The organism is Solibacillus sp. FSL R7-0668 (assembly GCF_038006205.1).
Lineage (GTDB): Bacteria > Bacillota > Bacilli > Bacillales_A > Planococcaceae > Solibacillus.
Genome location: NZ_JBBOUU010000001.1, coordinates 2,323,748 through 2,381,418 on the forward strand (window position 1 = coordinate 2,323,748; position 57,671 = coordinate 2,381,418).

Sequence of the window (57,671 nt, forward strand, 5' to 3'; positions counted from 1 at the left end):
TTAAAGCGCTTTTCTTGGCGGAATGCTTGCACAATACTCATGCCAGACAGTGTTTCAGAAAGCTTGGCATTTAATTGCCCAAGCTTTTCACGCATCCGCATATACACAACCGCGCTCATTTTGCGGTATAAATAAATGATGTAAATGACAACTGGCAAAATTAACAGCATATACAGCGCCAATTCTGCATTCAGTAAAAACATCGCGATATACACACCGACAATTAAAAATGCTGCCTGCACAAAGCTGATTAACACGCTAACAAACATGTCCTTAATTGCCTCAGTATCATTCGTAGCGCGACTGACAATCGAACCCGCTGGCACTTGGTCAAAATAGCGCATCCCAAGTCGATGAATTTTTGAAAAGACATCGATCCGCAGTTGCTGAATAACCTTTAACGCCAGCTCCTGAAATTTCATCGTTTGATAATACGTAATAAAGATATTTAATACTTGAATGACAAAATAGCTGACCGCCAATGTCAGCACAGGCTTGAGCACAATATTGTCCATCATTAAATAGTCATCGATAAACACCTTGATTAAATACGGCCCCAGCATATCCCCAACAACCGTTAGCGCAAGGAAGATTAATGCGACGAACAGCAGCTTTTTATGTGGCTTTAAATAGGTGAACAAGCGCATCAGGACAATTCGCTGTTCTTTAGATGATATCGTTTCCGTTGTTTGCTCATTCGCCATGCTCGTCACCCCCTAGCTCTACCAATTGCTCAAGCTGCTGTAATTGATACATTTCATAATAGCTACCCTTTAAGTCCATTAACTCGTCATGTGTACCCTTTTCGATAATCGTACCGTGATCGACCACAATGATGACATGGGCTTGCTGAATGGCACTTAAACGATGTGACGTAATAATCGTTGTCGCATCTTTGCGTTCTTCTTTTAACGCATGTAAAATCGCTTCCTCGGTACGCGCATCAACCGCCGATAACGAATCATCCAAAATGAGTAATTCCGGTTTCATCAACAGCGCACGGGCAATGGAAATTCGTTGCTTTTGTCCGCCTGATAACGACACACCACGTTCTCCGACAACGGTTTTGTAGCCTTCCGTAAATTCCATAATATCCTGGTCAATATAGGCCAATTTTGCCGCGGCACGCACTTCCTCAACAGAGGCATCTGCATTGGCAAACGCGACATTGGAGAAGATGCTAGCAGAGAACAGGAAATGCTCCTGTGGCACATAGCCAATCGCCTCACGCAGTTTCAAGGTTTGATAATCGGTAATGGCGTGCTGTCCAAAGCGAATTTCGCCCTGATAGCCTTCAAATTCCCGTAATAATAGCTTTAAAATCGACGTTTTCCCAGCCCCTGTTTTCCCAACAATGCCGAGCGTTTCACCGCGCTTTAAGTCAAAATGCACATTATGTAAGGCTGGCTCTTTATCCCCCGGGAATGTAAAGGAATCAATATGAAAGGCCAAATCACCGGATGGTATTTCCGCAATGGCATTGGCTTTATCATCAATTTCAATTGGCTCGTTTAATAGCTTTTCAATCCGATTGTAGGAAACACTGCCGCGCTCCACAATATTAAAGAGCATGCCAATTGCCAGCATCGGCCAAACAAGTAAGCTTAAATACGTCGTAAAGGTTACTAAATCGCCAATCGACATCGCATCTTCCAAAATAAATTTCGTCCCGAAGCCAAGACTTAGCATAAAGCTAATGCCGACCACAAAGCTAATTGTCGGGTCAAAGAGCGAATCAATTTTGGCCACCTGTAAATTTTTATCCACCACTTCATCCGAAAGTTTTGTGAAATCCTCCACATCCTGACGTTGCTGTCCGAATGTTTTTAATACCTTAATGCCCGAAATACTTTCCTGCGTTTTATCGTTCAAATCCGAAAACGCGGCTTGGGCATGGTGAAAGCGCTGATGCAATAGCTTGCCATAATACGTTGTGGATAACGCCATTAACGGCATCGGAATAAGTGCAATGAGTGTGAGACGCCAATCAATCGTAAGCGCCATTGCCAATACGACAAAACCACCCGTTGTCAGCGAGTCAAATAGGGTCAACACCCCGCCACCCGCTGTTTGCTGTACCGCGCTAATATCATTTGTCGCATGTGCCATAAGATCCCCAACACGATGCTTTTGATAAAAGGACGGTGACATTTTCGAAAAATGACGATGCAGCTTTTGGCGCAACACACGTGCCAAATAGTTGGACGAGCCAAAAATCATTTGGCGCCAATAGTACCGTAAAACATACATCCCAAGCGCAACCGCTGCAATGATGCCAATAAACATAAATAGCTTGGCTTTCGTTAATGTGCCTTGTCCAATTTCGTCAATCGTAAAACCGATAATTTTCGGCGGCACAAGCTGTAAAATGGCCACAAGCATTAGCATCAGTAAACCAATTACATACTGACGTTTACGCTCCTTAAAAAACCAGCCTAGCTTTAAAAACACCTTCATTTTTTCACCCTCTTTTATTCTCAAGTCTCACCATTTTAACAAAAATTCAAATATTTTGATATATTTGATCGAAAATTTTTTCGAGTCTCGAATTAATTTCATGCACGCTCGTTCAACCAATTATAAAAAGGCACAGGTCTTGTTGATTTCGGTGGTTGTTGTACTGTGGCTTCTTCTTCGGTTGCAGGCAAAATCCATTTTTTATAAGCCCCTCGCACAAATTTCTCAAATGAAGCATACAGCGAAATTTGTTTCGTTGTAATCAAGTAAATGCATTGCACAACGATTTGCTTGGCACGCTCAAACTGCTGCACAGATTTCATTTCCAATGTTGAAATAACGTCCATAACCGGCTGCTGTAGCTGAGCTTGCAGCGGATAAAACTCAAAAAACTGTTGTAGCTTTTCATGCCAATGATTTGGAATGACTGGTTGCGTATTTAAATTATTTATACTACTTCTTTTAGATTCAAAAGAAAATGATTCGTCTTTGGATTTTGGCATTTCAGGCTTTGGCGCACAAGGCTTTTCCAATTCTTCTCGTTCGGACATTTCCGATGAGACATGAGGGCAAATGACATAAATATTCGCGGCTTTAATGCCATTTAATTTCGTGAACGCGACCTTTTCAATGATCCTCAACTCTTGTAGATGTCGAACTGCTCGGTACACGGTTTTAGTGGAAATCGCTAGCTCGTTGGCAATCGTCTCGGCCTTTAGATGTGCCACTCCTGGAGTTGCGAGCGCATGACTGGCAATACACTGTAAAATTCGGAGCTGTGATTTGGTCAACGAATGGTCTTGTAGATGCTTTCGAATGTTGGCATCCATCTCCTCGACCGATTGAAATGGAACATACTCAGATAAATGATGAAGCATTTGTAATTCCCCCTTTACAAGGTAAATTACAAAGAGTGCTCGATTTGGGGACTGTCGAAGGAAATTTTTTTATTTGGAAAGGATTTTTTGGTGAATGGTGCATGGACTCTGGTGATCCGCTTCAAAAATATATTTGCGACTTTTTGATTTTATTTGCGAAATTTCGGCGTTATTTGCGATTTTCAAAATATATTTGCGAATACCCGAAAATCTCCACTAATCCCCTCTAAATCTCAAATCGACTTTTTAAAGAAACCCCGCAACAAAAAAAGGCCCAAATCAATTACGATTTGAACCTTCTTTTTTGGATCTACAAACCTACTTCAGACGCTCTAAATCCTGATAATCCTGCATATATGGGCCACTATCAGCAACAGCTGAATGATACAAGGCTTTGACCGCGAAGTTTTTTTCTAGGCCCATCTCGCTTTTCAGCTTCTTGAGCTCGTCATGCAGCTCACGATGTTCGTTAATGAGCTTCAGCATGATTGATTTATTATATTTCACTTGGATATCCTCCTATTTTGTCACCTGAATAAATACCACTTTTAAATAGTTAAACTCCGGGAAGTTATGAGGTACGGTGAAGTCCTCTGGTAATTGGTGCTCCTCTAAAATTTTGTAGCGCGCACCATAGTCCTTAAACGCCTTGTCTATAAACGTTTTGAACTTTTTCATATTGAAGCTGGCGTTATTTGTAGATGCGACGATAACACCACCGTCATTTGTGATTGCTAGGGCATCCTTTAACAGCTTCGGATAATCCTTTGCCGTACTAAACGTCATTTTCTTCGTACGGGCAAAGCTTGGTGGGTCAAGCACAACCACATCAAATGCCAAGCCTTTACGTGCCGCATAGCTGAAGTAATCAAAGACATTCATTACTTTAATATCTTGTGATTCAAAATCAATGCCGTTGACGCTAAATTGCTCAATCGTTTTCGGCAGGCTGCGTTTCGCTAAATCGACACTTGTCGTACCAGCAGCGCCACCTAATGCCGCTGCCACTGAAAACGCACCTGTGTAAGAGAATGTATTTAAGACAGTTTTGTCGCTTGAATAGCGGTCACGCAATGCTTTACGCACATTTCGTTGATCAAGGAAAATCCCCGTCATCGCACCATCGTTTAAATCAACCGCGTAGTTCATACCGTTTTCTTGCACGATTAGTGGGAACTCACCCTTTTCGCCAGACACATAATCATCTTTTTCAATATATTGCCCGTTCGTGTTGAAGCGTAATTTTTCGTACAGCCCGCGCGTATTGACCGCCTGCTTTAGCGCCGTGTAAATATCTTCGCGGAACGAATAAATGCCCTCACTATACCAGCTCACCATGTAAAAGCCGTTAAAGAAATCAATCGTTAACCCGCCAATGCCGTCTCCCTCACCGTTAAATACACGGAATGCGCTTGTATCGTCGGAAGCAAAGAAATCTGCACGCTTTTCTGCCGCTTTACGAATTTTGTTCGCAAAAAACTTCACATCAATCGTTTCCTTTTCCTTGCGAGAAAGCACCCAGCCGATCCCTTTATTTTGTGCGCCGTAATAGCCTGTTGCGATGTAGCCGCCATTTTTGTCGACTAAATGCAATAAACTGCCTTCCTCGACCTCGACTTCACTTGTCACGATGGCATCCTTTAAAATTAATGGATAGCCGTTTGTTAGATCTTTAATTGCCTTTGCATCTACTTGTAATTCTACTAATTGTCTCATAAAGTCACCCTTTGTCGTTCAAATCAATTACGCCTCTGCGTAATTGCGTCCAGATTTTTTTCAAGTTCACTTGAAAAACTCCTCTAAAAAATCTGTGACATCCGCTGGGGCTTAATTTGATTCATCTCCTACTTATAGAAGTAGGAGATGAATCAAATTAAAAGAGACTTGCCGTCAAAAGACAAGTCTCTCGTATGCTTCTAGTGTACTACGATTACGCGTGAATAGCTACTCACACCTTAAGTCGTTACTTTGAAAACCGTTTTCATTTTTTCGATAATGCCACCTGATGAATAGGTCAACACACTGCGCTTGTAGAACGATAGGCTGACGAAATACAGCGCCAATACCGTTACCGCAAGCAGCGCAAAGCTAATGATTGGTTCAATCGCATTGATATCCGTTGCCCCTAAACGCATTGGCATCACCATTCCTGAAGTAAATGGAATGTAGGAGAATACTTTAATAAGCATCGTGTCCGGGTTGCCCATACCTGTTAGCATCACATAAAAGCCAATCAGCGTTAGCATCATCGCCGGCATCATCACTTGCCCCGCTTCTTCTACTTTGGAAACGAGCGAGCCGAACAGCGCACCGATAATTAAATACATGAAAATCGTTAAGAATAAGAAGCCGATCACATATAAGAAGTAGCCCGCAGACATTGAATCCAGTAAATCTGTCACCGCACCCCATTTACTACCGCCATCCGAGAAGCGCACAAGTAACAGCAGCCCCCCAAATAAGATCGCAAATTGCGTTAACGCCACTAAAAAGACGCCGACAATTTTTGCGCGGAAGTGAATTTCTGGCTTCACACTCACCAGCAGCATTTCTAAGGCACGTGACCCTTTTTCTGATGCCACATCCGTTGTAATCATTGATAAATACGTCGCCACAAAGGCATAAATAATAATCCCGATGGCGTAACTAATCCACACACCCGCCATTTTTTCCTCTGCTGATTTGCCGTCCTCTGCCGCTTCATTGATTGAATTGAGCGTAATGACAGGCTCTGTTGCTAATAATAGCTGTTGCTGCTCTGGCGATAAATCAAGCTGACTCATCGCATAAAATTGCCCAACCTGACTTAAAACCCCTTGAAATTTCTGCTGATCATTTAATGGCAGCGGATCATACGAATCAATTTTCGCCGCTAATTTGCCCTCTGCTTCTGACAAAGTAAACGCCGCATAAAATTCGCCTTCTTTTAGCTGATCCGCGACTTCATTTGCTTCAACATATTTATAATGGAAATCGTCCGTATTTTGGAACACTTGCGTGACGTCAAAATTCGTTTCATTGACTACTGCAATCGTTTCGGCATCGCCTGAGAATAGCAGCTCCTTAATTTCCGACCAATACATGACCCCTGCAAGCACCGCTAAATATAGTAAGGTCATTAAAATAAATGATTTCGCGGTTACCTTTTGCTTATATAGCTTTTTGACGAGCACCATAAATTTAGACAACAGCCGCACCTACCTTCTCTTTGAAAATTTCGTGTAAGGATAAATAATCGAGGCTGAACTTTTCGATATAGGCCCCGTTCGACAAGCGCTCGAAAATTTCAAGTGCATACGATTCGTCCTGTAATGTCAGCACCGCTTCATTATCGCGCTCCATTTTCACCTGCTGGACACCCGAAAAAGCACTTAGCTCCTCAAAGGTCTTGTTGGTACGCACCGTCAATTTTGTTTTGCCATATTGCTTTTTCAAATCTAATAACGAGCCTGAGAACAATGATTCCCCGCGCTTGAGTAGGCATAAGCGGTCACAAAGCTCCTCGACATTATCCATTTGGTGACTGGAAAATAAAATCGTCATCCCTTGGTCGCGCAAATGTAAAATCGCATCCTTTAATAGCTCCATATTAACCGGGTCCAGCCCACTAAATGGCTCATCTAAAATAAGGAATTCCGGCTTATGAATAAAGCTTGCAATAAGCTGCACCTTTTGCTTATTCCCCTTGGATAGCGTTTCAGCCTTGACATGGCGCTTTTCCTCAAGGTCAAAGCGAGTAATCCAAAAGTCAATATCGCGCTTGAGATCGGCCTTATCCATGCCATGCAGCTCACCGAAAAACAGCAGCTGTTCCTCGACCTTCATTTGTGGAAAAATCCCGCGCTCCTCTGGTAAATAGCCTAAAAAGTCGCGACTGACCGATTTAATCGGCTTCCCTGCCCATGTAATGCTGCCCTCTGTCGTATCCTGCAAGTCTAAAATCATGCGAAATGTCGTCGTTTTCCCCGCACCATTTTGACCTATCAGCCCAAATATTTCGCCTTTTTCAATCGTAAAATTCAACTGATTGACCGCGGTGAAGTCCTTGTAGCGCTTTGTCACGCCAGCTAGTTGTAACGTCATTTATTTCCCTCCTACAGTTCGAATAACTCTATTTCTTTTTTTAAATTCCTTTTGCGGAAAAATGTTTTCAACGTTGGGTAAAGTATTCCTACAGAAACCCCTGTACTCAAGCCTGCTAAAAAGCTATTGAGTTCTGCGCTAGCATCTGAAAAAGAAATGACACCATTCATTAGCGCTGCCGCAATATTCAGCCCTAGAATTATCGCATAAATGGAAAAAATCCGATTGGTATAAGCAAGCTTCGACGCCGCATCACTATACAGTTCAATCGCTCCCTTACTTGTATGCTGACGGAAATACGCCCATGAAAAACGTTTTTGCACGACTTCAATGCCCGTACTTTCGATAAATTCTAAATAATCCTTCACACCTTGACCAAAGCCTAGATTTTCAAGCATCTCGGTACGGTACATATATTCCCCAGGCTCGCCTTTTTCAAAAGTGTAAAACGGAAAGCGAAATTTTTGAAAATGCCAGCCCTGACTTGCCATGTCATTGAGCCATTGTTCTTCCTTGACATCATCTAAAATAAGTTTAGATTTACGCATCACATATCCCCCTTCGCATCGATTAATTTTCGTCCGTTGTCGTAAAGCTCTTTCAAACGAGCCACTTCCATTTCGACAGCTTCTTTACCAAGCGGTGTGATGACATACTCCTTTTTACGTCCTTCCCCCGCTAAAGTTTCAATAAATTTCTTATCCTGTAAATTTTTTAATGCACCATAAGTTGTACCTGCGCCCAATTTCACGCGGCCATTGCTCCATTCCTCAACAATCTGCATAATGCCATAGCCATGACGCGGCTCATAAAGCGCCAATAAAATATAATAAACTCCTTCTGTTAAAGGCTGCTGCAAGTCCTTCCCCCCTTCAACTATCGCCCACTGATATATCGGGTGCTGATACAATAATTGTATCGGCTGTCGATATAGTTGTCAATCATTTCCTATGAAGACGGATTTATTTGCGAAATTTTGATTTTATTTGCGATATCACTGGGATATTTGCGACTTTTTCATTTTATTTGCGAAATTTCAGGGATATTTGCGATTTCCTCTATATATTTGCGAACACCTAAAAATCCCCCCTTACAGTAGAACAATTAAAGCATTTCGATAAAAAGGAATTAGTACGTCTCTTTAATTGAAGTTAAAAACGTTGATTTAACAATGTTTCTGGCCTTTTTTGTGTTACCTGAAATTAATTCGGGCATGTTATTGAGTATGGATTCGTATCAAACTGAGGAAACTTATTTACAATTAAAACGTTAGATTGTAAAAATAAGGATTTAGTAGGTGGTAGCAATCGAACTAATAACAGAAAAACTCATAATGATCGCTTTATTTATATTAATCATTCACTCCATTGAAACATTAGCATATGCAGTGCGACTTTCTGGAGCTCGCGTTCGTTTATTAGCGTCAGCATTGTCACTTTTTAATGTCATGGTGATGGTTTCAAGGCTATCGAATATGATGCAGCAGCCATTTACAGGCAGCTTGATCGATAAGGCTCCTTCCGATAATGCTTTACAATTTGTCGAAAATCAATTCCGATTCCTTATAGGCTCGGCTTCACTAGGTACATTGATAGGTATGATATGCTTACCTACTTTTGTAGCGATTTTTTCTAGGGCCATTATTCATTTAGCAGACGAAAGAGGTTCAATTCCGGCTTTATTGAAAAAAGGCTTTACGTTCGAGTATTTGCGTCGTGGATTCAAACATATACGCAAACCGAGCCTTTCCTATTTACGAGGAATAGGTATACGAGATATTCCTCTCAAATTATTTGTTATTAATATCATCATTACAGCTGTTTATACAATTGGCGTTTTGTCCGCTTTATATGCGAGTTTATTAGTTCCAGAATACAAAACAACGGCAATTATGGCATCTGGATTAATCAATGGTATCGCTACAATGCTATTGATTGTATTTATTGATCCCAAAATTTCTATTTTAGCGGATGACGTAATCAATAAGAAAGGGAACTATTGTGAGCTGAAAAGAGCGTCTGTGATGATGGTAAGTTCAAGATTGATTGGTACATTATTTGCCCAAATTCTATTTATTCCGGGAGCACATTATGTTGCTTGGTTTGCCAAATTCATTGCATAGAAATTTTGATATGCGGGGGTGAATTGCCTTCATCAAATTCACGAATCATTTTACTGAAGAATGAGAAAGATAAAACGGTTAATATACGGATGTAACGAAAGGAAGATTGAAGTGGAAAAAGAGAGGATTATTGAAAAATTAAGCGACACTCGATTAGAACTGATGCAAATCGAAAATGAGCTATTTGAAATTTATGGCGTCGATCCAGAAAGTCCAGGAGCGGTGTTATCCGATATTTCTCATAGAGTCGCCAATCTGACCGAATATATAAAGACTAATTATTGAAGATTTTAGGTTCATCATCGAAACAAGGGGTGGATTTTTACAATCGTCTATAGATAGGTGATGGTCTGACTCTTTGTTTGGCGATGTTCGGAATTTTTTTTCGTGCGATTTTTCCGAGTTTACGTGCGGTTTTACGCCAGATACGTGCGATATTTTAATTTTACGTGCGGTTTTCGAGAAATGCGTGCGATTTTAGCCTATTTACGTGCGAATCCCCAAAAATATCCATTATTATTTCAATTTATAATGATTATTTAATGAATCTGCAAATCATCCCCAACTTATGGTGATGAGCCAGATTTAATGAAACATTCCAAATTTTCTTTCGTTATATAAAGAACGACAAACAAGGAGGATTCCTATGCACAAATTCAACGCCACTCTTTTAAGCCTGGCCATTGCTTCTTTAGGCTGTTTTGTACTGTTTTTATGTGTGACGGTGTTGCCAGCAGTTGCGCGTGAAACAGTTACCGCAAACCCTGAAGTTGCCTACTTGCACTACCCGATATTACTCGGTATGTACGCGACAGCTGTGCCTTTTTTCTACGCGCTTGTTGAAACGGTGCTTATGATTCGTGCGGTTGAGCAGCAATCCATTTTTTCAAGTCGAATTCTTCAAGGATTGAACCACATTAAATATTGCGCATTTGTCATTATTACTTTATACATTTGTGGCTTTTTTGTACTGGATTCTGCCAATGCCTTACCGCCAATTATTGCCGTCATGGGTGTGATCATCATTATCGTTACAACACTTGTTGCAGCAGGTGCGTCGTTTATCAAACAGCAGCTACGTATCGCAACGCCATAACACCAAAAAGCCCGCAAAGTAAGCTTTTACACTTACTTTGTGGGCTATTACCTTATGACGCACTTTCAAATTGACTTTTATAGAGATTCACTTGAAATCCACCGCGGCACCCGCTAAATCACCCTCGATTAATCCAGCGTCTTCCCCTCAAGCACAAGCGCCTTCACCCGTTCAAGCTCCTTATCCGATACATGGCGATACGATGCCAGTTTATTAACCATCGCTGATTCTAAGCGCAGCAAATCCCCATTTTCATAAAATGTGTAGGTAATCGCAAAACCCGATTCTTCATTTGAAAAACGAACCTTCAGTGCCTCGTCATCACGTGAAAATTCATCATATATCGGTCCCACTTTCACCATCACATCCATGAGCAGCGCATCGATTTCTTTGATTTCCTGCAAATCTGTAGTCCAATAAGAATTCATGTCAGGATATTGCGTGATCGACATGCGGTTCATATCGTGCATTTGAAGCAATGTCCCATCCTTTAAATCACGCTTGATCGGAAAAGGTGCCATTTTGTTATAAATCAGCACACTTGCTAGTAGTACTGCCAGTGCTATCAATATCTTTTTATCCTTCATAATCTTCCTCGCTAATCAAATGTCTTTCCAGTCAACAGTTCCTCGACTAACGCATTCAACTCGGCTGGATCTGTTTTATAATAAAAACTGGTATAAACGGAAATCCCGTTTTCCGCACGTGATAGATAGCCATCGTCAAATAAATTATATTCTACATAACTTTGCATGCTTTCATTCGTAAATCGTATTCTCATATATTTCCCTATAGCTTTGCCAGGCTTTGCTTCCTGTAGATCCAGCTTCGTTAAAGCCTGATAAGTATTCTGTATCTCGGTATTATCAAACGATAGATAAGATTCTAGTTCCGGGTACATTGTAATGGATAGCTTATCCAAACTATTTGAGGATACTAAATCCATTTCACGAAGTCCATCCATAAACTGCTTCGTATTATATTTATCAATGGCATAATAAACACCAAACACTAGCACAAAAACAAACATAAACTGTAGAACTCTATACATTACAATCCCTCCTCTCCTGTTATACGATTTACGAACAAAAGGGTTTCATTATTTTTCCAAAACAAAGACCGTGTGCAAATGAAAAAACGAGCACCTGCAATCAACATGCAGATGCTCGCTCTATTAATTTCCGTAGTAATCAACAATCCCGTTGTAAATCGACTGTGCAAAAATTTCTACGTATTTATCGTTAATTAGTTTTTCGCGGTCGCTCGGGTTTGAGATGAAGCCAAGCTCTACTAATACTGAAGGAATCATCATATTGCGAATAACATAGAATGGTCCTTCCTTCACGCCGCGGTTTTTCATGTTCGCGTTTGTCACGATTTCGTTGTTAATATAAGTCGCAAGTTTTTTATCTTCTTCGTACTGATCACCCGTAGATACGTTATAGTACGTCTCTGTCCCACTTGCGCTTGTAGAGCTCGCCGAATTGACGTGAACACTTACGTAAATTTCACCGTAATTTTTCTTTGTAAATGCGACACGGTCCTCCAATGTTGGGTACGTATCACCTGTACGCGTCATGTACACTTTCGCACCAGCCTTTTCAAGCTTTTGTTTGACAAGTGTTCCGACTTTTAGCACGATGGCCTTTTCGGAGCTGCCCTCTTTCACCGCACCTGGGTCCTTACCACCATGGCCAGGGTCAAGAATAATGATGCGCCCCTTCACCGAGCTACCCGTAGTATTCATCAGCTTAATGTACGATTTATGAACATAACCTGTGACCCCGTCAGCCGTTACGTTCGCCCAGTAGCCTGAAATCGAATGGACCGAAATCACTTTGCCCTTCGCTAATGTTTTTAACACTTTTGAGTCAGAAGAAGCCGACTCACGCATATTTAAACCGCCAATGGTTACTTTCCCCATTGTATTCGTCGTCACATCACCATTACCTGGATCTGGGTCTGGCTCTGGAGTTGGCTGTTCTGTTTCGATATCTGTTGTACTTGATTTCACAATATAGCCCGGCATGCCATCTACTTTTGTTAAGTAATAGCCACTTACTTCTTTATAAACAGGTAAGCTTGTCCCCTGTGCGATTTGTGTAATTTTTTTGGCCGATGAAGATGGCTTGTAATATAAATTAAGTACTTCATTCGTTGTAACCTTTTTGATAGCCGCGCCTATTGCACTGCCATCATGCGCTAAAAACTTCGCATAAGACTTACTAATGTAGGCGTATTGCCCTTTATACGAAACCTTTAACCAATTGCCCTCTACAGCATAGACAGATAATTTACCACCTGCATCCACCGTTCCTAGCACAAACGAATTTGTATTTGGCGCTGTACGAACATTTAACCCATCCGTTGTTACCGAAATTAAGCCAATTACTTGTGATGTATCAACCTTTTCTGGAACAGACGGTAAAGGTAAGCGGAACTTGTCACTCTTTGCACGAGAGATAAATGAAGCAAATTGCGAGCGTGTTACCGAGCTTTTCGGTAAATACTTGCCGTCACTCCCGTTTGTTATACCGTTATAATAAATAGCCTTAATGTACGAGGCATATGTATGAGATGAACTTACATCTGGAAACACGATTGGAGCATCTTTATACGCACTTGCATCAAGATTAAACGCCTTTGTTAAAACATAACTCATTTCTTCACGAGTAAGTGGTTCATTTGGATAAAACTTACTTGACGTTGTAGAAAATAACCCTAATTCCTTGGCACGCTCTACATAACCAGAAGTTTGTGTACCCACCTTGACATCTGTGTAAGAAGATTTACTTACTTTCAGTGGACCATAACCGGCTGCGATGACTGCCATTTTTGCGGCATGTCCACGAGTCACACTTTGATTTGGCTTATAGTAGTACTTACCATTTTCTAAATAGCCATTAATCACGCCAAGATCGATTAAATACTGGATTTCATCATAAGCGGGATTGGTTGTCGCAACATCTTCAAACACGACTTTTGCAGATGCTGGATTGACAGCTAGTACACATGTGAGGATAACTGCAACAACCAATGTAATCAATTTTTGATTCATTTGTTTTCTAGTTCCTTTCTTTAGCTGTTCGCCTCCTATTGTATAATAACTATACATGCAATTCATAGGGGTAAAACGGGTTTAAACATCAAATTTTTGTTACATATCTATTACAAATAGATTACATGAGACGAAAATGAAGTTTTGTCATTATTTTCATGAGGAAAGTGAATGGTATTTGCATCATGCGATTAGAGTGTTCTGAAATTGGGGTTAAATAAGGAATCGCACTTATTTTTCGAAAACCACCTATAAACATCAAAAAATCGCACGCATTTCAGTCTCCCCCCTCCTAAAAAATCCACTGTTAAAAAAACTAACAGTGGATTTTGACAAACTACATTATTTAGCAAGCTCTAAAGCAAAATCGTATTCAACATACGTTTTATGCTTTTCTAAAAGCGTTGGGGCTACTTTGAATTGACCAATGGCTTTGTTGTGACCGTACGTTTTTTCGTCCAGTGTCACAGTATAAGATAGGGAGTCCTTCGTAATAATAATCCCTGTTTTTGTTGCATGTACTTTATAGCCTAAGCCCTCTGCAACTTTGCGAAGCGGTACCATTTTTTGACCATTGACTACTTTGAAATCCTTGCCGATAAGCGCGTCAATCGCTTGTCCAGCATCTGGCTTTTCTACTTCAGCCGCTGGTTCTTCCTCAACTTCATTATCTAATTTCGGGAATACCACAATTTTTTCTGGTGACGTTTGTGGTGGTAAGCTTCTTGTTGTTGGACCATAAAATACAATCGCGCTATAATCTTCGAGTTCATCCGCAGTAACTTTATTGCCTTTTGTATCTACAATAACGGACTTGTCATTTAAGTTTAACTGTAATTGGCCATCCGCGCTTAAATGATTTTCATCGAACTGATCGACTTTCACAGAGCCCATCGCGTCTGTTTGGACAATCACCACGGATGGTGTATAGCGTGGCGGGTAAATTAAAATCATTGGCTGGTTGGCATACGTGTATTGTGAGATTGTGTCTCCCACTTTTACGTCTACTGCTTTGCCCGTATTATCGTACACAAGTGTTTTGTCGTCTACATAAAAGTGGAAAAGGTTTTCCCCGTCTTCTACATAAAATAATTTGCCCTCGTTAAATTTCTCTACCGATGCCACTTTCCCTGTTTGCTGCACGAATACCGCATTATCCTCTACTTTTTTTACGCTTTCTGTGTTTGTTGGTTCTGATGCTTGAGCGGCTACTACGCCTAATAATAATGCAGAAATTGCTAATGGTGCGATTCTTTTCAATGTCATAAATTTCATTCCTTTCCATCTGTTCATAGCATTAGTCGTACCACAAAATAAAAGGTTACAACTTTTTCAAATTATTTTTGCTTTTTTTGCAATAACTTTCCAATGCCATAAAAATTGCCTCCACAATTTGCGTTTTATTTTTCTCATAAGCTTGTACATCCGTTCTCGAATTGACAAAGCAAATTTCAATGAGGATGGCGGGCTTGACAGTTCCATTTAACCAGGCCAAATTGCTGCGATACTTGGCTCCACGGTCCTTGAAACCACCTGCTTTGGCAATGGCGGCACTCATGGTCGCAGCAAAGCTCTTCAAGTTCGGATTGACATATAAAACCTCCGTGCCAATGCCTACCTCACGTATTCCGCTAACTGCATTAAAATGTATGCTGACATCGAGCACACGCTTCGTTTGGTTATGCGCGGCAATCAAATAGCGTAAATTTTGCGCTTGGTTTTTAGACTGCCGATCGATGATGCACTGTGCGGCGATCTGGCTTTTTTGAAAACGCGCTTGTATGGCCGTGACCACCTCCATCACCTCACTTCCTTCATCGATAAAGCCATTTGCGCCTGTTCCTTTGCCGAAATGCCCTGCACTGATTGTTAACATAAACTTCCCTCCCATACGTTTTACTTACTAAATAGCAAAATTACTCGAAAAAAGGGACGTGGCTTTTCGGTTTCGGATTCGCTACAATGAAGCTACTATAGAAAAATTGAGGGATCATATGAAAAACAAACGAATGATTGGCTTTCTACTCGTTATCTCCGGCTGTTTTTTCTGGGGAATTGGCGGGACCGTTTCACAACAGCTTTTTGCTCAAGGGATCGAGGTCAGCTGGCTCGTATCAACCCGATTACTCATTGCCGGCACGCTCCTATTACTTACACAGGCCATCTTTAAAGACCGAACACAAATTTTAATGATTTGGCGAGAAAAATATAGCGCAACCCGACTGGTAATTTTCGCGCTGGTCGGTATGCTAGCCGTTCAATATACATATATGGCCTCGATTAAAGAAGGCAATGCAGCCGTCGCCACGTTATTGCAATATTTAGCACCCGTGATGATTATTGTCTGGGTTGCGGTGCGTGGTCAGGCAAAGTTTACGAGAAAGGATGCGGTGACGATTTCACTCGCGCTTGGCGGTAGCTTTTTATTATTAACGAATGGATCGATTTCGGCGCTTGCCGTTCCGCTCCCCGCTGTAATTTGGGGACTACTTTCAGGTGCTTCACTCGCTTTTTATACGCTGTACGCCATTCCGCTTTTAAGACGGTTTGATTCATTAGTCGTTGTTGGTTGGGCAATGGTGCTTGCCGGTATTGCGATGAGCTTTGTCCAAGCACCGTGGGAAGTAAATGTTACCGCTTGGACAGCGACGACAATCTTCTATTTAATCATTGTCATTATTTTCGGAACGATGCTGTCATTTTGGTTTTATATCGAAAGCTTACAAACATTATCCGTAAAAGAAACAAGTCTGCTTGGCAATATTGAGCCACTTACCGCCGTGCTGGCAACAGTTTTATGGCTAAAAGAACCATTCGGACCCTTTCAATGGCTCGGCACATCACTTATTTTAGTGATGATGATTTATCTTGCGCTAAAAGGTGAAAAAAAATCAGAGCCCAAACAATCTGAGCTCGTTCATTAATAGCTTTATTATTCAACGCCACAAACATGATTTCGCTTAATTATTTGCGGAATCATGTTTTTTTAATAATTCATCTGCCATTGGGACAAAATCATTTATATGCTATACTTATTAAGATTTTTGGATTCACACCAATATATCATGCTTTAACGCAAATTTTTAACTTTTGCGACTCAACTACTAATTGGAGGAATACTTAATTTTATTATGTTAAAAAAATCTTGGATGATCATGGTGATTCTGACAGTTTCCCTATTATCTTTTAGTCAGCAAACTGTATTGGCAGGTACATCAAGCAGTAAAGGCTTAACGATTGAAAAAAACGTCACAGTCAACGTTAATGGACAAAAAGTAACATTCAAAGACCCGATTTTAAATAAAAATGGGCATTTATTTTTACCAATGCGCAATGTATACGAAATCATCGGCGCAACAGTTCAATGGAATCAAAAAACCAAAACTGCCAGTGCCGTTCGTCATGACAATGAGGTAGCCATCACGGTCAATTCAAAAATAGCGATTGTCAACGGCAAAAAGGTGACGGTGAATGTTCCCCCATTCCTTTATAAGGATAAAACCTATGTGCCGATTCGATTCTTGAGTGAAAATTTAGGCGGTAGCGTGCAATGGAATCAGCAAACGCGCACAGTGGACATTATGTTAAAGGATGAACAAAAACCTGTTGATAAGCCCTATTATTTGCACATTAATAATAAGCGAATTGTCATGAACGACCCAATTATTACAAAGCAAAATCGAACGTATATCCCTGCACACTATTTTTACGAAAACCTAGAAAACGCTACGGGAAAATGGCTGTCTAAAGACCAATTTGAATTGCAATTGTATGGATTAATCTTTGTATTCACAAATGGCAGTAATATTATCCAGATCAATGACGAAATGGTCGTAACCGAAGAACAGCCATTCATTCAATCGGAAAACATGTATGTCCCGGTGAAATTCATCGTCAATACTGTGGGTGAAGGTGGCAACGTACGTTATTTAAGCGATACAAGAGAGCTGTATGTTTACTTATACCAATCGATGTTTACAAGCAAGTTTTTGGAAAAATCATTTGGTGCAACGCCTGTACCGCAAAACATTCCAAATGCTAAGCTAGACGGAGCACGTTCATTGTTAGTGAGTGATAACCCAGAAACCTTAACAACAAGCGATGTCCCCCATTCAACCGCAACACTCGCTGCGCAAAATGTGGTGACAAGCAACGCACTCAATGAGCACCGCATCTTTAGCTGGCATTACAATACACTTGGTCAAGACATTCAGCTGGCGATTACGATAGAAAATAAATCGGCAACGACGGCTTTACAAGTTGTCAATTCAAAAGGGACGTACAAAAAAAGTAGCCATAGCTGGATTAACTATGATATTGGCTTACCAATTGCGGACCAAGCGCTGAACAATAAATTACAGCGTACTGAAACGGACGGCATGACCATTGCCCCTGGCGAAACGAAAATCATTCAATCCTATGACTTGCTGAATTCGTATATTATCGGCTTTATGCATGATTTCGATATTCAGTCTGTAGGCGAAGGTGAGCAAAACTATACGATTCGTACAGTCCTCGCCAAAAATAACGAAGACGTCACAACGATTCACTCGGACCCTGTTGCCATTAATGCATATGCAGCTCATCCGCGCGGGGTATGGCCAAGCTCAGCCATTATCGGGGAATTCCCGACGTATCAGGTAGATAGTAAGGAAGTCGGCTATAGTATTTCAAACAGCAAAACCGACCACTTATTAACGAAGGAAAACTCACTCGCACAGGTAAATGGCAGTGTCGGCAATTCCGGTCATTTCGGCATAAATTACATGGTCAATATTCCTGTAGCCAACCCAACAGGCCAAGCAAAAACGTTCAAAATCAAGCTTTCTGGCCGAGGCGGTTTATACAGTGGGGCGATTAAATTTAACGGGCAAGTGCATTTGATCCCTACCCTAAAACCAGGCAAGGAATACATCGAACTGCCCGGATACACTGTTGATGGTGCAAATGAAGTCATCACTTTAGAATTCATGCACTCTGGCGGCAGTAATTTACCGTTAGCCATTTATATTGGGACAGAGTAATATGACAAAAGGTACGTTCCGGATTGGGAGCGTACCTTTTTATTGTGGTGATCTATGTAGCGGCACTTCAGTTCACGATTCTAACGCATAACTCATCACAATCAACTCGCCCATCCTACCCTCTCGACGTTCCCCGTAATCAATAAAGCCACATTTTTTATACAGCCCCTGCGCTACAACATTTTCCGGATTCACGGCAAGGACAATTTCATTAATCGTAGGAAAATGCTTTTTCACAAATCCAGGCAATTGCTGAAGTGCTTGTTTCGCATAGCCCTTCCCTTGCTCCTGCACATCCGTAGAAAACGCGCGTAATAAAATGGCATGCGGATTATCCGAATAAGGCGCAACCCCTTCTTCTATGTGCAAATCAAAATAGGTAACCAGCTTGCCCTCAACAAGCACCAGTATCGGCGTTCGAATCGCGCTCGCCAACTTTACCGCTGCTTGTGGATGATTTGTAAACCGCAGCTGACTTTCAACTAATTGATAGCGATCAATGAATGGTTGATAGGTTTCATTGAAAAATAAGAATTGCATAGGAGCCCCCTTAACGTTTTGTATGTTTCCTAATTTTACCGTTAAATGGGACTCCTGTGTAGCTAAATGATAGTTTCCTCACCGAAACAAAGAGATGATTTTCCTAATTGGATCTTAGATTGACTTGATGAGTAAGGATTTTACTGCTTCGTGCAGGGGATATTTGCGACTTTTAGATTTTATTTGCGAAATTTCAGGGATATTTGTGAAATTATGAAGATATTTGTGATTTTAAACATATATTTGCGACTATCGATTATCTCCTAAATTTTAATTCACTTTTATATGAAACCGCATTTCATCTCGGACTTATAAAATTGCGCCTTATTCTGCTAAGGCGCATTTTAGTCTAAATCACCATAGTTCCAATTAATAAAAGTAAAATCGATCTGGTCATTTAATTTCATCTCCACGTCTTTTAGATAAAGTGTTCCCATCATTATGAAAGGTATCAACGTCCAACAAAAAACATGGCCTATTTAAACAACTCCATTTATACCCCAGCGCTTTCTAGTAATTTCCATTCCCTTATATTAAAATTATATTTGAAAGGTGGGATATATCGAATGAATCCAATCGTAAAACTGCATGCTTATGACCCCAATTGGGCGCAACAATTTGAATTCGAAAAAAATAGAATTCTTGCTGCTTTAGGTGACAAAGCTCATGGAATTGAGCATATTGGAAGCACCTCGATAAAGGGTTTAAAAGCAAAACCAATCATCGATATTCTTGTAGGTGTCCCAAATTTAGATGAAGTATCTAGCTATGTCCGTGCTTTACATGACATAGATTTCGACTATGTTCCGAAGCCTGAGTTCAAGGATCGGCTGTTTTTTAGGAAGGGACCATGGGGGCAGGGAATTTGTCATCTACATATTTGTGAAATGAATAGTAGCGAATGGATCGAAAAATTGTTATTTCGTGATTATCTTCGGTTACATCCCGAAGTCGCGGAACAATATGCCAAATTAAAGACCGAGCTAGCCTCAAAATATCCATTCGATCGACCAACATATACAAAGAACAAAGAGCCCTTTATCCAATCCATTATTGAAAAAGCGCGCGAGGAAATACACAGTAAAGGACGTTCGTAATCAAATGCTATCAACTACTTTTAACAATGTGATCCATCGCGTTGAAAATACATATCAAACATTAGCCTGTACAGGAGCCGCGCTTGTCATTTTTCGTGACAATGAATTGCAGGTTGAGCGTTACTGGGGAAAGCAGTCTGCCGAGGAAAATGCTCGCCCTATTCAAGCAGATACAAAATTCCATATTGCTTCTTGCCGCAAAAGCTATATTGCCTTTGCAGTTGCTTATGCACTCCATCACGGCTTGATTCAATCATTAGATGATGAAATTTCAACGTATCTTCCATTAGCGCAGCAAAAGGAAATTTATGGTGGCACGACCCTTCGCCATCTCGTTACACATTCACATGGGCTGATTGAACGCAATGGCGAAGTGGAGAGAGAATTCCCTGCTGGCACGAGCTGGGCGTATCGTGGAATTAATGTAAAATTAATTTCTGAAATAATTCAATTTACTACGAACAAAACGATTGCAGAACTATTAAACGACGAGGTTTTTGCACCTTGCCAGCTTATTGAAACTAATTGGTATAACTCATTTGATCACACTTTTGTTGACGTGATTGGCAAAGAAAATGATAAGCATTGGTCCGTTTCCCTAAATATTGATGGCAGCCAAATGAATATGTATACTTCCGCCCGCGAACTAGCACAATGGGGGCTATTACATCTCAATAACGGCTCGTTGAATGGGCAGCAAGTAGTCGATGCAAACATAGTTAAACTTGCTACGACCATTCAAAATCCTGCATATACAGACATTGATTTGCCTGAAAACGGAATTTTTTGGTTCGTTAAAGGCTCACAGGCAAACAAATCCGAAATTGGCGCGCTTGTTCCAAACGATGCCTACCAAATTTTAGGCTATACGACGGTTACACTTTTAGTCATTCCGAGTGAAAATATCGTAGCTGTAAGGGCCTTTAATAGCGTCGGGAATCCTGAGGGCTATGATTATTTGAAAGATGTTCGAGCCTTTGGAGATGCTGTCATGCTTGATCTACAATGATTGATGATTATTCATTTTAGTTAGAAAGTCGCTTAGCTTTATACCAGTATTCACCTTCATATTCCAACGATTCGACACACGTATTCACTTTTCACTTGCTACGGGTGGGGGCGTCCTTCTATTGTTTCTTTGCGGAATGAGCAGCTTGAAAGTAAATCAGGAGGAATGATGAATGATTGAAATGTCATTCCCCTCCCCTTTCAACTATGGCGAATGAAAAAATTAGGTTATTTATTATTTTTAGTACCTTGTATTAAACAGTACCTAATGTTATTATTTGTAATTGAAGGTGCTAAACATACACCAGTACTATTCATTGTACAGTACCTAAATTTATAGAATCTGGAGTCACTACATGAATGTACAGTTTAAAAAAGGCGTGCTAGAACTTTGTGTACTCGCTGTATTGGAGAAAAAGGATTGCTATGGCTATGAGCTCGTTCAAATTATTTCGAAACAGATCGAAATCTCCGAAGGCTCCGTTTATCCTTTATTACGAAAACTAGCGAAAGAGGAATATTTCATCACCTTTTTACAAGAATCATCAGAAGGACCACCAAGAAAGTATTACAAACTAACTGAAAAAGGAAAAACATATTTACACATATTGGTGAATGAATGGCAGGAATTTTCTAAAGGCGTTCAACAATTAATTCAGGAGGGAATTTCAAATGACTAGAAAACAATTTTTAGAAGAATTGAAAAAGCAGTTAAAGAAGCTACCTAAGCAAGATCAAGAAGAAATTATTCGAGATTATGAAGAATATTTTCACATCGCTCTAGCCGAGGGAAAACAAGAGCATGAAGTTGCCCAATCACTTGGCACGCCTAAGCAATTAGCAAAAGAATTGAAAGCTACGTATTATATTGAGGAAATGCAAAAATCGGCTTCATTTATCAATATTACGAGGGCGATTTGGGCTGCGGTAGGCTTAGGTTTTTTAAATATTATTTTTATACTCGGACCATTTATAGCGATTGTCGCAACCTTTGCATCACTGTGGGTAACGGCTTCCATCTTTGTCCTCACACCGATTTTAGTCCTTATAAATGCAGCTATTCAACTAAATTCTTTTATATGGTTTGAATTTTTCGTTGCTCTCACAATTTCTGGTGTAGGTATCTTGCTTTTAATCGGTCTATATTACATCACCGCCCTATTAAAAAAGTGGTCGATCCAATATTTAAAATTGAATGTTTCCATTGTGAAAGGAGAAATTGTCAATGCTTAAAAAACTAGTTATCACTGCATTACTTCTCATCCTCATTGGAGTTGGTGGTAGTATCGCATTTTATAATTCATCCAATAACACAACAACGATCAATGAAACGCAATCCATTGACTATTCAACTATTGATGCTCTACAACTCGATACAATTTCAACAGATGTCGAAATCATCGCTAGTAAAGAACAGCAGGAAGCAACAATTGAACTCATTGGCAAAGTGAAAGAAGCGAATGCGCCAAAGTTAGCGGTAGAAGTTAAAGGCTCTCGATTAGTTATCGATATTCAAGAAACTCGTGAAAATAAGTGGTTTAATTTAAGCCCCAACTTTGCTCCGGAAACACTACTTTTAAAACTTCATGTGCCGGAGAAGCTCGTTCATACTATTGAATTTAAGGGAATCTCAGCTGATGTATACTTGGAGAATATCCATTCAAATTCATTAAAATTAGCAACTACGAGCGGTGATATTGATGGTGAGAACCTGCAGTTTCAAACAGCCGACATTCAAACTGTTTCTGGAGATTTAGAATTAGAAAAACTATTGGGTGAAGCCTCGATTACAACAGAAAGTGGCGACATCTATTTGACAATGGCAGATTTAATCCATCCCATTGAAATCACTTCAACTAGTGGTGATGTAGAGCTCATTACATCAAATGAACCGACAGACGTAAAATTCCAAGTGAAATCAGTTTCTGGAGATATCAATTTACTAGGCAAATATAACGAGAGCGCTGTTGTTGGAAAAGGAACGACGCTTGTTGACATTCAGACGACAAGTGGCGATATTTCGGTGGAAAACTAATATTTTTCGGCTGTTAGATTATTAAAGGCAATATTCATAGTGAATGATAGTCGTCCGTTTTTTGTAGCACTTTCGATAAAATCTGTCTGAAATAGCGAATGACTTCCTTGCACTCTATGTAAAAAAACTGTGCCAACTATCGGGCAAAATTTATTACGGCAGAACTCTTATACAATGAGTTCTGCCGTAATGGTTATCTACTCTTTTACATTATACAAGTGCCATTCAAAACTCTTGTGTATTAGATGTAGATGTGATCTATGTTATATCATATTGGGGGTATGATTTATAACTAATTTAAACGAGTGTACTTTTCAGTTCGTAAACAACTTCTCCGTCACACATTGTAAATACTACTTCCGTTTGTAAAATTTCTTGTGCTGGAATTTCAAAAAGATTTTTATTCAGTACAATGATGTCCGCTAATTTTCCTTCTTCTAAAGTACCTAGATTTTCTTCACGGAAGCATCCATAAGCTGGTGCATATGTGTATGCTTTTAAGGTTTCGCTCATAGATAGTTTTTCATTAGCATTCCAATCATTCACTAGCGTATTATCTTTTCTAGTAATAGCATGGTAAATTTCTTTCATTGGTGAAATATGCACTACTGGAAAATCACTTCCTAAGGCTACCATCGCTCCAGCATTTAAAAATGATTTACACAAATACGTATTTTTAAAACGTTCTGCGCCAAGTCTTTCTACATATATTTTTTGTTCTAAAGCTGCTAAATGATATGGTTGCACAGATGCGATTACATTTAACTCTTTAAAACGCGGGATATCTTCATCCTGAATGGATTCTATATGTTCAATTGTATGTCTAGTATGCTGGTTGCCATTTAATTTTCTAGCTTTTTCAAAAGCATCTAGTGAAAATTTCACCGCTCCGTCACCAATTGCGTGTAAACGTACGCTAAATCCTTCTTTATCGGCTTCAATAATCCACTCTTCTAGTTGTTGTAATGGATACGTTGTATGACCCCGATGAGAAACATCTGCATAATCTTCTAACATATAAGCAGTATGACCCGTAATCACACCGTCGATAAATTGCTTCAAACCATTCATTTTAACTTTTGGATGATTATATTTTTCTTTAAATAATCTAGCCTGTTCTAAACTGCCATCCATTTTAGGTTGTAAATGAACTCTCGCTTTTAATTGTTTAGTTTCCTCTAATTCGTAAAGTAAATCAAAATCATCTAAAAATTCTGAAAATGGTGCGTACATATCATTTAATGAGGTAATACCATGGCGTGCTGTATAAGTAAAAAAGTTATTTAGCATGGCTAATTTATCTTCTTTACTAAAATTATATGCTAATTTTTGTACTAAACTTTGCGCCTTCTCCATTAAAATCCCTGTAATTTCTAAATTTTCATCTTTCATAATTTCACCAAATTCAGGATTTGGAGTATCCTTTGTAATTCCCGCTAATGCAAGGGCTTTACTATTTACCCAACAATAATGACATTCTAAATGATTTAAAATAATAGGGTGATCCGGGAAATGTGCATCTAATAATTCCTTTGTCGGTAATTTTGCATCATTCCAACCGCCGTTGTCCCAACCAAAACCGATAATCCACTCTTTTTGTTTATGTTGATCCCAATCTCTTTTTAAAACTTGAATCACATCTTCAGCTGATTTTGTTTCACTCAAATCAACACTTTGTAGTTGTAATGCCCCTGGGAATAGATGCAGATGAAAATCATGAAACCCTGCCATGACTAATTGGTCTTCAAAATCATGAATGGATACATTTTCCTTTAAAAAAGGTTCTAATTCCTCAATAGATGATGCAATTTTGCTTATTTTATTACCCTCCACTAAAATAGCACCAGGCACTGCTGTATCAGTTGTTCCTGTAAAAATTTGATTACTCATTAATACTTGTTGCATAGTTAACCCTCCTCAGAAAATTTCAAATTAATCGTGCTCATTCCTTTAAATTTCACTAAATAAATTAAATAGCAAACACCGAGAGAACCCCATACAATTCCAAATATGATTGAAATACTATCTAATTTAAATAATAGATAAATGATAAACAAAGCCCCTAAACTTGGAATGAGTAAATATTTTATTGTTGCTCCAAATGAACGTTTATTATTTTTGACATAATAGTGAAAAACAACTGATACATTTACAAATAAAAATGCGATTAACGCTCCGAAATTAATAAATGAAGTTGCTAATGTTAATGTCAAAACAAATGAAAGTAACGAAATTGCTGCGATTAATAATAAATTGAAGACCGGTGTTTTATACTTTGGACTCAACTTAGCAAATACTTTAGGTAGCATATTATCTCGACCCATAGCATACAATACGCGTGATGCACTTGCTTGAGATGCAAGACCTGATGCAAAACATCCGATTAACGTGCCTGCTAAAAAGAAGGAAACGAATAAATTTCCACCTACCATCGTCACTAACTCGACAGCTGCCGAATCCAAATTCGAAAAATTCCGATAATTAGGTTGGACAAGGGTTCCTAAATAAGAAACAACGACGAAAGTAAATGTTCCAATGGCAATGATAGTATAAATCGCTCTTGGAATTGTTTTTTTCGGTTCAACTACTTCTTCTGCTAACGTCGTGATGGAATCAAAACCTAAATAAGAAAAACATAAAAGTGAAGCACCTGCCATAATCATGGACATTTCAAACCCAGAACCCAATATTGGTGTTAATGTAAATAAGCTTGAAACCTCATTACTTGCTAATACATAACGAATACTTAAGAGTGAAAAAATAACAACAACTAGAAACGAATAGATTAAAAGCAATGAGTTTACCCATGAAGCCATTTTTGTACCTTTAATATTGATCAATGTATTTAAAACGATTAATAAAATAATCCAAAATCCATACGGTATTTGAGGCAAAATAGAATGTAAAAATATTGCCGCGACTAAATAGTTTACCATTGGCAATAACGCATAACTTGTTAATAATGCCCATCCTACTAAAAAGCCCACTTTTGAATTTACAGCGCGATGTACATAGGAATAAGCAGATCCAGAAATAGGGAAAGCTTTTACCATTTGAGCGTAACAATAACCTGTTAAAGATAAAGCTAGTGCAGCAAAGAGGTAAGCAAGTGGTACTCTACTATCCGTTACTTCTGAAGCAATCCCAAATGTTGTAAAGATCGTAATGGGGGCCATCAATGATAGACCAAAAACGACCAGCTCTTTCCCTGTTAAATTTCTTACAAAATTTACTTCTGACATAAAACCCCTCCAAATCGTATGACTGATTATCATTCATTTTTAAATTAAAAAATTTTAATGACTGATTATCATTCATATTAACATATATCTTTTCGTTTTCAACTACTTTTTCTCGAAAAATCACAAATTTTATCCATTATACTTTTTCGCATTATATTATTATAATATTTAAGATAAAAAGAAAATAAAAAAAGTGCATATTATTTCAATGCACTTTTAGTAAATTCAACTAATTCTTTATATTGCGCTTCAATTTCATCCACAGTGGGTGAATCATATAAATATAATTGTTCTGCGGTAGATTCAATTAGGCCGATTAAAATACGCGATGTACGCGCACAATTAATATTCTTTCGGATTTTTCCCTCTTCACTCAATTGTTGTAAAAAGGCATTCATCCAATCATAGAATGGTGAGTATATGGATTCCCATTGCTTTAAATGCTCACTTTGGGCTAAGCCAGCATAAAGCATTGCAAAAATTTCCCTCTTGTTGTCTGTAATTCGAAAAACTGCTCTTACTAAATCTTCAATTTTCTTATCAAAATCATCCGATAAATCAATACTTGAATGGATTTCTTTCATTATCTCTTCAACAGCATATTTAGCGATTTCTGGCATAACAGAAAATTTCGATGGAAAATATAAATAAAAAGTACCTTGGGCTATACCCGCCGCCTTTACAATATCCGATATTTTTGTATTTTCAACACCTTTAGATGCAAATTGCTCAATTGTAGCTTCAATAATTTTTTGCTTTTTGTCCACCATTCTCTCACCTCAAATTGTTGAATGAAATTCATTCATATTTACTTATATCATAACGATTTTATTCAAAAAGAACAATATTGATTAATTCCATTAAAAGAAAATTTTAATCGTATATGGCTAATTACGAAACATATTTTAGTCCTGAAACCCCAATTACAATGACCAAAACTGCAACAAATCTCCCAACACTTCTCGATTCGCCGAAAAATATCATATTAATAAGCACTGCAGCGGTAGTTCCAATTCCAATCCACACCGCATAAGCAACACTCACTTGTAAATAGTCAAATGAGGCATATAAAAAATAAAAAGCGCCTCCAAACCCTGAAACTAATATTAAAGCATTCATTAAATTTTTTGTTGTACTATATTTCTTCAGCCCAATTACGCCGATCGTCTCTAAAATGGCTGCAAGAATTACAAATATCCAACCCATTTTAAGCTGCCTCCTTTTGTTGTTTTCGTTCAGATAATGTATCTGCAATGTTTAACATCATGACACCAATAACAATGATAATAATAAATACAACTTTCATTGTAGTAAATGTTTGATCGAATAGAAATACATCCATTAACGCTGTTCCAACTGTTCCCGCCGCAGCAAAAATCGCGTATACCGTTCCTGTTGGTAATCCTTCACACGCCTTTGCTAAAAACCAAAAATCAACCGCGATAATTGGAATAATAATTGCCCAATGCCACCACGTGCTCGCAACATTAAAACCAAAAATCCACAACAGCTCACACAAACTTGTCAAAATAACAAATAGCCATGATTTATTCATCATGTTCCCCCCTAAATATACTGTTTATTGAAAACCTCAAAAATGAATGACGTTCATTCATAATTTATCATACAAAATAAAGAAAATCAAATAAATTTCATTTGTGCTATCTGACATCAGATGTATAAAACTATACATAATATCGGGGCTAAATACGGATGGGGCAACAATACATCACGATTAAAATACTTTTAGCAATCATTCAACATACGCTTCTAATTCACCTAGTTGAATCGGTTTTATTCCATAATCATTTAGCCCCTCAGTTAGAATTTTATTTTTTTAAAATTATTTGAACTTTCCCCCACTCTCGTTTGTATAGTTGATAAATAGAAGAAATTGGAGGTTACATATGTTAGTCTTACAAGATGTTCAAAAAAGCTATGGTTCACATTCCGTGCTGCAAAATGTATCCATTTCATTTGAGCTTGGGCAATGCTATTTACTGCTTGGTGAAAATGGGGCCGGAAAATCAACGTTATTCAAATGCATTGCCGGGGATGAACAAGTAAATAGCGGCGCCATTACGTTTGACGATGCGCCTAATGTAACGGAGCTATCGGCCTTGCAATATCAGTTTTTTGATAGCTATCCGTTATTAAAAGTGCAGGAGGTGATTCGACTATTTACAAAGCTTCTTGATCAGCCCGCAAAGGTCAACGCACTATATGCCATTTTAGATATTGTCGCTTTTGAAAAAACATTAATAAAAAACTGCTCTGGTGGTCAACGAAAGGCGCTGTCCCTGTATTTGGCCTTTTTGCTAAATAAGCCAATTATCCTTTTAGATGAGCCCTTTGCAGATTTAGATTTAAAAAAGAAAAAGCAGCTCATTACATTTTTGCGGGATGAAGTCGCAAATGGCAAATGCCTGCTCATTATTAGTCACGAAATTGCTGGCTTTGAAAGCTTGTTTGATATTTTTTGTGTAATGAAGGATGGTGCGTTTGTAGAGGTTGGTACAGTGGAAGAACTGCAACAGAACTATGTAAGCCCCGTTTTTCCAGGTCTAGAGGGCGTTTACTTTGAAATTACAGGACAGGTATTAGGAGGAACTACACGATGATGCATGTTGCAAAAAGCTTTATGCTTGAAACGGTTCGGAATAGCGGTGTTTTTTTCGGAAATTTAATGCCAGCCTTTATTTTCATTCTTTGCTCATGGGGCACTTCGCTTGCGATAAAGGATAGTCCAGAAACATTGTATTTTATGATTAAAGGACAATTTTTCCCAATTTCCATTATGCTGCTTCTATTCGCTTTTGCTTTTTCAAGCGTTACGGTTTACTTAGCAGAATTACGTGCAAATGACACATTACGTTGGCTACAGCGAACGAATATAGAACCGGCCACCTATTTTATCGGCGTTGGCTTTGGTATATTTTTATTAATGAATGGCGCGTTGATCGTCCTTCTGCTTAGCTATGCACTATTAATCCCGATTTCATTGCAGGCGTTTGTCATCATCATCGGGATTTGCAATTTTGTTTTACTCGCTATGTATCCGCTTTGCTTCATTATTGCCGGTGTCGTGAAAAACGGCAAAACCGCGCAAAGCATGCTGACGCCCGTGATGATTCTATTAATGTTTTCCATTACAATGCCTTCATTATTTATTACATTAAACGACCAGCAGCCACAGGATTATTACGCATTTTTAGCATGGAATCCAATGCTTTATTTAACGGACACCCTGCAAGTACAGCTGGAGCTTCATACGCAAACATGGCTACCGATGTATCAATATTTCATCATCCTCAGCATCGTTTGTGCAGGCTTAACGGTCATTGCGAAAAAAATTTATATGAGATAGGATGGATTAAAATGGGCACTGGATTTATCGTTTCACTTATTGTCGTTGCGATTTGGATGATTATTATTTTTGCAATTATGATTCCTTATAATAATAAATACATTAAACGAAAAAACAAAAAAATCGATTATGAAAAAACAAAGATATATTTGCGCTGGAATGTATTTGATACATTAACACTTACGCTCGCCATTTATACGATTATTTGTGTGCAGGTATTGAATTTCCTTATTTCTTCTGGCGAAAATGTTGAAAATCCATATGTACAATTTTTTACAAATCAATCGCAAGTGTGGGTAATCGTCACTGTAGGGTATTTAGTAACACGTATCACAACGACGTTAAAAAGTATAAAAGCACAGTTTGGTGATATTAATGAATCTGACGAATGAGCAATTGATGGAGCAATTTCAACATGGTCATATAGAAGCATTAAGCACCATTTACGAGCGCCTTCATGAACCATTATATTGCTTTTTATTTCGCTATACGAAGGATGAACAGCTAAGCGTCGATACCGTTCATGATGCATTTGAAATGTTACAAAAGAAAAAACAGGATTTCAATACGACAAAGGGCACGGTGAAGTCTTATTTATTTCAAATCGGCTACCGCCTACTTATAAACAAATTAAATCGACGCAAACGCTGGCAAACCTTGCTACCCTTTTTAATTCCCATTGAAAAAAAGGCACTGCAAACAGAAGAAACTCTTGTCATTCAAGAAGCCATTTCATCGTTACCAGACAAACAACGCGCCGTTATTTTACTTGCTTATTATGAAGATTTGCCGATGGAGGAGATTGCACAAATATTAAGCATTCCCGTAGGTACAGTCAAATCACGCTTACATAATGCCATGAAATCACTCAAGCTTGAACTAAAGGAGGCATTTGGCCATGAAAGAGGAAATTAATAAAGACGAAGAACTCGCAAAATGGCTCGCTCACTATGAGGTAACGGTGCCAACAAAAAAGCTCGCAATGAAGCAAACATCATATCAGCGCTTTATTCGCTATTTAGGCTCCCCTGCCAAAGACCCACTCGAAAATTTAGCAGACAGCACCCAAGGCTTTCATTTTTTGAAGCTCTTTCCATTAGCAGCCGGCCTATTTTTAGCCATTTTGCAAGGCATTATGATGTTCTAGGGTTTTTATATTTCAATATAAGGAAGTCATCGCTCACGAATAATTGGGGCGATGACTTTTTTGCACAAAATGGGCTCATCACTATAAAGTTTCATTAAAATGTGACTTCAAACTGGAATAAAAATGGATATTTTTGGGTATTCGCACGTAAATAGGCTAAATTCGCACGCATTTCTCAAAAACCGCACGCAAATTTAAAATATCGCACGTATCTGGTGTAAAACCGCACATAAACTCGGAAATATCGCACATAAAAAATTCCCCGAGCATTGCCACACAACGAGTCATGCAATCGCCTCTCTATAATGGTTCATTATCAAAGAAAAAGCTCGAACAAATGCTTCGCAATTTGTTCGAGCTTCTCTTTATTTTTCCACGATTTTTCGCAGCTGCTGTTCACTCACCGGACCGACAAAACGTTGAATTTCGATGCCATCCTTTAAAACAACGGTTGTTGGAATCGACAGCACACCGTAGCCTTTCCCAAACACATCGTCTACATCAAGTAGAATCGGATAGGTTACGCCATACTTATTCAAGAAATCTTCTAATGCCTCTTCGCCATGATCGCGCGCTGTTAAATTGACGCCAATAATTTGGGTATCAGCAGGTAAATTACTTGCGAAGCGCTGCAAATGTGGCATTTCGGCATTACATGGGAGACACCATGTGGCGAAGAAATTGACAATGACATACGATTCGTCCTGCTCTGAAATCTGATAGGTCTCCCCTGTTGTCGTCTGTAGCTTAATTTCCTCCTGTACGACGGCTTGCCTTTTTAATTCAAACTCACTGAGCATCGTGCTTATTAACCCGGCAATGATCGCTAAAGCAAGCAGCTGTGTCTTTTTTGTCCACCAAGCATCCAATAGAATAATGAACACAAAGCCAAATACAAAATAACTATCCAGCCCACTAACCCAGCCGATTAAAAACCATTGCGCAATTAGTAGCCATTGCACACGCCATTTCATACTGCCTAGTGCTAAGAGCACCCAAATTCCAAGCAATAGCCAATGCCCTGTCAATGCAAAATAGATGATGTGATACATGCTGACAAAATGGAACCACGCTGTTAGCAACACAGGGATTTGCATTTCCTTTTGCTTTTTCCAAATCACAAAGCCAATGGACAAGAGCGCCAGTACATGACCCGCGATCCCCCCATCAAAGTAGAGAATGGACGTTGGCGATTCCTTAAATTGCTCAAAAGAAAAGACGATATAACTTAGCTTCCAGACAAGCAGGTATTGCCATACGAAGCGGTCAATCCTATTTACAGTAGGCTTGTGCTCTGCTTTTAAACGATAATCCAAGTAAAAGACCGCGCCAAAAAATGCAAGCCACATGACCGGAATCGAAAAACGGCTAATTGTTATGTAATCCATTGAAAACCTCCGTAAGTAAATTCCTTTTCATTATACCCTAATAGGTATATTAAAACAGCATTTAGCCTACCGCTTGTTCTATTAAATCCGGACAATTTATAGCAAAGGCTTCATATTATTCCCATGCATTTAATACATTTTCATATATAATAAAAAGAAAAGGATGTGAATGAGATGGAGTATCGTCGCGAAATTGCTTTAGTGTTTTCATTAGAAGAAGCGCTACAAAAGTTGAATAGCATGCGAGCGCACGGCTTTTCTGAATTCGAAATCCATGTCTTCGCAAAAGATATTAAGCCCCTTCACTCTTTAAAAATGTATACCGACATTCATGTTCATCAGGCCGGTAATTTAACCGATCAAATTTGGAGCTTGATGTCACGTGAAAATGTATATCAGGTATGTTTGCGAAACTTTGACTTTTCAAAAGAGGAACGCGCGCATTATGGGCATGGTATCGAGCAAGGCGCCTATTTTTTAATTGCCGAGCATGAGCATCCATTCGAAAAACAACCAAATAAAGCACAGGCCGCGTGGAATACTACGAAGGCTGTGGATTAAAAAAGCTGTGCCGAAAAGTTCATCGGCACAGCTTTCTTCTATCTTATAGTGGAATATTTCCGTGTTTTTTGTATGGACGGTCTTCGTGTTTTGTTGACAGCATATCAAGTGCTTGAATTAACTTAATACGTGTTTCACGAGGATCGATTACATCGTCTACCATACCGCGAGATGCTGCTACGTATGGGTTTGCGAATTTTTCTTTGTATTCTTCAATTTTTGCTGCACGCGTTGCTTCTGGGTCAGCTGATTTCGCGATTTCACCAGCATGGATGATGTTTGCCGCACCAGCAGCACCCATTACCGCGATTTCAGCGTTTGGCCAAGCAAATACTAAGTCAGCGCCGATTGATTTCGAGTTTAATGCTACGTATGCACCACCGTATGCTTTACGTAAGATCACTGTAATTTTTGGTACAGTTGCTTCCGAATAAGCATAAAGGATTTTCGCGCCGTGACGGATAATTCCGCCGTGCTCTTGTTTAACACCTGGGAAGAAGCCTGATACGTCTTCAAATGTAATAACTGGTACGTTGAATGCGTCACAAGTACGAACGAAACGCGCTAATTTATCAGATGAGTCGATATCTAAGCCACCTGCTAAGAACTTCGGTTGGTTACATACTAAACCAACAGACTCACCCGCAATACGAGCAAACCCAACTACGATGTTTTTCGCGAATTCTTTTTGAACTTCCATGAACGAACCTTCGTCTACTACTTGCTCTACTACTTTACGCACATCATATGATTTTGTTTGGTCGATTGGCACAACGTCTACTAATTCAGAACGGAACTCATCGCCAGCAGTATATGGTTGCTTTGGTGCTTTTTCTTTGTTGTTTTGTGGTAAGTAAGAAAGTAATTGCTGAATTTGTGCAATGGCTGCTTCTTCGTTTTCCGCGCGGAAGTGAGCATTCCCTGCGATTGCATTATGCACCTTCGAACCACCTAGGCCTTCAGCAGTAATTTTTTCACCTGTTACTGTTTCGATAACCTTTGGACCTGTGATAAACATTTGAGATGTTTTATCAACCATTAAAATGAAGTCTGTAATCGCTGGAGAGTAAACCGCACCACCAGCACATGGCCCCATAATTACTGAAATTTGAGGAATTACACCAGAATAGATTGAGTTACGGTAGAAAATATGACCATAACCATCTAAAGAAAGTACGCCCTCTTGAATACGCGCGCCGCCTGAATCGTTAATACCGATAAATGGTGTGCCGTTTTTCGCAGCCAAATCCATTACAGCAGCAATTTTTTTGGCGTGCATTTCACCAAGCGCGCCACCGAATACTGTGAAGTCTTGTGCGAATAAATACGTATTACGGCCATTGATTTTACCAAAGCCTGTTACAACACCATCACCAGGGCCTTCTAATTTTTCCATACCGAAGTCTACTGTACGGTGAGTGATGAATGGGTTAATTTCAACGAATGTACCCTCATCTAATAGCATTTCAATACGCTCACGAGCTGTCATTTTCCCTTTCTCGTGTTGCTTCTGGATACGTGTATCACCGCCACCTAGTTGAATCACTTCTTTACGGTCATATAGCTCATTAATTTTGTCAAACATATCTAGTGTAATTGTCATAATTATTTGTCCCCTTTTCCGCTTTTATCACATAATTCATAAAGTACACCGAATGAGTCCTTCGGGTGTAAGAAAGCTACTTCAGCGCCACCAGCACCAGGACCAGGCTCATCTGAAAGTAAGCGTACACCTTTTTCACGAAGCTCGGCCATGCGCTCACGAATCCCCGTTACGCCAAATGCCACATGGTGAATGCCTTCTCCACGTTTTTCTAAGAAGCCATGAATCGCACTTTTTTCGCTCATTGGCTCTAATAACTCAAGCTTTACATTACCTGCATCAATGAATGCTACTTTTACCTGCTGCGATTCAACTTCTTCTACTTTTAATAATTTTAAGCCTAGCGTTTCTGTGTAGTATGTAATTCTTTCTTCAATATTACGCACTGCAATACCAATATGATCTACTTTTTCCACGATGATAGCTCCCCTATAAAAAATTTAATAATTTCATTTGTCCTAGAGATTTGTTAAACTATTACTAGTTCAACATGAAGGAGCGAAAGTCATGAGTAACAAAAAATTTCAAAAAATAGTCGTTTATTCAATGGTTGTGATTATGCTAATCTCAACAATTGCAATGGGTGTAGCCGCAATCATGTAATGGATGTATCTACATCCATTTTTTTATTTCAAGCCCTTAAAGGATTGCTTGATGACTAGGTATTCATCCATTTCTTCAATAAACTGATACATTGCCGCCATTGCTAGAAAGGTTTCGTGATTTTCTGGTAATGGCATTTTTGCGAACTCCTCTTTCACTTTATCCAGCTTCTCTATAAAATGACTTGCGGTATTTCCCCCGTGAACATGCTCACTTAAATCTTCCAAAAATGTCGCAATTAGCGGTGCTTGCTTAGGGATTACGGGCAATGCCGTAATTTTCGGTAGCACGCGCTCAATTATTTCTAACTGCTTTTCACGCATATCGAAATAGACATAATATATATTATCCTTACGCGTTAAATGGTTTTGTACGTCCTTGAAGGCTAATGCTTTTGCCGCATTAATGGTCTTCGTTGCCTCAATTAGTTCCTTACCATCCCATAGTGTATCCCCATTACGTAAATAACTTGCAATTTCAGCTAATATTTTCTTAAATAGATCTTCCACTTTCGTTTGGTGGTTGAGTATGCCCTTTTGAATATCTGGCATATACATGTTGACCACAAGCCCCATCCCAAAACCAATGACCATGATAAATAGCTCATTCCATAATAAATCGGCCGTAAAATTTGCGGTTAAATAGATGTGCATCATAATAACGGCACTCGACACGAAGCCCTCTGCGACACCAATCGAAACAATCGTTGGAATAAATAGCAATAACACAATACCTAATACAATCGGATAATAACCGAATATTTCGAAAAATACGAATGCATAAGCCATACCAACAGCTGAAGCAACAATCCGCGTATACACCGCATGGACCGATTTTCGCTTTGTTGGCTGAATGCATAAAATCGTTAAAATGCCGGCTGCTGTAAAAAACTGTAGTTCAAAATATTGTGCAATCGCAATCGCAATAGAAGCGCCGACTGCTGTTTTCAGTGTACGATAGCCAACAGAAAACTTTTTCATGTGAGAAAAACGCTCCTTCTAGGATGAAGAAAGCTCGGTGCGCAAATTTCACGCACCTCACCTATTCTATTACTTACACTTCTTCGCAATATTCCTCAAAATGACCTTGTAAATTCGTTACAACGCTCATTGGGTCGTGCCCTTCGATTTCATAACGACCTACTTCTGCTACAACTTGACCATCCTTTAATAACACAAATGATGGAGAAGATGGAATATGGTCTTCACCGAAGTGAAAACGAGCTGCGGCTGCTGCTTCTTTGTCTTGTCCAGCAAACACCGTTACTAAATGATCAGGACGTTTGTCGTAATGTACCGCATGAGTTGCTGCTGGGCGGGCGATTCCACCTGCACATCCACATACTGAATTGACCATTACAAGTGTCGTACCTTCACGCGCTAATGCCGCTTCCACGTCTTCTGGTGTACGTAATTGCTCATAACCAGCCGCTTCCATTTCGGCACGCGCCGTTGTTGTAATTTGTTGCATAAATAAATCATAATCCATATTCATAAGCTTTTTAGCCCCTTTCGCTATTCCTTCATATCATAGCAAGGTTATGCTAGATGTGCAAAGACTGATGATTACAAATCATGCGTTTCTTATTTCTCAAATAGCGCGTTTACACCTTGTGTTACTGTAAGGCGTCCATGTAATATTTCATCCTCTAAAGAACGCACCTGTTGCTTTCGTTCTGGACTGCCATAAAACGAATCAATCAATTGGTCAGTAATCATCGAATGGAACCAATCACGTGTTTGCTCACGACGGCGAATATTCCAATAATTTGTCTTTTTCACCGTTTGCTCAAATTCCATGAGCATATCCCATACTTTGTCCAAACCGACTTTTTCCATGGACGAAACGGTAAGTGATGTACTGATCCAGCCTGGTGTTGATGGCTGTAAGAAATGAAGGATTTGCTTATATTCTTGCATCGTACGTCTTGCAGGGCGCACATTGTCACCATCTGCCTTATGCACGATGATTCCATCCGCAAGCTCCATAATCCCCTTTTTCATTCCTTGTAGCTCATCTCCAGCACCTGTCAAAACAAGTAGCAAGAAGAAATCTACCATGCCACGCACATACGTTTCACTTTGCCCAACACCAACTGTCTCGATTAATAACACATCATAGCCAGCTGCTTCACAAAGGAGCATCGTCTCACGTGACTTTTTATGCACGCCACCTAATGTACCAGCACTTGGCGATGGACGAACGAAGGCATTTTCTTGACGAACAAGCTCTTCCATTCGCGTTTTATCGCCTAAAATACTCCCACCAGATAAGGACGAGCTCGGATCAATCGCCAATACAGCGACCTTCTTCCCCATTTTACAAAGCATCGTACCGAATGCCTCGATAAATGAGCTCTTTCCTGCTCCCGGTACACCCGTAATCCCAATACGAATCGCGTTCCCTGTATACGGAAGCAGCTCTTGCAATAGCTTTTGTGCCTGCTCTTTATGCACGCTATTGGAGCTTTCAATTAGCGTAATGGCCTTTGATAATGCGGTACGGTCACCCGCACACACATCATCAGCTAGCTTTTCTATATCAAGCGCTTCCTGCTTTTTTTTACGGAATTTCTTTGGGTTTGAATAGCTCATACCATCATGACCACCCTTCACACCATCCATGACAAATAAAGCACTTTGGTCTTGATTCGGCATCGTCATTACTCTGCCACTTCCTCGTAGCCTAACTTTTTATAAATTTCTTCAATAATACGCATTGCTGATACCGGAATCACCGTACCAGGTCCGAAGATTGCCACCGCACCCGCTTCGTATAAGAAGTCGTAGTCCTGTGCAGGAATAACCCCACCACAAATAACGATAATATCTTCGCGGCCTAATTTTTTCAGCTCCGCAACTAATTCAGGCACTAATGTTTTGTGACCTGCTGCTAATGAAGATACACCAACACAGTGTACGTCATTTTCATTGGCCATTTGTGCTGTTTCTTCTGGTGTCATGAATAATGGTGAAATATCTACGTCAAAGCCTAAGTCAGCATAACCTGTTGCGACTACTTTTGCCCCGCGGTCATGTCCATCTTGTCCCATTTTTGCAACTAAAATACGTGGGCGGCGACCTTCAGCCTCTTCGAAATCTTCTGTCATTTGTTTTACTTCTTTAATCATCTCATCATCTGAGAAGTTCGCAGAGTATACGCCAGAAATTGAGCGAATAATTGCTTTATGACGACCAGATACGGCTTCAATTGCATCAGAAATTTCACCTAGTGATGCACGAGCGCGCGCTGCATCGACAGCAATTGCTAATAAGTTTTCTGAGCCGTCTTCAGCAGCTTTTGTTAAGCGTGCTAAATGCTGTTGTACTTCTTCTTCGTTACGCTCTGCCTTCATTTTCTCTAAACGAGCAATTTGTGCTTCACGTACAATCGCGTTGTCGATATCTAAAATATCAATTGGATCTTCTTCCGCTAAGCGGTATTTGTTAACGCCGACGATTGTCTCTGATTTCGAGTCGATTTTCGCTTGGCGTTTTGCCGCAGCTTCTTCAACCTTCATTTTTGGAAGTCCTGTTTCGATTGCTTTCGCCATACCACCAAGTCCTTCGATTTCTTCGATTAATGCCCATGCTTTTTCCGTAATCTCATCTGTTAATTTCTCAACATAGTATGAGCCACCCCATGGATCGATTACTTTTGTCATGCCTGTTTCTTCTTGTAAGAATAACTGTGTATTACGTGCAATACGAGCTGAGAAGTCTGTCGGTAAGGCAATCGCTTCGTCTAACGCGTTTGTGTGAAGTGATTGTGTATGACCCATTGCCGCTGCGTTTGCTTCGATTAGTGTACGTGTTACGTTGTTAAACGGATCTTGCTCTGTTAAACTCCAGCCTGAAGTTTGAGAGTGTGTACGTAACGCTAATGTTTTTGGGTTCTTTGGATTGAACGTGCTCATCATTTGAGCCCAAATACGACGTGCTGCACGCATTTTCGCTACTTCCATGTAGTAGTTCATACCGATTGCCCAGAAGAATGATAAACGTGGTGCGAATGCATCGATATCAATTCCTGCTTTTAAGCCTGTACGAACATACTCTAAGCCATCAGCTAATGTATAAGCTAACTCAATATCATTTGTTGCTCCAGCCTCTTGGATATGGTAGCCAGAGATTGAAATCGAGTTGAATTTTGGCATGAATTTTGCTGTGTATTCAAAGATATCTGCAATGATCTTCATTGACATTGCTGGTGGGTAAATGTATGTGTTACGCACCATGTATTCTTTTAAAATGTCGTTTTGGATTGTACCAGCAAGCTTGTCTGGTGATACCCCTTGCTCTTCTGCCGCAACAATATAGAACGCTAATACCGGTAATACAGCACCGTTCATTGTCATGGATACTGACATTTGATCTAACGGAATACCGTCAAATAAAATTTTTGAATCCTCTACTGAGTCGATTGCTACGCCGGCTTTACCAACATCCCCTGTTACACGTGGGTGGTCTGAGTCATAGCCACGGTGCGTCGCTAAGTCGAATGCTACCGATAACCCTTTTTGACCCATCGCTAAGTTACGACGGTAGAATGCGTTTGATTCCTCTGCTGTCGAGAAACCTGCGTATTGACGTACTGTCCAAGGACGCGCTACATACATTGTTGGGTATGGACCACGCGTATTTGGTGCAATACCAGCTACGTCATTTAAATGTTTCGCATCTTTAATATCCTCTGCATTATAAACAGAGTTCACTTCGATGCCTTCGTTTGTCATAAATGTGCCTGTAGAAGAAAGTTGTGATTGTGCTAATACGTCTTCAATAACAACTGATCCGAAATTTGCTTTACTCATTGTTGTGCCCCCTTCACAGTCGTTACAACATCGTTTAACTTTTCTACGATGTTTTGACCTGCAAAAATAAAGCCGTTTAAGCCGTTTGCAGTCCAAGCATCTGCTTCTTCTTTATATTTACCCGCTGCGTCTAATACGAGACCTTGTTTTTTTCCGTCTAAAAGGGCTGGGATTAATTGTTTTGTATCCTCATCTGTTGCTGCTACGACAACGTAATCATAGTCTGCAGTCGCTGCCCAAGCTGTTGCCTCTTCAATTGATTGGAAGCCTTCTGTTTGGTCTGCTACGATGCCTGCTGTCGCAAAGAAGCCTTGCACGAAATCTGCACGTGGCTTGTAGTTTTTCAGCTGACCAAAAGTTAAAATAGCTACTTTAAGATCTGCTTGAGCGAAGCTTGCACGTAAGTTTTCGAATGGTAGTGCAATACGCTTCACATCTGCAAACTGTGCATTTTCAACTGTTGGAATTTCATCTACTGGGTTTGCGTAGATATTTGTTCCGATTAATGTATGCTTGCGCGTTTCCACTTGCTGAATGCGTGTGTTGTATACTTCTTCAATTTTTGCATCGATACCATATGCTTGTAAGCCACCAGCTTGTTCGATTTCAAGGAACATTGCCCATGCCGCTTTGACATAATCTGCTGTTAATGACTCGATAAAGTAAGAACCACCAGCAGGATCTAGTACTTTTGTTACGTGAGATTCTTCTTTTGTTACTAAAGAAACATTACGTGCAATACGTACTGATTGCTCTGTCGTTTCTGTTAAGCAGTCATGTGGGTGCACAGTAATTACGTCCGCGCCACCAATTGCCGCTGAAAATGCTTCGTTGCCTGAGCGTAGTAAGTTTACATACACATCGTACTTTGAGAAGCTACGTGCAGATGTTTCTACTACGACTGGGACAGCGCTTGCTTCATTGCCGAATGCTGAAGCAAACGCTTTCCATAACACTTTAAATGCACGAATTTTTGCGATTTCTGAAAAGAACTGTGTATCTGCTGCAAATTGCACGAAGAATTTTTGTTCAAATGCTTTAAAGTCTTCTACAGATTGTGCTTGCTGTGACGCTTGTGCTAATGCAATGGCAAGCTCTTGTACTGAATTTGCACCGTTATTGTGGTAGGGGATTGTATTTGCTGCAAATGTACGTACATTTGGGAAACCAGCAACATCCACTGCTTCAGGTGCAATAATGTAACCGTTTACGTTATCTCGGTTAGCTGCCTCAATTTTGTCGAATACAGCTAACACGGCATCGTCATTTGATTGAACCGTAATTTTAAATGAATTTTCAGATAAATAAGAGGCTAATTTGGCGATGGCTGCCTCTGTCCATGTAAATGCTACTGGGCTATAAATGGTAATAATTTCATTACCACGTGCTAAGCTTTCCTCTAAGTTCGCAAAGAAGCTTTCTTCTGTTTCACCTACAATTTGTTGTGCAACTGCAAATGTTGATGATTTTGATAAAGTACGAACTGTTGAAACTTGCTTTTCTAATTGATCACCTAATTTTTCGATTAAACTTTCTTTTGTATAAAGTGGCTCAAGCGTGATGTTTTCAATTGTTTTTGTGAACAGTGATTCGAACGGTTTTCCTTTAAGAGCCTTTACCGCTTCTTCTTGCCACTGATCATAGCTAGCTGATTGAAATTCAATCTCTTTCATATTAGTTGACATGTGGACGCTTACTAGCTTCCCCCCTTGTTATATTTCTGTACTATATTCTACACGAGAATGTTCTGACAATAAAGCAAAAAAATTTCCGAAAGCCTGATTTAACAAGCTTTCGGAACTATTTTAGTAGACTGACATCTTCTCTTTATCGACATTTTCGAGAATTTCTTTCACTCGAGATAGGAATTTCCCACAAATCAATCCATCTAAAATTCGATGATCTAATGACAAACATAAATTTACGATTGACCGAGGTGCGATCATGTTACCCTGTACTATTACAGGTCTTTTTACAATACTTTCCACCTGCAAAATAGCAGCTTGCGGATAATTGATAATCCCCATCGACTGCACTGAGCCAAATGAGCCCGTATTATTAACTGTAAACGTACCGCCCTGCATATGCTCTAATTTCAATTTTCCATGACGAACGATCTGTGCATATTCATGAATTTCCTTGGCAATGCCCTTAATCGATTTTTCGTCCACATTTTTAATAACCGGGACGAATAGCGCATCATCCGTCGCAACGGCGATAGATAGATTAATATCTTTCTTTTGAATAATTTTATCCTCCGCCCACACAGAATTCATCATCGGGAATTCTTTAAGCGCTTGCGAAACGGCTTTTAAGAAAAAGGCAAAGTAGGTTAAATTAAAGCCTTCCTTTTGCTTAAATTCATCTTTTATGCGATCACGATATTCCACAAGCTCTGTCACATCTACTTCCATCATCATCCAAGCATGCGGAATTTCATGTGTACTTTTTAGCATATTTTTCGCAATCGCTTTCCGCACTTGTGTGACCGGAATTTCGATATCCCCTGTAGCAGTCGCAACGGATTCCAGTTTCTTCGGTGCGTCTTGCACAGCGAATGTGTTGTCCGGGGCTTCCTGTTGCGTTACTGGCTGCTGCGTTTGCATTGGTTTTCCTGCCGCAATAAAGGCTTCTACATCTTTTCGTGTAATTCGATTATCCGCGCCAGTGCCTGTCACTTGGGTTAGATCCACCTGATGTTCAGAGGCCAGTGCAGCTACTGCCGGAGAATACCGACCGCCTGTACGCACCGGCTTCACTGGTTTTTCTACCGTATTCGTAGGTGGCAGCTCCTCTTTGCGCTGTAAGCCAGCATTTAAAATGGCTGAGCTGACATTCGAACTTTTTGCCGCTGGAGCAGGAGGTAGCTCAGATCCCTCCACTTCAATCGTACAAACAACCGCGCCCACAGGTAATGTTTCCCCTTCGATTGCGATGAGCTCTTTAATGACACCTGCAAATGATGAAGGAATTTCGGCATTTACTTTATCCGTCGTCACTTCTGCTAGGGGGTCATATTTATTCACGGTATCGCCAACCTGGACAAGCCAGCGTTCGATTTTTCCTTCCGTTACACTTTCGCCTAATTGCGGCATTGCGATGTTTTGAATCGTCATAGTAGATCCTCCTCAATCATTTACTGGAAACATATCAATTACGCCTCGGCGTAATTGTGTCCAGATTTTTTCGAGTAGGCTCGAAAAACTCCTTTAAAAATCTGTGACATCCGCCGGGAGCATTCTTGATGCAGCCTAGGCTGAATCAAGTCAGAACGCAGCTAGTTCTCTTAGCGCACGTTCCACTTTATCAGGATTGATCATAAAATATTTTTCCATTGTTGGAGCATAAGGCATTGCGGGTACGTCTGGTCCTGCTAGACGTTGAATCGGCGCATCTAAATCAAATAAGCAATGTTCCGCGATAATCGCTGCGACCTCACTCATGATGCTGCCTTCTTTATTATCTTCCGTAATGAGCAAAATTTTCCCCGTTTTCTTCGCCGCTTCAATAATTGCTTCTTGATCTAACGGGTACACGGTGCGTAAATCTAAAATATGTGTTTCAATACCGTCCTTCGCTAAACGATCCGCCGCCTGCAATGCAAAGTGAACCGCCAAGCCATACGTAATGACCGTAACATCATCGCCCTCACGCTTCACATCGGCCACTCCAATCGGCAATGTGTAATCATCCGTCGGTACCTCACCCTTAATCAAGCGATAGGCACGCTTATGCTCAAAAAACAGCACGGGATCAGGATCGCGAATCGCTGCCTTTAACAAGCCTTTTGCATCATATGGTGTTGATGGAATGACAATTTTTAAGCCGGGTGTCCCTGCAAATAACGCTTCAACCGATTGCGAATGATACAAAGCACCGTGAATTCCCCCACCAAAAGGCGCGCGTACCACTAGTGGACAGCTCCAATCATTATTTGAACGATAGCGGATTTTCGCCGCTTCCGAAACAATTTGGTTCACAGCCGGCATGATAAAATCCGCAAACTGCATTTCAGCAATCGGACGCATGCCATACATTGCCGCACCAATTGCTACACCTGCAATTGCACTTTCCGCAAGTGGTGTATCGAGCACACGCTGTTCGCCGAATTGGTCGTATAATCCGGTAGTCGCTTTAAACACACCGCCCTTTAAGCCAACATCCTCTCCCAGTACGAAGACGCGGTCATCACGTTCCATTTCTTCTTTCATGGCAAGATTAATTGCATCAATATAAGAAATTACTGGCATTACGCATCTTCTCCTTCCGCATAGACAAACTTAAGGGCATGTTCTGGTGAGGCATACGGAGCATTTTCTGCATACTCTGTCGCTTCATTGATGACTTGCATGACGTGATCATTTAATTGTTCAATGAACGCGTCATCTACAATACCGCGTTCTTTTAAATAGTTTTCGAAAAGCAAGATCGGATCCTTTGCTTTTCCTTCCGCGATGTCTTCTGCTGTTCGATATTGGCGGTCGTCATCATCAGAGGAATGGGCTGTCAAACGATAGGTCACCGTCTCAATTAAAGAGGGGCCCTCGCCATTTCGAGCACGGTCTGCCGCTTCCTTTACCACTTTATATACTTCGAGTGGATTTTTCCCGTCTACTGTCACACCAGGCATGCCGTAACCAATTGCTCGGTCAGACACCTTTGCACAGCCTAACTGACGCTCCACTGGAACAGAAATCGCGTATTGGTTATTTTCAACCATAATAATTACCGGAAGCTTATGAACCCCTGCAAAGTTCGCACCTTCATGAAAATCTCCCTGATTGGACGAGCCTTCCCCAAGCGTTACAAACGTAATAAAATCCTTTTTTTGCATCTTGCCTGCCAAAGCAACCCCTACCGCATGTGGAACCTGTGTCGTTACCGGAGAAGAGCCCGTTAAAATCCGGTTTTTCTTTTGCCCGAAATGTCCCGGCATTTGGCGTCCACCAGAGTTTGGGTCCTCTGCTTTGGCAAACGCTGAAAGCATTAAATCCTGTGCAGTCATTCCAAAATGGAGCACGACCCCCATATCACGATAATACGGTGCAATATAGTCCTTTGTATGATCTAGTGCAAATGCCGCGCCAACCTGTGCTGCCTCTTGCCCCTGACAGGAAATAACAAACGGAATTTTTCCAGCGCGATTTAATAGCCACATACGCTCGTCAATGCGCCGCGCTAGCAGCATCGTTTCATACATTTTGATGACGTCTTCATTTGTTAATCCTAGCTGTTCATGCATTAATTGTTGTTCTGTCATAATACAAACCCCCAATCGACTAAAAATGAATGGCCTTCCCTTCAATTGCTAGTGCCGCTTCTCCAATGACCTCACTCAAACTTGGATGTAAATGCACCATTTGCCCAAACTCCCATGGTGACGCATTTAAAAATAATCCTAATGCCGCTTCTGAAATTAAATCTGTCGCATGTGGTCCAATTAAATGAACGCCAATTACATCATTCGATAGTTCATCCACGATCACCTTTACAAAGCCTTCTGATTCGCCGTAAACAATCGCTTTTCCAATCGCTTTAAAAGGAAATGTCGCTGTTGTTACTTGATAGCCCTGTTGATGTGCCTGTGCCTCTGTTAACCCAACACTTGCAACCTCAGGGGAACTGTATACGCCACGCGCAATCTTTGCGTATTCTATCGGCATTAAATGCGTTCCTACAATATGCTCAACCGCTCGAATCCCCTCATGAGAAGCGACATGCGCTAATTGCATCCCACCAATGACGTCCCCGATCGCGTAAATATGACTTTCCTTTGTTTGGAAGCTTTCATTGACGAGAATCGAGCCATTTTCTAACTCGATTTCGGTATTTTCAATGCCGATATTTTCAGTATTCGCAACACGGCCAACCGATAATAATACAGCCTGCGCCTCAATCGTATTGCCTTCAAGCGGAATCGATACTTGTTCCGCTACTTGTACTGTTGATGGATCGAGCTGTACATTGAAATGAATGCTCACGCCGCGCTTTGTCAATTGCTTATACATTTCGTCTGAGATGGCTTCATCCTCTGTTGGAATTAAGCGATTCCCTGCTTCTAAAATGGTCACATCCACCTCAAAATCGATGAGCATCGAAGCCCATTCCACCCCAATGACACCACCACCAATAATGACGACGGATTTTGGTAATTGCTCTAATGTCAAAAACTCATCGGATGTAAAGACCTTCTCCCCATCAACCTTTAAACCAGCTAAATGGCGCGGTCTTGAACCGGTAGCAATAATGACATTTTTCGGGATGAGCATCTCGTTTTCGGAGCCATCCGACATCTCTACAGAAATCGTGCCCGGCATTGGTGAAAATATAGACGGTCCTAAAATTCGACCATAGCCACCAAATACATCGATTTTGCCCTTTTTCATCAGATGCTGAACACCTTTATAAAGTTGATTGACGACCTGCTCTTTTCGTTGCTGAATGCGATCAAATTGCAGTGTTACCCCTTGAACTTCTATCCCAAAATCCAGTGCTTTTTTGGATTGTACATACACTTCCGCACTACGTAGTAACGCCTTTGTCGGAATACAGCCTGCATGTAAGCATGTACCACCTAGCTTATTTTTTTCGACAATGGCCGTTTTTAAGCCGAGCTGTGCAGCACGTATTGCCGCTACATAGCCACCTGTTCCCCCGCCTAAAATGACAACATCATATTCCTTCGCCATGTGCAGCACCCCTTGTGAACTAATTCTGTTTCTTTAACGACCGTTTAAAATATTTTTTTCATTTTGCAGGAATGTACTGCGCGTTTTCGCAACTCGCGCAATTCTTTCCTCTGCCAAATGATTTGCGGCTAAGTAAGTTGGTATATCTTGCTCCTTTGAGATAGCAAAAATCTTTTCTAAGCTCGTATAAATCGTTTCCACTCGTTTCATTGCTCGTTCGCGATTGTAGCCATATAATTCATCCGCTACGTTAATGACACCGCCCGCATTAATGACATAATCGGGTGCATAGACGATACCCATTTCATGCAAAACCAGTCCATGCTTTGATTCGGCTAGTTGATTATTAGCCGAGCCTGCGATGACCCTTGCTTTCAACTTTGGAATCGTTGTATCGTTAATAATTGCACCTAATGCACATGGGGCAAAAATATCAACCTCTTGCTCATAAATTTCGTCTGGTAAAACCGCTCTTGCGCCAAAATCATTGACTACGCGGTCGATTGCAGCTTGATTGATGTCTGTTACGACTAAGCGAGCCCCTTCCTTGTGTAGGTACTCACATAATGTATATGCGACATTCCCAAGACCTTGTACTGCAATTTTACGTCCGCCTAAATTATCATCACCAAATGCTTCCTTCGCTGCGGCCTTCATTCCTAAAAAAACGCCATATGCTGTTACTGGTGAAGGATTACCCGAGCTTCCGAATGCTGGCGAAATTCCTGTTACATAGTTGGTTTCTTCATGAATTAAATCCATATCCGAAACACTCGTACCGACATCCTCTGCTGTAATATAGCGTCCATTTAAGCCTTGGATAAAGCGACCTAATGCACGGAACATTTCTTCATTTTTATCTTTAAACGGATCACCGATGATGACCGTCTTCCCGCCCCCTAAATTTAAACCGGCAGCGGCATTTTTATATGTCATCCCACGAGCTAATCGAAGTGCATCTTCAATCGCATCTTCCTCAGAAGCATATGTCCACATGCGTGAACCACCTAGTGCTGGACCTAGTGTTGTATCGTGAATTGCAATGATTGCCTTTAAACCTGAAGCCTCATCTTGGCAAAAAACGAGCTGCTCATAATCATATTTTTGCATGTACTTGAATAATTCCATTACACTCTACTCCTTTTTCAAGAAAGCGCTTACTTTCTCGTGTTTTATAATTTATTCTGCCTAACGTTCAACAAAAACTTAAATGTGAATAATTTTTGTCTTTAAATTTACAATACTTTCAAATTCATCATGTTGCAACTATTATTCTCCCTTTTTCATCAAGTTCGAAAATTCAGAAAAATCAATCGATTATTACGTAGATGATAAGCTTACACGGATTCTATTTTTCTCGATATTTATTATTCCAAAAAAATAAAATGTCGCAGATTCGTCATATTGTCTTATTCAAATACAACTTTTTTATGTATACAATTGACAGTAATTATTGGTATTGTTAAATTAATGTTGCTTTATTTAGTGGAGGGATATGTATATGGCACGAATGGCTGCTTTTATTGTTCTCGTAATTCCTGCAATTCTCATGGCTGCGGGCATTAAATTTATGCGAGATACACTTTTCGGAATATTAATTTCACCATTCCCTTGGATTTGGGTTCAATTTGTCGTTGGGGTTATTTTCTTTGCCGTTTCTTTTTTATTTTTTGCAGGGTTTTTACTTCATCGAGACCGCAAGCGCGGAAAAGTTGCCGATCGTTGGCAAAACAAATAATTTTCAAATAGCATATACGCCATAAAAAAGACGCCGATGAAGGATTCATTCGCGTCTTTTTGTTAGTTTAGTTGCGCTTTCTGAACTTTATCCGGAAAATCGGTAATCCATCCCTTTACTGCTGGGTGCGGATTTTTCAAGAAGGGTTCGTTCCCCACAATGCCATAGAAGCGTATCCCCATTGCGGCCTCTTCACAATTGTTCAAATAGTGGCGCTTATAATATCTTTTATGGGCATGAATGGTATCAAAAAAGGATGGTTTCTTAATTGTCGTCCAATCAAATTTTTTCGTAATAATATAAGCCGTTTCCATTTCTGGTCGTACTTCTTTGACAATCCTTAATAATCTTTCATGAAACGATGAAAAATGACTATTTTTCGGTACTTGCATCGCTACTAAAAATTGACGGAATGCCGCTTCATTCATTAGTAAAGACTGCTTCAATTCAATATTCAAGGGCATTTGCTGTTCATTCGCCCAATCCAGAACCGTTTGAAACGATTCAATCGAATGTCCAAAAAAGCGTCGTGTAAATCGTTTTCCGAGCTTATAGCTTTGCAATTCTTTAAAAGAACAATCGGACACATTTCGTCTTTTTCCAGCCAATCGCTTTAAATCCAAATCATGAAATACTACTAATATCCCATCCTTTGAAATCTGGATATCTAATTCAATGCCATCTGCGCCCATGCTTTGCGCCTTTTTAAACGCTGCAAACGTATTTTCTAAACAACTATTAGATGCACCACGATGTGCAAAAACTGGAATCGCTTTCATTATACATTCAACTCTCCGAATTCAAGTAAGAATCGACCATTCGTCATGTTCGTTAACATTGTCGACTTTTTGCCGATTTGAAGATATGTACCAGGATGCGCTTCTTTTGTCACATTGATTTCTTCTTTACCTACACTGCGTAAATCAGTCATCAATTGTTTGATTTCACGATCCAAGCTCGCTGCCGATTCTTTATTAGCCGCTAATTTTAGCTTCGTTTGTTCCAACGCTGCGACTTGTGGCTTCGTTAAATTATTCACAACCGGCATTATACGGTTGATTTGTGATTCTAGCTGTAAAATATCTTCTTGCATTGATTTTAAGAGCGCTGCCTTTGATTGAATTAACTCAAGTCCATCTGTCTTGTTCACACTATTGATGATTAATTCGGTCTTTCGCTCTAAACGATTGCCTGTTATAGCTGACACGATTGTACTTTTGGCAATCGCTGTACCCCCAATAATCTTACCTTTTCGCTCATCCACTAATATCGAATGTGCTTGAATATTAGAACCTAATGCATAAAATCCGATACTTACTTCTCCACCAGCTACCAAATTTGCCTCATTCACATGCTTTACGAAAATATTTCCGCCCGCTTCCACTCGTGTTTCACCTAGGCCAAAAATACCTCCGCGAATGAAGATATCTCCATCGATTGATTTAATGAGCTTAGCCCCTGATACACCTTCAGGACCTTCAATCGAAATATCACCCTTTGCAACTACAGAAAAACCTGCCTGCACGGTACCACGTATTGAAATAGAGCCATTAAAGTCGATATTACCTGTCTGAACGCCCACATCGCCATTTACCGGTAAATGATAATTAACGCTAACTACGCCTTTGTGATCTTCTAGTACACCATTTATTTTAGAGCGTATGACCGTTTTTCCATCTTCTTCACTTTCGTAGGCAGATTTGCGGTCATATTTAATTGGAATATCGCGGCCGCGTTGTGCAGCTATTGACTCTCCGTATACATTCGTACCAGGAATACCAGGTTGAGCATGAATTTTTTCGCCTAGCCATGCCCCTTCTTCAATTTCAAAGATGAAGTTCATATCATAATAGTCTGCTTTGCCATCTTCGCGGATTACTGGTTTACGTTCAGGAATATTTAAGTACGTCACCTTCGCATCTTCACCTTTTACTGGTGGCGTTCCTTGTGCAATTAATATGGCTTTACCGCTTACCATTGTTTCAAATTTAATATCTTGAATTCCATAAACCACATTTTGCTCCTTTAAGAGCTTTTGTACAGTTTGTTGGAATTGCTGCGGATTCGAACGAATAGAATCCATTGTTTCATAAACAAATAGTGAAGCAGACATTTTATCGCGTGATACTTCTAATGTAACGGATGGTAACCATGTACCTATTTCTACTGGATTTGGCGTGACTTCATTTAGCACTTGTTTCAGAACTGCAAAATTTGTAAGTTTAATGCGAGGATTAAGGCGTACAATCGTATCAAAATCTTTTAACATAAATCCGGTTTTTACAGTTTTTATATAAACCTTGTCATTTTTTTCTGACACTTCAAAAAACTGATTCTCAAATATAGCCACACAGATCCCTCCCATACCTTATAGTATATACAAATATTAGGGTTTTGTTTAGCTAAATATTAGTCGAACTTGTCAGTTTTTTGTCCCCCATACAAAAATAATGCAAAAGTAGCGGACACCCCATACCTTTGCCCCCCTGTATAAATTCATTTAATAATCGTATTTTATAATTAATAGGTAATTCAGTGCATTGCGCTTTAAATGACAGATACTATGTACTTCGCAATTGAAAGGACAAAAAAAGAGTGCCCCGTAAAAACAAGGCACTAAACAGAATAATATGGCTGTATTCATATCATTCTAAGAAAGGAGGTAAAAACTAAGAATAAGATTTGTCTTACTTAAGTCATAATACCCCTACATGATAAAGGATAAACATCTTTCCCAAAAAATGTCGTTAACTCGCTACCATTTCAATACGAATCTTGTCCGCAATCATGGCAATGAACTCGCTATTCGTCGGCTTTGACTTCATATGGTGCACGGTGTAGAACGTTGGTATATAAGGGTTTACGAGGACTTTAACTAACTAAAGCAAATAGTTATTTATTGGTTTACGATGTAGGGTTTATCGGTAAATAAATCCCTGTGTTCCATCTATTGTAAAGGAATATGGGTGATATTTCAACTACTAATTGAATAAAAAAAGAGAGCATCTCTGCTCTCCTTTACTCCATAAAATGTTCAATTTGATATTTCTTTAAAATATCCATTACAGTTAACATATCTTGTTGCATAGAATCAAACTCATCACTTGCTAATTCTTTGAATACTTTGTCCTTACTAGTAAAATATTTAATCTTATAATTACACCATTGTTCCCTATGATATAGCACAGAAGAATAATAATTTTCAATTTCTCTTTCTGCTGGTGTAGAAATAGTATATGAAAGACCATTCAAATATACTATTTCATCTCTATAAAGTTGTATATACTCTTCAATCTTTTGTTCATCTGATTTATTTGTATATGCTGTATTAATAAATTTTATTTCATCTTCAAAATTCAAATATCTATTTAACGTCTCACTAAATGAATCGAAAAATTCAGGTGTAATATAACCTAATTGAACTCCTGTAGGATATTCGGATAAATCATTTTCTAAAGAATTTGAATAGGCTATTTCATGAGACTTAGAATTATTTTTAAACTTTAAAATTGCAAAACCACTTACCCCAACTGCCACAATAAACATAATAATAACAGATATTAGTAATGTCTTATTTTTCATTTTACATTCAACCTTTTGTATTCATTTCATTCAGTACAAGCATAGTACAGGTAAACACCATACACACTAATGCTAAAACGAAATATGCAGTAGTGTGAGTACCATTGATGATATAATTATATGCATCCCCACCTACATGAACATTCTTGCTATCTAATAAATAACTATCTGGATTTTCATACACTAACATTTTATAAAATCCCATTACTATAGAAGCAGTAACCCCTATAAATCCCAAGAATGCTAAGATACTATAAAGAGTAGATTTTTTTGAACTTTCTTTTACATGAACTACTTCACTCTGAACACTACTTTTATCCTGTATTTGATTTACACTCATAACATACACCCCTAATTTATTATCAGTACAATTCTACCAATTATATACATAAAAGGGAATACAATATTTTTTCTGTGCGTGTGTAATTTAGTAAGGTAGAAAAATTTTTTTAAAAGTTGGGGTATCGCTCTATCTAATCGTCAATTAATTTATACAGAAATCATCATGACTATATTTCTATCCATAATATTCATCAATTTTTATCATAATTTCTCTATAAATCAATCAAATATACGGCTACTCACTGTACCGCGCTTACTCACAGAATTAGAATAATAGGAATTGCAAATTTACAACTCCCATTTTTGACTATTCTAATTTTCATTTTACTAATATTAGCATCCTATTAAACATTAATTCCAATTGATTTTAGGTACATTAGATTATTCATGACGTTATTATTTATCGTACTATCTATTAGAACATCTTGTAGAGTATCCTGTGACGTTACACACTCATTAATCTTAGTTCTAATAATCCTATTTTAGTAGTCATTACTTCTCTTACTGTCCATTCTACATTATCAAAAGTAAATACCTTATTAATTGCATAGGTTTCTCTTGCTTTTGGCGTATCTTTCAATGTTAAAATTGTTTCTGTATTGGCTACTGTGATAATTTGATTATTAGCAATAGAAACTTCTCTATGACGAAATACGCCAACGAATAAACCTACAATTTTATTTTCAGTTTTATAAATTGGCGCACCATTAGGTTGTCTTCCTACGATTTCATCTGTTTTTACCTTTTCAATAATCACATTTTCGTAGTTACAGTAATCTAAAATTGCCTTATATTTAGCACCACGTTCAAATACTACGTCACCCGTTACAATATAGTAGTCGTTATCTGTAAGCATTAGCACATCACCGCGCTTGAACTCATTGGCTGCGTGTAGATGATAGGAGGAGTTAGGACTTAACGTTGCATTGGTTGTGAAGCCTTGTACCATGTACTCGAATTCTGAATCAGGATTAAGAGTGATCGGCTTACTCATATACTGTACAGTGTCACGTAACAATGTATCGCTAAATAGATTCATATAGATTCCCCCTACATATATAGCATGAATATAGAAGTATCCATACCATTATCCATATCAGTATTAGGCATATTCCGAATCTTATCTTCTAATTGGTCAATTCTCTTCATTAGATTTTCATGGAATTCTGATACGGTCATATCATCTACTTTAATATTTTTCATCATTTCAGGATTGTTAGCCAATGATTCCAGCACAGATAGAGCCGTACTATATATTGCTCTCTTATTTACATTGGAAGTAGGAACATAACTATCAGTAGGATTCAATCCACTCTCGGCTAAATAGATAGATAATTCCGTATCTGTGAAGGTTATGCCCTTAATTTCCATCTGTAAGCGTTGCATATTATTCATAATCTTATCACTCCTCATTGTATATTTAATGTATTAATATACGTTTTTAACTTCCTATAACATAGGTTATGTAAACTAGATTTTTACGAAGTTGTTGTTATATCAACGTTTGTAAATTTACTCTACTTTTAGTATATACATTTTTTATACATCATTGATATAACAACGTTTATCCAATTATCAAAAATTAGAAACTATAAACTTCTTGCATATAAATGGCTAAAAATATACATTCATAATCATACAGTTATCTGTATATTAATTAAACGATTCCCAATTTAATAACTGCGATAACGGCTGCAATCACAATTCCTATAATGGAAGTAGTTACTGTACGTCTAAGCCACCTTGTATCATCTTTAATTGTGCCTATGTCCTCTTTGACATCCTTAATATTGGATTCTGCTACTGCTAGTCTAGTCTTTACATCAACCATATCCGATTCCAATTTCCCTACTCGATTTTCCATATTTTTTCCACCTACTCATGCGTAATAAATTGCTCCTTTTCTCCATTTTTTATTTTTATTCGTACATACCCCCCACCTGTATATATAACAGGCGGGAAATTTTGGATATATACACTACTGACTCAAACTATTGATAACTCTACATTTCTACTTTATTATTCTGAATCATTATTCATTTTCTCGTCATCTTCACCATTACTATTTGCATCAATTGTTGTATTAGCATTTGTATCAGTTTCTACACTACCTTCATGCTCTACCTTCTCACTCTTTAATCTTAACAATTCGTTTGCTACATCATTAATATAAGGTGATTGCTCTAAGATAGTCTCTGTGCTAATTGCTCCCATATCATATTGAGTTTTCATGTTCTCGATAACTTCTTTATGGTTAGCAGGCGTATTATAATGGAATTTGAAGTCTAATGAAGCCATTGCATTATCACTAATCTTCTCACCTTTGTAAGATAATAAACGAACTACACGTTCCCAACGCTCATAGAATCCATTAATTAAATAGTTTTCTGTTGTGCCTGCGCTTGTATCTGCTAATGAGAATAAAAGTTTGATACTAACCTCACTCAAGTTACTAATATCTGTCTTATTCATTGATACGGCTGGTGTAGATGAAACGTCCAATAAAGTTTGTTGCAACGTCTTATAAACTAATTCAAAGGATGCACTATCTAATTCATTCGATACCATTTTGAAGTCACTGCCATCATCTAAATTGATTCCACCACCTACAATATCTTGAGGTAAACTATCTTTTAATTGTTGACCTGATACGACTGGAATAGGATTCATGAATTTATACATGGAATCAACATACTTTGAAAGTACATCTTCCATTGAATCCAAGATGCCTGTATAGTCTTTTAACTCTGACCGACCTTTAGTATCAGAAAATTCATCTTCAGTTTTATAAAGCACTGGCAAGCCACTCAAGTTAGGATATGCACCTGTCATATGTAATTCTGTTCCTTCATCGTTCCACTCTTGCACGTATGTATCTGTATAAATGACATAGTAAGTAATGCCATCAAAAATATAATGTTCAATGAATCCGATCATCTCACCGTAATTATTAAAAACAGGTGTGCCATTATCTGCATTGATAATTTTAGAATCAATTTGACCTTTACTATTAATATAAATGTACTCGGCAACCTGACCAAATTTCAACATACGATTGAGAATTTTCTCGTTCTTATCATCAAAGCGACCTAATTTATTAATTTTGATAAACTTTTCAACCATGCGCTTTTGACCAATAAATTGAACAGGATTCTTCAATAAATATTGTGTCTTAAAATTTAGAATGGTCTTAGCCATCTGAATGACTATCTTTCTCGGCTCTACTACCTGACCATTATATTTATAATTAGGTCGGTTTAAAATCTTATGATGACCGTCTAAATATTCTTTAATGGCTTGTGTATCTGTAATTCGTGATTGATTCTCATAAGAAGATAACTCCTGAACAAACCACATAGGATTGTTACTGTACTTCTTTGAAATGTATTCTTCTAGGTTCAATATAGTTCCTCCTTTTAGGCAAAATAAAAAAGCCGTGCCTATTGGACACGACTTTCAACCTCTTTAATATGAGCAATTGCCTCTTGATATTGTTCTGTTTGTTCTTTTAATAAATATTTCTCAACAGGTTTTTCACCTGTTTGTTTGAAGTGTTCATTGAGTTGTCTGTTTAACTCACCATAAACGGCTTTCTTACTATCCAAACGTTTCCACGTGAATTCGCTTAAAATATCAGAAGTCACATCGAAATTTTTAGTTTTTGTATCAACTGCTGCAATATGAATTTTCTTTTCAATACTTTTATAGAATGGCTCATAAACCTCATCATCAATGATGATATAGTTTGATTCAATTGTACGAATATCCTTTTTACACCCGAAATACTTCTGCATATCTTCTATTGTATTATTATCAATTAATTTAATATGATGCAAAGCAATATGATACGCTGAATCATCCTCATTAACTGATATTTTAACATCTAAACCATTATACTTTAAATTAATCAATGAATTACCTGAATCAAACCTTGTTTCTAACACTGAAATAATTTCTTCATTATGAAGTACTTCTAAATCTTCTATTCCAATCGCTTTACCTATTGCCATTTGTCATTTCTCCTTTTAATTGAATAATTGATTGAGTAAACTGGTTAACCTATTGATATATAAGGGTTTTTAAGTTACCTATTATACGTACCATTTACTTGCCTTCATGCCTTGTATCGCTAATCCAATAGCAATAACACTATCATCATGATGCAAGTCACTATTGCCACGTTTATTTCCTAGTTTACCATTATTTTCTACAAACATCTGCATTTGCTGCAAAGAATGTTTACACTCGATATTAATTAAGCCTAATTCAAATTGCTCCTTAAAGTCACTAATCATAATTGCTTTCGTTTTCTCACTTGTAATGAAGCCGATTTGAAGTTTCTTTTTCCCTCGTTCATCAAATGTTTTCATTTTGTACATATTGAGATAGCCACGTTCTTTTCTTAATCGTTCAATCAATGGAAGCCCATAACTGTTTTTCTCGACTGTAAGGAAGGCATAATTATAAAAAATACCCAAGTCGTAAATGACTTGAGCAAATTCGTATACAGGTATCTTATTATTGTAAAAACTCATAACTTGCTCCCCATCTGCATTGAAACAAGCAATAGCACTATAATCTCGCCCACTACCTGAAGCAGTATCGACTCCAAAGTAATATCTAATTGAACGCTGTGGTAATTCGAATAGGTCTAAGCCCTTACCAACATACTTTCGAACGCTCTCAGGTACGTTTGGCGATACCATTTTTCTATCTAATGGTTGTTTTGCATAGGATAAACGAGTTAAAACTTTTGTTTGGTCAAATACTGATTGCCCTGTACTAATAAAACTCTCCATCGGATTAGACGGGTACTCTTGCATAAACTGCTGCGGTGATTCCATGTCTAGCATTTTCCATCTGCGCCACATGAGTTGTTTAAGATTAGCGCCAGCACTATATAGTAGCAATTCATCATCCTCTAATTCATCTGTACCTAGTCGCTTACCTTTATTCGTTGCCTTATACCACGTTTCCGCTTCATTATAGTCATGAGCGAATTGTTTCTTGTAAAGTTTATGGAAGAAAGGAACGAAATAAGAAATATACTTTGACTCGCCTTTCATTGCCTGAATGTACATACGGTAGAAATGATTAGAAGTACCATTTGACGTTGTTTCAATAGTCAATTGACTATCTGCACCTTTAGCCAATGATTGCTCTACTGATAATAATTGCGTTTCCTGATTGGCATAGAA

General features: G+C 39.1%; 61 protein-coding genes (2 of these 61 running past the window's edge). 18 read left to right on the top strand and 43 right to left on the bottom strand.

The window, feature by feature from the left end:
- The 9 genes from MKX47_RS11475 to MKX47_RS11515 form a co-directional block, all read right to left on the bottom strand.
- Positions 1-704, bottom strand: partial view of an ABC transporter ATP-binding protein gene (locus tag MKX47_RS11475; protein WP_340774195.1) — the beginning only. The gene continues 1,075 nt to the left of window position 1, outside the view; the window shows 704 of its 1,779 coding nt (coding positions 1-704); the start codon lies at positions 702-704; the stop codon falls past the left edge of the window.
- Complete coding sequence (locus MKX47_RS11480) at positions 694-2,457, bottom strand: ABC transporter ATP-binding protein (protein WP_340774197.1); 1,764 nt, start codon at positions 2,455-2,457, stop codon at positions 694-696. Before MKX47_RS11480 ends, MKX47_RS11475 begins: the two co-directional genes overlap by 11 nt.
- A gap of 98 nt (positions 2,458-2,555) precedes the next feature.
- Positions 2,556-3,335, bottom strand: a complete 780-nt coding sequence (locus tag MKX47_RS11485) for a helix-turn-helix domain-containing protein (RefSeq protein ID WP_340774199.1) — start codon at positions 3,333-3,335, stop codon at positions 2,556-2,558.
- Positions 3,336-3,653: 318 nt separating this feature from the next.
- Positions 3,654-3,842, bottom strand: a complete 189-nt coding sequence (locus MKX47_RS11490) for a hypothetical protein (RefSeq protein WP_340774202.1) — start codon at positions 3,840-3,842, stop codon at positions 3,654-3,656.
- 12 nt (positions 3,843-3,854) lie between these two features.
- Positions 3,855-5,051, bottom strand: a complete 1,197-nt coding sequence (locus MKX47_RS11495) for a class I SAM-dependent rRNA methyltransferase (protein ID WP_340774204.1) — start codon at positions 5,049-5,051, stop codon at positions 3,855-3,857.
- A 239-nt stretch (positions 5,052-5,290) separates the two neighbouring features.
- Positions 5,291-6,532 carry an ABC transporter permease gene (locus tag MKX47_RS11500; protein ID WP_340774206.1) on the bottom strand — a complete coding sequence of 414 codons (1,242 nt, stop codon included), beginning with the start codon at positions 6,530-6,532 and terminating at the stop codon, positions 5,291-5,293.
- Complete coding sequence (locus MKX47_RS11505; RefSeq protein WP_340774207.1) at positions 6,516-7,418, bottom strand: ABC transporter ATP-binding protein; 903 nt, start codon at positions 7,416-7,418, stop codon at positions 6,516-6,518. Before MKX47_RS11505 ends, MKX47_RS11500 begins: the two co-directional genes overlap by 17 nt.
- 11 nt (positions 7,419-7,429) lie before the next feature.
- Complete coding sequence (locus MKX47_RS11510; RefSeq protein WP_340774210.1) at positions 7,430-7,966, bottom strand: DUF2812 domain-containing protein; 537 nt, start codon at positions 7,964-7,966, stop codon at positions 7,430-7,432.
- Positions 7,966-8,277: a PadR family transcriptional regulator gene (locus MKX47_RS11515; protein WP_340774213.1), complete on the bottom strand. Its 312-nt coding sequence runs from the start codon at positions 8,275-8,277 to the stop codon at positions 7,966-7,968. Before MKX47_RS11515 ends, MKX47_RS11510 begins: the two co-directional genes overlap by 1 nt.
- A 474-nt stretch (positions 8,278-8,751) precedes the next feature.
- Between MKX47_RS11515 and MKX47_RS11520 the strand changes: the two genes are divergently transcribed.
- The 3 genes from MKX47_RS11520 (at position 8,752) to MKX47_RS11530 (ending at position 10,636) form a co-directional block, all read left to right on the top strand.
- Complete coding sequence (locus MKX47_RS11520; RefSeq protein WP_340777796.1) at positions 8,752-9,540, top strand: lipid II flippase Amj family protein; 789 nt, start codon at positions 8,752-8,754, stop codon at positions 9,538-9,540.
- A 111-nt stretch (positions 9,541-9,651) separates the two neighbouring features.
- Complete coding sequence (locus MKX47_RS11525) at positions 9,652-9,825, top strand: hypothetical protein (protein ID WP_340774215.1); 174 nt, start codon at positions 9,652-9,654, stop codon at positions 9,823-9,825.
- Positions 9,826-10,186: 361 nt separating this feature from the next.
- Positions 10,187-10,636, top strand: coding sequence for a DUF2975 domain-containing protein (locus tag MKX47_RS11530; protein WP_340774217.1), 450 nt, complete (start codon positions 10,187-10,189; stop codon positions 10,634-10,636).
- 128 nt (positions 10,637-10,764) lie between these two features.
- On the opposite strand, the gene MKX47_RS11535 is transcribed toward MKX47_RS11530, so the two are convergent.
- The 5 genes from MKX47_RS11535 to MKX47_RS11555 all read right to left on the bottom strand — a co-directional run bounded on the left by MKX47_RS11535 (position 10,765) and on the right by MKX47_RS11555 (position 15,570).
- The gene (locus MKX47_RS11535) at positions 10,765-11,223 is read right to left on the bottom strand and encodes a hypothetical protein (RefSeq protein WP_340774219.1); all 459 of its coding nucleotides are present in this window, start codon (positions 11,221-11,223) and stop codon (positions 10,765-10,767) included.
- 11 nt (positions 11,224-11,234) lie between these two features.
- Complete coding sequence (locus MKX47_RS11540; RefSeq protein WP_340774221.1) at positions 11,235-11,687, bottom strand: hypothetical protein; 453 nt, start codon at positions 11,685-11,687, stop codon at positions 11,235-11,237.
- Positions 11,688-11,810: 123 nt separating this feature from the next.
- On the bottom strand, positions 11,811-13,694 hold the full coding sequence (locus tag MKX47_RS11545) for an N-acetylmuramoyl-L-alanine amidase (RefSeq protein ID WP_340774223.1): 1,884 nt from the start codon (positions 13,692-13,694) through the stop codon (positions 11,811-11,813).
- Positions 13,695-14,036: 342 nt separating this feature from the next.
- Positions 14,037-14,960, bottom strand: a complete 924-nt coding sequence (locus MKX47_RS11550) for a stalk domain-containing protein (protein WP_340774226.1) — start codon at positions 14,958-14,960, stop codon at positions 14,037-14,039.
- Between the two features lie 55 nt (positions 14,961-15,015).
- Entirely contained in the window at positions 15,016-15,570 is a 555-nt protein-coding gene (locus tag MKX47_RS11555) for an N-acetylmuramoyl-L-alanine amidase (RefSeq protein WP_340774228.1), read from the bottom strand.
- A gap of 118 nt (positions 15,571-15,688) precedes the next feature.
- Here MKX47_RS11555 and MKX47_RS11560 point away from each other — a divergent pair, with 118 nt between their 5' ends.
- Together MKX47_RS11560 and MKX47_RS11565 are read left to right on the top strand one after the other, a co-directional pair.
- Complete coding sequence (locus MKX47_RS11560; RefSeq protein ID WP_340774230.1) at positions 15,689-16,618, top strand: EamA family transporter; 930 nt, start codon at positions 15,689-15,691, stop codon at positions 16,616-16,618.
- A gap of 231 nt (positions 16,619-16,849) precedes the next feature.
- Positions 16,850-18,718 carry a copper amine oxidase N-terminal domain-containing protein gene (locus MKX47_RS11565; protein ID WP_445683611.1) on the top strand — a complete coding sequence of 623 codons (1,869 nt, stop codon included), beginning with the start codon at positions 16,850-16,852 and terminating at the stop codon, positions 18,716-18,718.
- Between the two features lie 72 nt (positions 18,719-18,790).
- Here MKX47_RS11565 and MKX47_RS11570 read toward each other — a convergent pair whose 3' ends face one another.
- Complete coding sequence (locus MKX47_RS11570) at positions 18,791-19,258, bottom strand: GNAT family N-acetyltransferase (protein WP_340774235.1); 468 nt, start codon at positions 19,256-19,258, stop codon at positions 18,791-18,793.
- 566 nt (positions 19,259-19,824) lie between these two features.
- Here MKX47_RS11570 and MKX47_RS11575 point away from each other — a divergent pair.
- The 5 genes from MKX47_RS11575 to MKX47_RS11595 all read left to right on the top strand — a co-directional run bounded on the left by MKX47_RS11575 (position 19,825) and on the right by MKX47_RS11595 (position 23,398).
- Positions 19,825-20,355: a GrpB family protein gene (locus MKX47_RS11575; protein WP_340774238.1), complete on the top strand. Its 531-nt coding sequence runs from the start codon at positions 19,825-19,827 to the stop codon at positions 20,353-20,355.
- Positions 20,356-20,359: 4 nt separating this feature from the next.
- Entirely contained in the window at positions 20,360-21,364 is a 1,005-nt protein-coding gene (locus tag MKX47_RS11580) for a serine hydrolase domain-containing protein (protein WP_340774240.1), read from the top strand.
- A gap of 355 nt (positions 21,365-21,719) precedes the next feature.
- A complete protein-coding gene (locus tag MKX47_RS11585) occupies positions 21,720-22,043 on the top strand; it encodes a PadR family transcriptional regulator (RefSeq protein ID WP_340774242.1) in 324 nt (107 codons plus the stop codon).
- Entirely contained in the window at positions 22,036-22,596 is a 561-nt protein-coding gene (locus MKX47_RS11590; RefSeq protein WP_340774244.1) for an HAAS signaling domain-containing protein, read from the top strand. The genes MKX47_RS11585 and MKX47_RS11590 overlap by 8 nt, the downstream gene beginning before the upstream one ends.
- The gene (locus MKX47_RS11595) at positions 22,589-23,398 is read left to right on the top strand and encodes a DUF4097 family beta strand repeat-containing protein (protein ID WP_340774246.1); all 810 of its coding nucleotides are present in this window, start codon (positions 22,589-22,591) and stop codon (positions 23,396-23,398) included. The genes MKX47_RS11590 and MKX47_RS11595 overlap by 8 nt, the downstream gene beginning before the upstream one ends.
- 297 nt (positions 23,399-23,695) lie before the next feature.
- On the opposite strand, the gene MKX47_RS11600 is transcribed toward MKX47_RS11595, so the two are convergent.
- The 5 genes from MKX47_RS11600 to MKX47_RS11620 all read right to left on the bottom strand — a co-directional run bounded on the left by MKX47_RS11600 (position 23,696) and on the right by MKX47_RS11620 (position 28,195).
- Complete coding sequence (locus MKX47_RS11600; RefSeq protein ID WP_340774248.1) at positions 23,696-25,303, bottom strand: amidohydrolase; 1,608 nt, start codon at positions 25,301-25,303, stop codon at positions 23,696-23,698.
- A gap of 2 nt (positions 25,304-25,305) precedes the next feature.
- Entirely contained in the window at positions 25,306-26,640 is a 1,335-nt protein-coding gene (locus MKX47_RS11605; RefSeq protein WP_340774251.1) for an APC family permease, read from the bottom strand.
- Positions 26,641-26,840: 200 nt separating this feature from the next.
- Positions 26,841-27,410, bottom strand: coding sequence for a TetR family transcriptional regulator (locus MKX47_RS11610; protein ID WP_340774253.1), 570 nt, complete (start codon positions 27,408-27,410; stop codon positions 26,841-26,843).
- A 121-nt stretch (positions 27,411-27,531) separates the two neighbouring features.
- Complete coding sequence (locus MKX47_RS11615; protein WP_340774256.1) at positions 27,532-27,846, bottom strand: DMT family transporter; 315 nt, start codon at positions 27,844-27,846, stop codon at positions 27,532-27,534.
- A 1-nt stretch (position 27,847) separates the two neighbouring features.
- Complete coding sequence (locus MKX47_RS11620) at positions 27,848-28,195, bottom strand: DMT family transporter (protein ID WP_340774258.1); 348 nt, start codon at positions 28,193-28,195, stop codon at positions 27,848-27,850.
- 352 nt (positions 28,196-28,547) lie between these two features.
- Between MKX47_RS11620 and MKX47_RS11625 the strand changes: the two genes are divergently transcribed.
- The 5 genes from MKX47_RS11625 to MKX47_RS11645 are packed head-to-tail and all read left to right on the top strand — an operon-like array spanning position 28,548 to position 31,154.
- Positions 28,548-29,261: an ABC transporter ATP-binding protein gene (locus MKX47_RS11625; RefSeq protein ID WP_340774260.1), complete on the top strand. Its 714-nt coding sequence runs from the start codon at positions 28,548-28,550 to the stop codon at positions 29,259-29,261.
- Positions 29,258-30,007 (top strand): ABC transporter permease, encoded by a 750-nt coding sequence (locus MKX47_RS11630; protein WP_340774263.1) that lies wholly within the window; start codon positions 29,258-29,260, stop codon positions 30,005-30,007. The genes MKX47_RS11625 and MKX47_RS11630 overlap by 4 nt, the downstream gene beginning before the upstream one ends.
- Positions 30,008-30,018: 11 nt before the next feature.
- The gene (locus MKX47_RS11635) at positions 30,019-30,399 is read left to right on the top strand and encodes a group-specific protein (RefSeq protein WP_340774265.1); all 381 of its coding nucleotides are present in this window, start codon (positions 30,019-30,021) and stop codon (positions 30,397-30,399) included.
- Between the two features lie 7 nt (positions 30,400-30,406).
- Positions 30,407-30,922, top strand: coding sequence for an RNA polymerase sigma factor (locus tag MKX47_RS11640; protein WP_445683612.1), 516 nt, complete (start codon positions 30,407-30,409; stop codon positions 30,920-30,922).
- The gene (locus MKX47_RS11645) at positions 30,906-31,154 is read left to right on the top strand and encodes a hypothetical protein (RefSeq protein ID WP_340774270.1); all 249 of its coding nucleotides are present in this window, start codon (positions 30,906-30,908) and stop codon (positions 31,152-31,154) included. Before MKX47_RS11640 ends, MKX47_RS11645 begins: the two co-directional genes overlap by 17 nt.
- Positions 31,155-31,519: 365 nt before the next feature.
- On the opposite strand, the gene MKX47_RS11650 is transcribed toward MKX47_RS11645, so the two are convergent.
- Positions 31,520-32,542: a TlpA family protein disulfide reductase gene (locus MKX47_RS11650; RefSeq protein WP_340774272.1), complete on the bottom strand. Its 1,023-nt coding sequence runs from the start codon at positions 32,540-32,542 to the stop codon at positions 31,520-31,522.
- A 174-nt stretch (positions 32,543-32,716) separates the two neighbouring features.
- Between MKX47_RS11650 and MKX47_RS11655 the strand changes: the two genes are divergently transcribed.
- Positions 32,717-33,103, top strand: coding sequence for a general stress protein (locus MKX47_RS11655; RefSeq protein ID WP_340774275.1), 387 nt, complete (start codon positions 32,717-32,719; stop codon positions 33,101-33,103).
- A 43-nt stretch (positions 33,104-33,146) separates the two neighbouring features.
- Here the strand turns inward: MKX47_RS11655 and MKX47_RS11660 are convergent, their stop codons facing one another.
- Positions 33,147-34,706, bottom strand: a complete 1,560-nt coding sequence (locus tag MKX47_RS11660; protein WP_340774277.1) for an acyl-CoA carboxylase subunit beta — start codon at positions 34,704-34,706, stop codon at positions 33,147-33,149.
- A gap of 2 nt (positions 34,707-34,708) precedes the next feature.
- Positions 34,709-35,122, bottom strand: a complete 414-nt coding sequence (gene mce / locus MKX47_RS11665) for a methylmalonyl-CoA epimerase (protein WP_340774279.1) — start codon at positions 35,120-35,122, stop codon at positions 34,709-34,711.
- 91 nt (positions 35,123-35,213) lie between these two features.
- On the opposite strand from mce, the gene prli42 reads away from it, so the two are divergent.
- Complete coding sequence (gene prli42, locus MKX47_RS11670) at positions 35,214-35,309, top strand: stressosome-associated protein Prli42 (protein ID WP_340774281.1); 96 nt, start codon at positions 35,214-35,216, stop codon at positions 35,307-35,309.
- Positions 35,310-35,332: 23 nt separating this feature from the next.
- Here the strand turns inward: prli42 and MKX47_RS11675 are convergent, their stop codons facing one another.
- The 10 genes from MKX47_RS11675 to MKX47_RS11720 all read right to left on the bottom strand — a co-directional run bounded on the left by MKX47_RS11675 (position 35,333) and on the right by MKX47_RS11720 (position 47,939).
- Positions 35,333-36,289 carry an aromatic acid exporter family protein gene (locus MKX47_RS11675; protein ID WP_340774283.1) on the bottom strand — a complete coding sequence of 319 codons (957 nt, stop codon included), beginning with the start codon at positions 36,287-36,289 and terminating at the stop codon, positions 35,333-35,335.
- Positions 36,290-36,362: 73 nt separating this feature from the next.
- Positions 36,363-36,803, bottom strand: a complete 441-nt coding sequence (locus MKX47_RS11680; protein ID WP_340774285.1) for a BrxA/BrxB family bacilliredoxin — start codon at positions 36,801-36,803, stop codon at positions 36,363-36,365.
- An 89-nt stretch (positions 36,804-36,892) separates the two neighbouring features.
- Complete coding sequence (gene meaB, locus MKX47_RS11685; RefSeq protein WP_340774287.1) at positions 36,893-37,972, bottom strand: methylmalonyl Co-A mutase-associated GTPase MeaB; 1,080 nt, start codon at positions 37,970-37,972, stop codon at positions 36,893-36,895.
- Positions 37,972-40,122: a methylmalonyl-CoA mutase gene (gene scpA, locus MKX47_RS11690; protein WP_340774289.1), complete on the bottom strand. Its 2,151-nt coding sequence runs from the start codon at positions 40,120-40,122 to the stop codon at positions 37,972-37,974. Before scpA ends, meaB begins: the two co-directional genes overlap by 1 nt.
- Positions 40,119-41,807 carry a methylmalonyl-CoA mutase family protein gene (locus tag MKX47_RS11695; protein WP_340774292.1) on the bottom strand — a complete coding sequence of 563 codons (1,689 nt, stop codon included), beginning with the start codon at positions 41,805-41,807 and terminating at the stop codon, positions 40,119-40,121. Before MKX47_RS11695 ends, scpA begins: the two co-directional genes overlap by 4 nt.
- A 120-nt stretch (positions 41,808-41,927) precedes the next feature.
- Positions 41,928-43,238 (bottom strand): dihydrolipoamide acetyltransferase family protein, encoded by a 1,311-nt coding sequence (locus MKX47_RS11700; RefSeq protein ID WP_340774295.1) that lies wholly within the window; start codon positions 43,236-43,238, stop codon positions 41,928-41,930.
- Positions 43,239-43,388: 150 nt separating this feature from the next.
- Positions 43,389-44,372 carry an alpha-ketoacid dehydrogenase subunit beta gene (locus MKX47_RS11705; RefSeq protein ID WP_340774298.1) on the bottom strand — a complete coding sequence of 328 codons (984 nt, stop codon included), beginning with the start codon at positions 44,370-44,372 and terminating at the stop codon, positions 43,389-43,391.
- Positions 44,372-45,382: a thiamine pyrophosphate-dependent dehydrogenase E1 component subunit alpha gene (locus tag MKX47_RS11710; protein ID WP_340774300.1), complete on the bottom strand. Its 1,011-nt coding sequence runs from the start codon at positions 45,380-45,382 to the stop codon at positions 44,372-44,374. The genes MKX47_RS11705 and MKX47_RS11710 overlap by 1 nt, the downstream gene beginning before the upstream one ends.
- A 19-nt stretch (positions 45,383-45,401) precedes the next feature.
- Positions 45,402-46,811, bottom strand: a complete 1,410-nt coding sequence (gene lpdA, locus MKX47_RS11715; RefSeq protein WP_340774303.1) for a dihydrolipoyl dehydrogenase — start codon at positions 46,809-46,811, stop codon at positions 45,402-45,404.
- A 33-nt stretch (positions 46,812-46,844) separates the two neighbouring features.
- The gene (locus tag MKX47_RS11720; protein ID WP_340774306.1) at positions 46,845-47,939 is read right to left on the bottom strand and encodes a Glu/Leu/Phe/Val family dehydrogenase; all 1,095 of its coding nucleotides are present in this window, start codon (positions 47,937-47,939) and stop codon (positions 46,845-46,847) included.
- Positions 47,940-48,312: 373 nt separating this feature from the next.
- Here MKX47_RS11720 and MKX47_RS11725 point away from each other — a divergent pair, with 373 nt between their 5' ends.
- Positions 48,313-48,549, top strand: a complete 237-nt coding sequence (locus tag MKX47_RS11725; protein ID WP_241368933.1) for a DUF2627 domain-containing protein — start codon at positions 48,313-48,315, stop codon at positions 48,547-48,549.
- A 62-nt stretch (positions 48,550-48,611) separates the two neighbouring features.
- Here the strand turns inward: MKX47_RS11725 and MKX47_RS11730 are convergent, their stop codons facing one another.
- The 10 genes from MKX47_RS11730 to MKX47_RS11780 form a co-directional block, all read right to left on the bottom strand.
- Positions 48,612-49,328, bottom strand: a complete 717-nt coding sequence (locus MKX47_RS11730) for a glycerophosphodiester phosphodiesterase (RefSeq protein WP_340774312.1) — start codon at positions 49,326-49,328, stop codon at positions 48,612-48,614.
- Positions 49,328-50,899 (bottom strand): DUF342 domain-containing protein, encoded by a 1,572-nt coding sequence (locus MKX47_RS11735; RefSeq protein ID WP_340774314.1) that lies wholly within the window; start codon positions 50,897-50,899, stop codon positions 49,328-49,330. Before MKX47_RS11735 ends, MKX47_RS11730 begins: the two co-directional genes overlap by 1 nt.
- Before the next feature lie 668 nt (positions 50,900-51,567).
- Positions 51,568-52,131: a hypothetical protein gene (locus tag MKX47_RS11745; RefSeq protein WP_340774316.1), complete on the bottom strand. Its 564-nt coding sequence runs from the start codon at positions 52,129-52,131 to the stop codon at positions 51,568-51,570.
- Positions 52,132-52,138: 7 nt separating this feature from the next.
- Positions 52,139-52,471 (bottom strand): hypothetical protein, encoded by a 333-nt coding sequence (locus MKX47_RS11750; protein WP_340774317.1) that lies wholly within the window; start codon positions 52,469-52,471, stop codon positions 52,139-52,141.
- Between the two features lie 447 nt (positions 52,472-52,918).
- Positions 52,919-53,512 carry a hypothetical protein gene (locus MKX47_RS11755; protein ID WP_340774320.1) on the bottom strand — a complete coding sequence of 198 codons (594 nt, stop codon included), beginning with the start codon at positions 53,510-53,512 and terminating at the stop codon, positions 52,919-52,921.
- 11 nt (positions 53,513-53,523) lie between these two features.
- Positions 53,524-53,868 (bottom strand): hypothetical protein, encoded by a 345-nt coding sequence (locus MKX47_RS11760; RefSeq protein WP_340774322.1) that lies wholly within the window; start codon positions 53,866-53,868, stop codon positions 53,524-53,526.
- Between the two features lie 262 nt (positions 53,869-54,130).
- On the bottom strand, positions 54,131-54,337 hold the full coding sequence (locus MKX47_RS11765) for a hemolysin XhlA family protein (protein WP_340774324.1): 207 nt from the start codon (positions 54,335-54,337) through the stop codon (positions 54,131-54,133).
- 155 nt (positions 54,338-54,492) lie between these two features.
- Positions 54,493-55,875, bottom strand: a complete 1,383-nt coding sequence (locus MKX47_RS11770; RefSeq protein ID WP_340774327.1) for a phage portal protein — start codon at positions 55,873-55,875, stop codon at positions 54,493-54,495.
- A 38-nt stretch (positions 55,876-55,913) separates the two neighbouring features.
- Positions 55,914-56,483, bottom strand: a complete 570-nt coding sequence (locus MKX47_RS11775) for a hypothetical protein (protein WP_340774329.1) — start codon at positions 56,481-56,483, stop codon at positions 55,914-55,916.
- Positions 56,484-56,564: 81 nt separating this feature from the next.
- Positions 56,565-57,671, bottom strand: the 3' portion of a protein-coding gene (locus MKX47_RS11780) for a terminase large subunit domain-containing protein (RefSeq protein WP_340774331.1). It continues 480 nt past the right edge of the window; only the last 1,107 of its 1,587 coding nucleotides appear in the window; its start codon lies off the right edge, out of view; the stop codon is at positions 56,565-56,567.

Excerpts from the sequence above, each read along its gene's own strand:
- MKX47_RS11485 (WP_340774199.1), bottom strand. The coding sequence starts at position 3,335 with ATGCTTCATCATTTATCTGAGTATGTTCCATTTCAATCGGTCGAGGAG.
- MKX47_RS11700 (WP_340774295.1), bottom strand. The coding sequence starts at position 43,238 with ATGACGATTCAAAACATCGCAATGCCGCAATTAGGCGAAAGTGTAACG.
- MKX47_RS11575 (WP_340774238.1), top strand. The coding sequence starts at position 19,825 with ATGAATCCAATCGTAAAACTGCATGCTTATGACCCCAATTGGGCGCAA.
- MKX47_RS11570 (WP_340774235.1), bottom strand. The coding sequence starts at position 19,258 with ATGCAATTCTTATTTTTCAATGAAACCTATCAACCATTCATTGATCGC.
- MKX47_RS11750 (WP_340774317.1), bottom strand. The coding sequence starts at position 52,471 with ATGAGTGTAAATCAAATACAGGATAAAAGTAGTGTTCAGAGTGAAGTA.
- MKX47_RS11505 (WP_340774207.1), bottom strand. The coding sequence starts at position 7,418 with ATGACGTTACAACTAGCTGGCGTGACAAAGCGCTACAAGGACTTCACC.
- MKX47_RS11710 (WP_340774300.1), bottom strand. The coding sequence starts at position 45,382 with ATGACAGAACAACAATTAATGCATGAACAGCTAGGATTAACAAATGAA.
- MKX47_RS11640 (WP_445683612.1), top strand. The coding sequence starts at position 30,407 with ATGGAGCAATTTCAACATGGTCATATAGAAGCATTAAGCACCATTTAC.
- MKX47_RS11605 (WP_340774251.1), bottom strand. The coding sequence starts at position 26,640 with ATGTCAGAAGTAAATTTTGTAAGAAATTTAACAGGGAAAGAGCTGGTC.
- MKX47_RS11705 (WP_340774298.1), bottom strand. The coding sequence starts at position 44,372 with ATGCCAGTAATTTCTTATATTGATGCAATTAATCTTGCCATGAAAGAA.
- prli42 (WP_340774281.1), top strand. The coding sequence starts at position 35,214 with ATGAGTAACAAAAAATTTCAAAAAATAGTCGTTTATTCAATGGTTGTG.
- MKX47_RS11580 (WP_340774240.1), top strand. The coding sequence starts at position 20,360 with ATGCTATCAACTACTTTTAACAATGTGATCCATCGCGTTGAAAATACA.
- meaB (WP_340774287.1), bottom strand. The coding sequence starts at position 37,972 with ATGACGATGCCGAATCAAGACCAAAGTGCTTTATTTGTCATGGATGGT.
- MKX47_RS11495 (WP_340774204.1), bottom strand. The coding sequence starts at position 5,051 with ATGAGACAATTAGTAGAATTACAAGTAGATGCAAAGGCAATTAAAGAT.
- MKX47_RS11755 (WP_340774320.1), bottom strand. The coding sequence starts at position 53,512 with ATGAATCTATTTAGCGATACATTGTTACGTGACACTGTACAGTATATG.
- MKX47_RS11510 (WP_340774210.1), bottom strand. The coding sequence starts at position 7,966 with ATGCGTAAATCTAAACTTATTTTAGATGATGTCAAGGAAGAACAATGG.
- scpA (WP_340774289.1), bottom strand. The coding sequence starts at position 40,122 with ATGAGTAAAGCAAATTTCGGATCAGTTGTTATTGAAGACGTATTAGCA.
- MKX47_RS11620 (WP_340774258.1), bottom strand. The coding sequence starts at position 28,195 with ATGAATAAATCATGGCTATTTGTTATTTTGACAAGTTTGTGTGAGCTG.
- MKX47_RS11760 (WP_340774322.1), bottom strand. The coding sequence starts at position 53,868 with ATGAATAATATGCAACGCTTACAGATGGAAATTAAGGGCATAACCTTC.
- MKX47_RS11635 (WP_340774265.1), top strand. The coding sequence starts at position 30,019 with ATGGGCACTGGATTTATCGTTTCACTTATTGTCGTTGCGATTTGGATG.
- MKX47_RS11615 (WP_340774256.1), bottom strand. The coding sequence starts at position 27,846 with ATGGGTTGGATATTTGTAATTCTTGCAGCCATTTTAGAGACGATCGGC.
- MKX47_RS11535 (WP_340774219.1), bottom strand. The coding sequence starts at position 11,223 with ATGAAGGATAAAAAGATATTGATAGCACTGGCAGTACTACTAGCAAGT.
- MKX47_RS11765 (WP_340774324.1), bottom strand. The coding sequence starts at position 54,337 with ATGGAAAATCGAGTAGGGAAATTGGAATCGGATATGGTTGATGTAAAG.
- MKX47_RS11540 (WP_340774221.1), bottom strand. The coding sequence starts at position 11,687 with ATGTATAGAGTTCTACAGTTTATGTTTGTTTTTGTGCTAGTGTTTGGT.
- MKX47_RS11530 (WP_340774217.1), top strand. The coding sequence starts at position 10,187 with ATGCACAAATTCAACGCCACTCTTTTAAGCCTGGCCATTGCTTCTTTA.
- lpdA (WP_340774303.1), bottom strand. The coding sequence starts at position 46,811 with ATGGCGAAGGAATATGATGTTGTCATTTTAGGCGGGGGAACAGGTGGC.
- MKX47_RS11730 (WP_340774312.1), bottom strand. The coding sequence starts at position 49,328 with ATGAAAGCGATTCCAGTTTTTGCACATCGTGGTGCATCTAATAGTTGT.
- MKX47_RS11650 (WP_340774272.1), bottom strand. The coding sequence starts at position 32,542 with ATGGATTACATAACAATTAGCCGTTTTTCGATTCCGGTCATGTGGCTT.
- MKX47_RS11545 (WP_340774223.1), bottom strand. The coding sequence starts at position 13,694 with ATGAATCAAAAATTGATTACATTGGTTGTTGCAGTTATCCTCACATGT.
- MKX47_RS11550 (WP_340774226.1), bottom strand. The coding sequence starts at position 14,960 with ATGACATTGAAAAGAATCGCACCATTAGCAATTTCTGCATTATTATTA.
- MKX47_RS11745 (WP_340774316.1), bottom strand. The coding sequence starts at position 52,131 with ATGAAAAATAAGACATTACTAATATCTGTTATTATTATGTTTATTGTG.
- MKX47_RS11720 (WP_340774306.1), bottom strand. The coding sequence starts at position 47,939 with ATGGAATTATTCAAGTACATGCAAAAATATGATTATGAGCAGCTCGTT.
- MKX47_RS11775 (WP_340774329.1), bottom strand. The coding sequence starts at position 56,483 with ATGGCAATAGGTAAAGCGATTGGAATAGAAGATTTAGAAGTACTTCAT.
- MKX47_RS11600 (WP_340774248.1), bottom strand. The coding sequence starts at position 25,303 with ATGCAACAAGTATTAATGAGTAATCAAATTTTTACAGGAACAACTGAT.
- MKX47_RS11725 (WP_241368933.1), top strand. The coding sequence starts at position 48,313 with ATGGCACGAATGGCTGCTTTTATTGTTCTCGTAATTCCTGCAATTCTC.
- MKX47_RS11625 (WP_340774260.1), top strand. The coding sequence starts at position 28,548 with ATGTTAGTCTTACAAGATGTTCAAAAAAGCTATGGTTCACATTCCGTG.
- MKX47_RS11610 (WP_340774253.1), bottom strand. The coding sequence starts at position 27,410 with ATGGTGGACAAAAAGCAAAAAATTATTGAAGCTACAATTGAGCAATTT.
- MKX47_RS11565 (WP_445683611.1), top strand. The coding sequence starts at position 16,850 with ATGGTGATTCTGACAGTTTCCCTATTATCTTTTAGTCAGCAAACTGTA.
- MKX47_RS11480 (WP_340774197.1), bottom strand. The coding sequence starts at position 2,457 with ATGAAGGTGTTTTTAAAGCTAGGCTGGTTTTTTAAGGAGCGTAAACGT.
- MKX47_RS11520 (WP_340777796.1), top strand. The coding sequence starts at position 8,752 with ATGATCGCTTTATTTATATTAATCATTCACTCCATTGAAACATTAGCA.
- MKX47_RS11675 (WP_340774283.1), bottom strand. The coding sequence starts at position 36,289 with ATGAAAAAGTTTTCTGTTGGCTATCGTACACTGAAAACAGCAGTCGGC.
- MKX47_RS11630 (WP_340774263.1), top strand. The coding sequence starts at position 29,258 with ATGATGCATGTTGCAAAAAGCTTTATGCTTGAAACGGTTCGGAATAGC.
- MKX47_RS11560 (WP_340774230.1), top strand. The coding sequence starts at position 15,689 with ATGAAAAACAAACGAATGATTGGCTTTCTACTCGTTATCTCCGGCTGT.
- MKX47_RS11680 (WP_340774285.1), bottom strand. The coding sequence starts at position 36,803 with ATGAATATGGATTATGATTTATTTATGCAACAAATTACAACAACGGCG.
- MKX47_RS11645 (WP_340774270.1), top strand. The coding sequence starts at position 30,906 with ATGAAAGAGGAAATTAATAAAGACGAAGAACTCGCAAAATGGCTCGCT.
- MKX47_RS11695 (WP_340774292.1), bottom strand. The coding sequence starts at position 41,807 with ATGTCAACTAATATGAAAGAGATTGAATTTCAATCAGCTAGCTATGAT.
- MKX47_RS11660 (WP_340774277.1), bottom strand. The coding sequence starts at position 34,706 with ATGACAATTACACTAGATATGTTTGACAAAATTAATGAGCTATATGAC.
- MKX47_RS11595 (WP_340774246.1), top strand. The coding sequence starts at position 22,589 with ATGCTTAAAAAACTAGTTATCACTGCATTACTTCTCATCCTCATTGGA.
- MKX47_RS11555 (WP_340774228.1), bottom strand. The coding sequence starts at position 15,570 with ATGTTAACAATCAGTGCAGGGCATTTCGGCAAAGGAACAGGCGCAAAT.
- MKX47_RS11585 (WP_340774242.1), top strand. The coding sequence starts at position 21,720 with ATGAATGTACAGTTTAAAAAAGGCGTGCTAGAACTTTGTGTACTCGCT.
- MKX47_RS11590 (WP_340774244.1), top strand. The coding sequence starts at position 22,036 with ATGACTAGAAAACAATTTTTAGAAGAATTGAAAAAGCAGTTAAAGAAG.
- MKX47_RS11655 (WP_340774275.1), top strand. The coding sequence starts at position 32,717 with ATGGAGTATCGTCGCGAAATTGCTTTAGTGTTTTCATTAGAAGAAGCG.